Source organism: Aurantiacibacter sediminis, from assembly GCF_016019885.1.
GTDB lineage: Bacteria > Pseudomonadota > Alphaproteobacteria > Sphingomonadales > Sphingomonadaceae > Alteraurantiacibacter > Alteraurantiacibacter sediminis.
Map to the genome: position 1 here is coordinate 862501 of NZ_JAEANY010000001.1, position 57671 is coordinate 920171.

The window sequence follows — 57671 nt, forward strand, 5'->3', positions numbered from 1 at the left end:
CTCCAAGCCTAAATACTCGTACATGACCGATAGCGAACACAGTACCGTGAGGGAAAGGTGAAAAGCACCCCGATTAGGGGAGTGAAACAGTACCTGAAACCGGATGCTTACAATCAGTTGGAGCCCCATAGGGGGTGACAGCGTACCTCTTGCATAATGGGTCAGTGACTTAATCTAACATGCAAGCTTAAGCCGTTAGGTGTAGGCGCAGCGAAAGCGAGTCTGAATAGGGCGACTAAGTATGTTGGATTAGACCCGAACCCCGGCGATCTAGGCATGAGCAGGCTGAAGGTGCGGTAACACGCACTGGAGGGCCGAACCGTTTAATGTTGAAAAATTATCGGATGACTTGTGTTTAGGGGTGAAAGGCCAATCAAGCCGGGAAATAGCTGGTTCTCCGCGAAATCTATTGAGGTAGAGCGTCAGATGTATGCCAATGGGGGTAGAGCACTGGATGGGCTAGGGCTGCGCGAGCGGTACCAAACCTAACCAAACTCCGAATACCATTGAGTCTTGTCTGGCAGACAGACGGCGGGTGCTAAGGTCCGTCGTCAAAAGGGAAACAGCCCTAACCTACAGCTAAGGTCCCCAAGTCATATCTAAGTGGGAAAGCATGTGGGAATCCCAAAACAACCAGGAGGTTGGCTTAGAAGCAGCCATCCTTTAAAGAAAGCGTAACAGCTCACTGGTCTAAATAAGGGTTCCTGCGGCGAAGATGTAACGGGGCTAAAGATATGCACCGAAGCTTAGGGTTGCAGTTTACTGCAGCGGTAGCGGAGCGTTCCGTAAGTTGATGAAGCCGAAGGGTAACCGACGGTGGAGATATCGGAAGTGCGAATGCTGACATGAGTAGCGATAAAGAGGGTGAGATGCCCTCTCGCCGAAAGACCAAGGGTTCCTGCGCAACGCTAATCGGCGCAGGGTAAGCCGGCCCCTAAGACGAGCCCGAAGGGGGTAGTCGATGGGAACCACGTTAATATTCGTGGGCCTGAAGATGTGTGACGGATGGCGGAAGTAGTTCAACCTTATTGGATTGGTTGGGCTGCCAAGTTGTCCCGGGAAATAGCCTCTTCATATAGACCGTACCCGAAACCGACACAGGTGGTCAGGTAGAGTATACCAAGGCGCTTGAGTGAAGTATCCTGAAGGAACTCGGCAAATTGCCTCCGTACCTTCGGAAGAAGGAGGCCCTGGATCGACGCAAGTCTTTTCAGGGGGCACAGGCCAGGGGGTAGCGACTGTTTATCAAAAACACAGGACTCTGCTAAGTCGGCTTCAAGACGACGTATAGGGTCTGACGCCTGCCCGGTGCTGGAAGGTTAAGAGGAGGAGTGCAAGCTCCGAATTGAAGCCCCAGTAAACGGCGGCCGTAACTATAACGGTCCTAAGGTAGCGAAATTCCTTGTCGGGTAAGTTCCGACCTGCACGAATGGCGTAACGACTTCCCCACTGTCTCCAGGATATGCTCAGCGAAATTGAAGTTCCCGTGAAGATGCGGGATACCCGCGGTTAGACGGAAAGACCCCGTGCACCTTTACTGCAGTTTCAGAGTGGCATTAGGAAAGAGCTGTGTAGCATAGGTGGGAGGCTTTGAAGCGTGGGCGCCAGTCCGCGTGGAGCCATAGGTGAAATACCACCCTGCTGTTTTCTGATGTCTAACCAACTACCGTTATCCGGTAGTGGGACCCTCTGTGACGGGTAGTTTGACTGGGGCGGTCGCCTCCTAAAGAGTAACGGAGGCGCGCGATGGTAGGCTCAGGCTGGTTGGAAACCAGCTGCGAGAGTGCAATGGCATAAGCCTGCCTGACTGCGAGACTGACGAGTCGAGCAGAGACGAAAGTCGGTCATAGTGATCCGGTGGTCCCTCGTGGAAGGGCCATCGCTCAACGGATAAAAGGTACGCCGGGGATAACAGGCTGATACTGCCCAAGAGCTCATATCGACGGCAGTGTTTGGCACCTCGATGTCGGCTCATCACATCCTGGGGCTGGAGCAGGTCCCAAGGGTTTGGCTGTTCGCCAATTAAAGTGGTACGTGAGCTGGGTTCAGAACGTCGCGAGACAGTTTGGTCCCTATCTGCCGTGGGCGTCGATTGTTGAGAGGAGTTGCCCCTAGTACGAGAGGACCGGGGTGAACATACCTCTGGTGTACCTGTCATCGCGCCAGCGGTGCAGCAGGGTAGCTATGTATGGACGGGATAACCGCTGAAAGCATCTAAGCGGGAAGCCTCCCTCGAGATAAGCAATCATCGAACCGTGATAGACCATCACGTTGATAGGCTGGGTGTGGAAGCGCAGTAATGCGTGGAGCTAACCAGTCCTAATAGTTCTGTTCGCGCTTGTTGGATCCCACCATCAATGTCAGGCCTGAGTATCACTCAGACTGGTGTTGAGGAGGAATTCTCAAAGCCGGATAATGCCTGTGCCGACCGCGCAAGCGGCGGTTCGGGTGACGCCTTCAAACGCACAAACACCATGATTGGTGCATCGATTTAAAACCTTGCCCGCACGCCGGCTTTATTGCTTGGTGGTCATAGCGCCTGTGACCCACCCGATCCCATCTCGAACTCGGCCGTGAAACCAGGTAGCGCCGATGGTACTAGTGCTTAAGCACTGGAAGAGTAGGTCGCCGCCAGGCATTATAGCCGGCGAGCAGCAAGGTAACCCATTCACGATTTCAAAAAGCCGCTGCCGGTTTCACCGAGCGGCGGCTTTTCTGTCTCTGACGCTTCGGCGCTTGAGGCATGTCGTTCGGATCCGCAGGATCCGCAAGGCCGACTGGCCGTCCGCAGCCAAGACAGCCTGCTGTCGAGAGCGAGGATAGCCTAGCCGACGGATGTCGGCGCCGGCGCTTGAGGCACAATAGGTGACGCGGGATGGAGCAGTCCGGTAGCTCGTCAGGCTCATAACCTGAAGGTCGTTGGTTCAAATCCAACTCCCGCAACCACCTAAAACCCAATGTAAAATTCGAAACGTTCGCCCGCAGCATCAGCTGACGGGCTTTTCTGCGTTTCGGAATTCAAATAAAGCTTACGAGAGGAGAAACCCAGTGGATCCGCATACTGACGCACCCCTGCTTACCGAGCGGTTCGATGAGGCACTGGCCTATGCAAGCCGCATCCATCGAACGCAGGTCCGCAAAGGCGGATCGATACCGTACGTCTCGCACCTACTGGGCGTATGCAGCCTTGCGCTGGAGGATGGCGCTGATGAAGATCAAGCGATCGCCGCTTTGCTCCATGATGCAGTCCAGGATCAAGGTGGACTGGATCGTGCTGCCGATATCCGGCAACTCTTCGGTGATCGCGTGGCCGACATCGTAATCGACAACTCAGACAGTGACAGTGAGCCGAAGCCACCGTGGCGAGAGCGAAAAACCGCATATCTTGAGAGCCTCGGCAAGAAGCCTCGCGCCTCGCTCGAAGTCAGCATCGCCGACAAGACACATAACGCATCTGCGATCGTGCATGATCTGCGTGAGCACGGAAACATTGTGTGGGAGCGCTTCACTGGTAAGCGTGCCGGCTCCCTGTGGTACTATCGGTCTCTGGTGGAGCAATTTTCAGCACTGGTACCGGGACCAGGTGCAAATCGCCTCGCTCTCATCGTGGCGGAGATGGAAAGCCTCTCTTCTGCATCTCACACAGCTTGAGGCACGACTGCGTCTCAGCCCAAATTCACTATGCACAAGCGAAAGTCCGGGTGACATGAGGATGCCATTTTGCGCTATTACATGCGTGAAAGATTTCTCATGGGAAAACCGTTTTATGTTGCAAACCGATCGTCGCAAATTTCTTGCTTCAACCTCGACTGCGTTTGGAGGCATCCTGCTGAGCGGCTGCGCGTCGAATACGGCGGCTGTCCGTTCGATGCCGGTCGCCAATCGCTTTGGCGAGCTGCAGACAGACCCAGAAGGTGTGCTCGACTTGCCTCCCGGCTTTTCTTATCGTGTCATTTCACGCTCGGGAGAGATGATGGACGATGGCGAGGGCGTGCCTGACGCGGCTGACGGTATGGGCTGCTTCGACATTGGCGATGGCAAAATCGCCCTCGTGCGCAACCATGAATTGCGCCCTTCTGCGGACAATGTGATTGCGGTTGCCCCGGCATATGACACCATCGCGCGCAGCTTGCTTGCCTTGCCCGGTGGCACGACGACGATCATCCTCGATGCCGAGACGCTTGAGGTACAGGAGCAGTATCGCAGCCTGGCCGGTACGATCCGCAATTGTGCAGGCGGCGTGACGCCGTGGAACACTTGGCTGAGCTGCGAGGAAAATACGACCACGGTCGAGGAGTCCGAGGGACGCCTCAACCAGAACCACGGCTACGTTTTCGAAGTGCCTGCCAATAGCGGCGGCCTCGTCGATCCGCAGCCGCTGCGCGCCATGGGCCGCTTCAATCACGAAGCCGCCTGCGTCGATCCGCGCACAGGCATTGTCTACATGACGGAAGATCGCGGGGATTCGCTCTTCTATCGCTTCATTCCCGATGTGCCGGGCGACCTCGCTGCAGGCGGCACGCTGCAGGCGCTGGTGCTCGACGGCATGCAGGACACGCGCAATTCGGAAGATGGCACTACGCGCCTGGCCGCCAACGTACCGGTGCCGGCAACATGGATCACGCTCGATAATGTCGAAGCGCCCGATGATGATTTGCGCCAGCGTGGCGCAGATCGGGGCGCGGCCATTTTCGCGCGCGGCGAAGGGATCTGGATGGGCGACGGTGAGATGTATTTTACCGCCACCAGCGGAGGCCTGGCAGGCGAGGGTCAGATTTTCCGCTTTACGCCGCGACCTGAAAGCGTCGATCTTCTCGAGCTTTTTTATGAAAGCCCTGAGGCGGCGGAATACAGCTATGGCGACAATCTTGTGGTCTCGCCTTTCGGGGACCTGATTGTTTGTGAAGATCAGTATGGCGACACGGTCGACAATTACCTGCGCGGTATCACGCCTGCGGGTGAGGCCTATGCTTTTGGGCGGCTGCGCTTGCAGACCGAGCCTGCCGGGGCTTGTTTCTCGCCGGATGGGCAGACGCTGTTCGTGAACGCCTATTCGCCGACCATGACGCTCGCGATCACAGGGCCGTGGCCGACTGCATGAGCGGCGCGCCTTCGGTTCTGTTCGTCTGCCTCGGCAATATCTGCCGGTCGCCGATGGCCGAAGGCGCTTTGCGGGTCGCGGCTCGGGATGCCGGATTGGATGTCGCGATCGACAGTGCCGGGACCGGTGGCTGGCATGTTGGCAATCCGCCTGACAGCCGGGCCGTCGCGACGGCACGTGAAAAAGGCGTCGACATTTCCCGCCTACGGGCCAGGCAGGTGACGGCGGACGACTTCACGCGCTTCACGCATATCTTCGCGCTCGACGCTCAGAATCTGGCGGATTTGCAGCGGTTGGCTCCCGCGGATGGGACAGCGGAAGTGGCTCTCCTCCTCGATATCGTACCGGGGCGCGAAGGCGATGCGGTGGCCGATCCCTATTACGGCGATGCCGACGGGTTCGAGATTGCCTGGAGCGATGTAAGCAGTGCGGCCGCCGTTTTGGTCGCGCGTCTCAAGCCGTGAGCTGGCAGCATCGGTTTGAAGCAATCACCGGCAGCACGATTGCCGGAGGGCGAAAGCTGCAAGGCGGTGATTTGGGCGGCGCTACCCTTGTCGATCTGGCGGATGGCCGCCAAGCTGTTGCCAAAAGCGGACCACTGGTAACGCGCGAAGGCGCGATGCTGAAAGCTATCGCTGAGACTGGCGCCCCCGCTCCCCGCGTCTGGCACGGCGAAGACGATCTGCTGATCATGGATTATGTCGATGCGGACGGCGTCAAGGGCTGGGAGAGCCTTGCTGACGCACTCGCGCAGCTACACGCTCCCCGCGATGAACTGTATGGTTGGGAGAATGATTACGCCTTCGGCACGATCAGTATCGCCAATTCGCGAACCGAGAACTGGCCTCGGTTCTGGGCTGAGTGCCGCCTGCTTTGCCACGCGGAAAAGATCGATAGCTCCATCGCGCGACGACTTGAAACACTGAGCAAGAGCCTGCCCGATCTGCTTCCCGCTTACCCGACGCCCTCACTGCTCCACGGCGACTTATGGGGTGGGAACATCCTCTTTCATCAAGGCAAGCTTGCCGCGCTGATCGATCCGGCGAGCTATGTCGGTCACCGCGAAGTCGATGTTGCGATGCTCACCATGTTCGATCATCCGCCGCATGAATTTTTCGAGGCGCTGGAGCTGGAGGAAGGCTGGCGCGAACGCCTGCCGATCTATCGCCTTTGGCCATTGCTGGTGCATCTGCGCCTGTTCGGAGACACCTACAAAAACTCCGTAACGAATGCGCTGCGAACGCTCGGATTTTAACTAAGCTGCGGAAAGGGCTTCCACTCGCCGCCGGCTGGGTCTTCGGCGAAAATGCCTTCGATCAGTGCCTCGTGCACATCTTCAGGCTTGGCGGGATCCCACGCGGGATCGTTGTCCTTGTCGATCAGCACGGCGCGAACGCCCTCCGCAAAGTCATGGCGCAGCATCATGCGGCTCGCGACGCGGTATTCCATGACCATGTTTTCAGCGAAAGTTTCGCAATTGGCGTTTTCGGTAAACTGACGGAGCGCGACCTTGCTGGTCGTCGGGCACTTTGCCCTGACAGCCTTCAGCTCTTTCTCCGCCCATTCGGTGTCTGAATTCTCGAGTGCTTCGATGATGCCTTCGACGGTGTCGGGGCCGAACAGCAGATCGATTTTGTCGCTATTCTCGGCAATACGGGCAGGCGGCGGAGTGGCGGACATGTCGGTCAGGACAGCGCTCGGATCTTCGCCCGCCGCGATGCGCGCTTTGGCTTCGGCGGTATCTTCGCTCTTGAGGTAATGCGTTGCGAGACCTGCCCACAGGCATTCCGCGCCATCAAGCCGCGCCGCGGTCAGCGCGAGGAACTTGCCGGTCGCGCCCGGCAGGCGTGGCAGATACCAGCTTGCACCGACATCCGGGAAAAGGCCGATATTGCCTTCGGGCATGGCGAACATCGTGTTTTCGGTCGCGACGCGGAATTCGCAGGGCTGAGAGATGCCCACGCCGCCGCCCATCGTAACGCCATCCATGAAGGCGACGATGGGTGTGCCATAGGTAAACATCAGGTGATTGAGGCGATACTCCGCATGGAAGAATGCGCGGCCTGCTTTGCCGTCATCTTCCAGCGCGGATTTGCGCACCATTGCGACATCGCCGCCTGCACAAAAACCGCGGCCTTCGGCGTGATCGAGAATGACAGCATGCAGCTTTTCATCCTCGCGCACGCGCAGCAGCGCATCCGACATCGCCTCGCACATATCCTGGGTCAGCGCGTGCAGCGCCTTCGGGCGATTGAGGGAGATGTGCAGGATCGCGTCGTGCGCGTGGATGTTTACGTCTTGGGTCATGAAAATCCTTACTGCCGCAGCAAATCGCGGCCGACGATCATGCGCATCACCTGGTTGGTGCCTTCGAGGATCGAGTGGACGCGCAGGTCGCGCCAGAAACGCTCGATCGGATAGTCGCGCAAATAGCCGTAGCCGCCGAAAATCTGCAGCGCATTGTTGACGACATTGCTGCCGCTATCGGTGGCGAGGCGCTTGGCCATTGCGGAGAAACGCGTCTTGTCCGGCGCGTTGTCGGTGACTTTTGCAGCGGCGAGATAGAGCAGCGCACGCGCTGCCTCCAACTCGGTCGCCATGTCGGCAAGCATGAATTGGGTGTTCTGGAAATCGGCAATCGGCTGGCCGAATTGCTGGCGATCCTTGGAATAGGCAATCGCCTCATCAAGGCATCGCTGCGCTCCGCCCAAAGAGCACGCCCCGATATTGAGGCGTCCGCCATCAAGGCCGGCCATGGCGAAGCGGAACCCTTCTCCCTCGCTGCCGATGCGGTTGGCAACCGGCACGCGCGCGTCTTCAAAGATGACCTGCGCCGTGGGTGAGGCATTCCAGCCCAATTTCTTTTCGGGTGCGCCGAAGCTGACACCAGGCGTGTCCTTGTCGACCACAAGCGCGGTGATGCCGCGTGTCTTGTGCTCGTCAGTACGGACCATGACAAGATAAACATCGTTCACGCCGCCGCCAGAAATGAATTGCTTGGTGCCGTTTAGCACATAGTCGTCACCATCCAGCTTCGCGCTGGTTTTCAGCGCCGCCGCGTCGGAACCGCTGCCGGGTTCGGTCAGGCAATAGCTGGCGAGCTTTTCCATGCCGATCAAATCGTCCAGATAGCGCCCCTTCAGATCGTCCGATCCGAACGTGTCGATCATCCATGCGGCCATATTGTGGATCGAGATAAAGGCGCTTGTGGTGGGGCAGCCATAGGCCATGGCTTCCATGATCAGCGCCGCTTCCAGCCGGCCCAGTCCGATTCCGCCGCTTTCCTCGCTCACATAAATGCCGCCAAAGCCGAGCTCTGCCGTGCTTTTGATCAGATCGACGGGAAAGTGGTGTTCTTCGTCCCATTCGCCTGCATGTGGGGTGATATTATCGGCAGTAAACCGCTGCGCCATTTCCTGAATGGCGAGCTGGTCTTCATTGAGCTGAAACTGTCCAGTCATTGCATAAATCTCCTGCTCGCTCCCATGTCAGGAAGTGATTGCAGGTGCAACCAGTCTGGTGGCCCGTATCGAGAGCGCTTAGTCGCCGAAGGTTTCGAGCGGCTCCGGGGACGGATCGAAGCCTGTGGTGTCGTCCATCGGCTCCGCCGAAAAGCCTTGGGCGGAATCGATCAATTCATCGGGCGCGGCATCGACAACAACCTCTTCATCGTCGTCTCCTGCGTCGCCGCGATCGCTGCCAGTGCGCGCGCTTTCTTCCTGCTCTTCTGTATCGTCGAAACCTTGGAATGCTGCGGCGCCTTCCGAACCGACAATCCGTGCGGAGCTTTGCCCGCGGTTTTGCGGCTGCTGGATCACGAATTCGCGCTGGCCGTTGCGATCGACGCCGGCGGCTTCATTGCGACTATCCAGATCACTGCCGCATGCTGCAATCAGCAATGGCAGAGGCAGAAGACCGAGGCTTTTCAGGCGCATCTTTCGAATCCCGTTTCGTGTGGCGATGTCGATTTAGCAGAGGATGAGTTACAAATTTGCTGACGCATTAGCCACAATTGATGCGCTCTATCACGAGGTCATCGTCGTAAGAGACGGTCAGCCGATCGGGACGATAATCCATCGTGACAGCCGTGCGCGGCGGAACCCAGCGCAATTGCCGCGCACCGGACTCTTCCAGCATGGCTTCGCCCATAGCAGCAGTCGCCGTATGACCCGCGTGGTACTGCACCGGCCCCGCATCGCATTCACCGGCGGATTCGCGGACCGGCATTTCGGTCAAGTCTGCAGCGTCATCGGTGGCGCAGGCGGCAAGGGCGCAAGCCATTGGGAGGGTGGCAGCGAGGGTGAGCATTGGTCGCATAATCGGTCTCCTCGGTATCTGTTCTAGCCTCTCTCGAAGCCGCGCGCTAGGAGGCGCTGCAAAGGAGATATGGCGATGGCAGGCTTGTGGTTTGAAGAATTTACTGTCGGACAGGTTTTCGATCACCAGCTGCGCCGCACCGTGACCGAGACCGACAACGTCATGATCACCACCATGACGCACAATCCGGCCGCCCTGCATCTGGATGCCGAATATATGAAAGGCACCGACTATGGGCAGGTGCTCGTGAATTCATGTTTCACGCTCAGCCTGATGGTAGGGATCAGCGTGCATGACACGACGCTTGGCACGGCGGCGGCCAATCTTGGCTGGGATGAAGTGCGCTTTCCTGCGCCTGTCTTCATTGGCGATACGCTACGGATCGAAAGCGAAGTCCTTGATTTGCGCGAAAGCAAGAGCCGCCCGACGCAGGGCATCGTCACCTTCGCTCACCGCGCCTACAATCAGGATGATGTTATGGTTGCGAGTTGCAAGCGCGCCAGCCTGCAGAACAAGCGGCCCGCATAACGCAACCGGTTGCTGCCGGACAAAAAGAAGGGCGCCCCGAACCGAAGTTCGAGGCGCCCGCCCCCCAAGCTTTGAAAAGCGCGATTAGAAGCCGAAGGATAGGTTGACGGTGACGCCTGCCGCTTCGAAGCGATCTTGGCCAACGCCGTCATAGAAGCCAGCAATGCCGAAGCGGACATTGCCCGGTGAGACCACATCCATCCCGAGCGAGCCGCGCGCACGCAGGCCATTCTCGACCACCGAATAGGTGTCTGCACCGAATGTCAGCACGCCTTCGATTTGGCCGTATGGGGCGTAGGTCCAGCCATTGCTGTTTTCGAGGCGGTAATCGAGACGCGGGCTGAAGGCGACTTCACCCTGATCGATCCGCGCGTCAGCAATGGCAACGCCCAGCGTGTCGACATAGCCCTGCACGTCTTCGCGCAGGTAGCGCACCGAAAGCTCCGGCCAGAAGGTCAGGCCTTCGCCAACTTCAAGGTCGCCGATCGCAGAGGCGCTGGCGAGCATGCGGTCGGTCTCGAACCCATCGACATAGGTGCCGAATGGCGAGACGGTGTTATCCGAGCTGCCGAAGGCGACGCGTGCATCGACGAAGAAGCCTTCTGCAAGGCGCGCGGTGACATAAGGTCCGGCCATCCAGCCATCGCCTTCTGCCTGGCCAACGCCAAGCGTGTCCGCATCATTGTCAAAACGATCGAACTGGACCAGCGCGCCGACCAGCAGATCTTCGCTCAGCAGGTAATCGACACCGGCATAGGCGATCGCGAAGGTGCCGCGATTATTGCCGATCGTCACATCGGCCAGCGATCCTTCGAACCAGATGTCGAAATCGCTTTGACCTTCGCGGCGACCCAGAGCGGTCTGCACCATGGAAAGGCTGGTGGAGATGCTGCGATTGGCCGAGTTGATGCGGATATCCGCCGGCAAGGCGCCACTTCCCGGAACAGCCACCTGGCCAATCTGGGCCGAGCCGCCACTCGCAGCCTGACCGCTCAGCCGCTCGAGGCGACGTTGCAGGTCCGGCTGGTTCGACATGAGCAGCGCGTTGCGGCCGCCAAGGAATTCGCCAATGGCTTGTTCCGCTGCCGTGCGCGTGTCGGTCAGCTCTACGGTGCAGACCAGGCTCTCGCTTGGTGAGAGTTCCAAGGCCACCGTGCCGTTCTGCAGGCTGACCGCGCTGTCGGTGTCGTTACACGAGATGCCCGTAAGAGCGTATCCGGCAGCGCGCAGATCATTCACCGCGAAATTGTAGCTGCCCGAAGAGACATCCGCCGCTGTAATCGTGCCTGTACCGCCACTGGTGGTGACGCTGGAGGCAAGGCCCGGCACGTTCGTGGTGAAGGACACAGTCTCATCCGCACCGATCACATTGGTGACGATGGTGACGGTGCCCAGCGCCTGAACGGTCACACGGACGGTATCGCTCCGGGTGAAGATGCCATCGGAAACCGACAGCTGGAATTCGAACGACTGCGTGCCGTTGACAAGCGGTGCCGTGAAAGTGGGAGCCGCCGCCGTCGCATCGCTCAGTGTGACCGGTGCACCAGACGTCTGGGTCCAGCTATAGGTCAGCGTGTCGCCATCCGGATCGGTGGAGCCGGTTCCATCGAGCGTCACGGTCTGACCGCTGTCGATCGGGCCGATATCGGCACCGGCATCAGCGGTCGGCGCGCTATTTGGCTGGACATTGATCACAACCGTATCGGTGGTGGTCGTCAGGCCATCATCCACCGTCAGTTCGAAAGTGAACGGCGTCGTGGAAGCCAATCCCGAAGGAGCGGTGAAAGTGGGCTGCTGTCCATTCGGGTCGCTGAGCGAGACGCTCGGACCGCCCGTCTGGACCCAATCGAAAGTCAGCGCGGAAGGCTGCTCGGGATCGCTCGAGCCCGTAGCATTGAGCGCGACCGTTTCGCCGCCGCGAACAGTCTGGTCAGGCCCTGCATCGGCCGTAGGCGGCGTGTTTGCCACGACGGTGAGCGTGACGCGGTCAGTGCTTGTGGTTGTACCGTCGCTCACCGCAACTTCGAAAACAAGCGGCTGTGCGGTGTTTGTCAACGCAGGGGCGACAAAAGTGGTCTGGCCATTTGCTGGATTGGGATTAGCAATGGTCACAGCAGTGCCGGAAACCTGCGTCCAGCTGTAAGTCAGTGGATCGTTTTCAGGATCTATTGAGTCCGTGGCGTCGAGAACGATTGTGGCGTCTGCAGTGATATTCCCGCTCGTTCCCGCAACTGCGACCGGGGCCTGGTTTGCCCCGACCGGGATAATCACATCGACGAAGTCGGATGATTGCGCACCGTCATTATCCGTCACGACCAATTCGAAACGCAATGTCTGCGGACCAACTGCTGTCGGCGCGGTGAAAGTCGGCTGGATGGCATTGGGATCGGACAGCGCGACGGGTTGGCCGAGCACCTGGTTCCAGGAATAGCTGGTGATATTGCCGTCTGGATCGGTCGATCCCGAGCCGTCCAAAGTGACCGTATCGCCGATCTGCGTGGTGATATCCGTTCCGGCGTCAGCCACCGGATCGAGATTTGGGAAAACGATGATGAGACCGCCTGTCGAAGTGACCACCACCGTATCGGTGGAGCTTGCACCGTCGGGATCGGTTACCGTCAGTTCGAAAGTGTATGTGCTGATGCCCGGTACATTCGTCGTGCGGAATGTCGGTTGTGCGATGCTGGCGTCAGAAAGCGTGGCGGCAGGGCCGCCTGTTTGGACCCAGCTATAGGTTAGGGGATCCGTGTCAGGATCACTCGAGCCAGTGCCATCGAGAGTAACCGATGAGTTCCCGACAGTGGACTGATCCGGCCCTGCATCCGCGACAGGTGCATTGTTGCTGGTTGGCTGCACGAATATCGAGACGAGATCTTCCGCAAGCCTGCGTCGGCCTAAGCCATCATCCGCCCGCAGGCTGAAGCGTATTTCCGTTGCCGTCGCAGATGCTGGTGGGGCGGTAAACGTTGGTGTGGCGGAATTCGGATTGGTGAGCGTCACCGTCGGTCCGGAAAGCTGAAACCATGTATAGGTCAGTAGGTCGTTTTCACGGTCCGTCGTGCCAGTAGCGTCTAGCTGCACCAGCGCTCCGCCCTGAACGTTCTGATCCGGGCCGGCATCCGGCACAGGTTCGAGATTCCGCTCAAGCTCCACCACGACAAGATCGCTGTCAAATCCGCCATTGCCGTCAGAAACCGTAAGCTCGAAGGTCCATGACAAATCGCTAAGCCTGCGAGAGGGCGGTGTCACGGTGAGTGTCGATGAGTTGGTATTGCCGATGCCGATGCTGGAGCCGGACACCTGCCGCCAACTATAAGTCAACGGATCGCCGTCCGGGTCACTCGATTGGCTACCATTGATGACAAAAGGCTGATTGGGAACAAGATTAGGCTCGTCTGGCCCTGCATCTGCGACCGGTCGCTGGTTGGTCCCGGCTGGGACAAAGCCGTATTGCTGGGCAACCGAAGAGCAAGCACCGCCTGCCGCATTCATCTGTGCTAGATCTACGGATACTGATCCGAGAGTTGCGACACGCGAAGTTTGGTTGCGGTCAAAAACGACAATCGATGGTGCACCTTGAACCGAAGGCGTATTCGCAGTGCGAAAGCCGACGGTACGCGCGAAATTCGACTGGGTAGTCCCGACATCAACATTGAAAGTGTTGTTGAACGTAACGTCGGTACCCGCTGCATCCTGCCCGACGATCTGAAATTGATCGACACCGTTGCCGGTGGAATTATTGACGAAATCTGCGGTGGTGCCGGTATAGTCGGCCTGTGTAGTGACCGAGCATTCGAATCCTGAAGCAGAATAATTTGAAATGGTCGGCGCGGTCGCAGTTCCGGCGAGAGCCTGATTTGCGATAGCGATTGAAGAAACTGTGCCCAGGATGAGCGAACGGCGAATATTCTTCGAGAGCATGTATCTGACCCCTGATTGGAACTGCTGAGGGGCCGTTGGCGCTTTGGAAAAGCATTCGCGATATACCAGATGGTGTATGGACCGTTTCACTTGCTCCGCGCTAGGGATTCATTCGATCCGAAGGATCGAATGGCCAGCCCAAAGGTGAACTAAAAAATTGAGCGAGAAAAACGTCCGTTCTCCCGACATTGATGGCCTGATCCGCGAAACCTATCGAATCGTCGCCGATCCCATGCGCCTTGATGCCATGCAGGAAGCAATCGCCCGTCAAAGCACGCACTTGGCTGACGCGGCGGCAGAGCTTGACATGCATTTCGAGCAGGCCAGTCAGCTATTCGACAGCCTGCCGGAGCGAGAGGCGCGCGACTTTTCATCATTTGGGATCGATGCGGATGCCGTGCGCGCTGCTGGTGCGCCGGGCAGTCTGCTCAGGCTGGATAAGTCGCTCAACATCCTGGGCATCGATGATCAGCGCCTGTGCTCATCGGATCTGCATCCCGGTGACGATTTCGCCCAATGGCTCGCATCGGACAGCGAAACCATGGAGGACGCCCTTCGCGCGCTTGCCGAACGACAGACCGACAATGCGGCCATGGTCATCCGCTTTTACACCAGTGCAGATGATCTGCGCGGAACTCTGGGCCTTGCAGTCAAGGGTCAGCCTTCAGATGCGGCGGGGGTGATTATCCGGCGAATGGGCCTGCAATGGTCCGAGCGCGATCGGAGCGTCTTTGCCGAAGTATTCGGACTGAGCGACACGGAAACCGAATTGGTGCGGTTCCTCGTCGAAGGGCGCAGCGTCAACGATTTCGCCGCCGACCGTGGGCGCGCGATCGGCACTGCGCGTACGCAGTTGAAACGTTTGCAGCAAAAGCTTGCTGTCGGCTCCCAAGGCGAAGTGATTTCACTTTATGCAGGCTTTATCGGCCTGCTCGCCAGTGATTCACTTGCGGAAGTCGAGAATGGCGGCGTCTTTCCGGCAAAAACTGTCGAAATCGACGGCGAAAGCATTCGATACGAACGAGTTGGAGTTGCAGGCGGGACGCGCGTCATCCTGCTGCACGGCGCTGTCGAGGGGCCTTTTCTGCCGGATTCCGTCATCGCCGCCAATCGGGCTGCCGGGCTCGATTTGGTCATCCCGTGGATGCCATTTTACACAGGCGACCAGGCCCATCTGCCTGCCCCTGCGCGGATTGAATCCTTCGCGGACAAGCTTCCCGCCGTGCTCGACGCAATCGGGTGGGAGGATTGCACGATCATCGCCTGTAGCCTGTCTACTGCTTATGGTTTTGCTGCCCTGTCGCGCCATCCGGACCGCTTCTCCGGCATGGTGCTGGCCGGAATGTCCATGCCGCTGCGCGAAATCGAAGATCGCAACACCATGCCCTCATCTTGGCGCGCTCCGATGGAATTGGGCTCGCATTTCCCGCGCTTTTTCGAATTGTTTTCCCGTGCGGTCTTTCGCCTCGCCATGCGCGGGGAAGCGCATCATTATTTCGATAGGTTATTCCAAGACAGTCCGCGCGACCGTGCCACACTGCGCAATGCCGATGTTGCACGCACCATGCGCCGCGCCGCGGAGAACCGTCCTGATCGCTTTGGCGCGGCAATGGCCCATGGCCTTGCGATCCTCACGACCGACTGGTCGCCGTGGCTTGAAAAATGTGAGCGTCCCGTGCGCCTGATCTATGGTGCAGAAGATGTCGTTGTTCCGCCGCAGCAGAGCACGGACTTTGCCCGCAGACGCGGCCTCACGGCTGTAGGGCCGATCGAGGGGGTAGCCAGCTATTGCCTGTTTCAGGCACCGGCCGTTGTCTTCGAACAGGTAGAGCGGTTGCACGAAGCCGATTGATCCGGCTCGACCCTTGGCGCGAACTGATTTGTATTGACGATGATCGGCACCCGGCTCTAGTCGCATCGGCGAGGCAGGCGGGTGTAGCTCAATGGTAGAGCAGCAGCTTCCCAAGCTGACGACGAGGGTTCGATTCCCTTCACCCGCTCCAGAAATTGTGCCTCACAGGTTCGCCACTTGAGGGCTCCTTATTTGCCCTATCACTTCGCTACTTGAGGGCGGGGAGCACTTGCGGCAATGATCGTGCTGAGCGCATGACCACCTTCTTCCTCACATTCCTCGCTGTCGCGCTTGCCATGGTGGCAGGGCGCGAGGCGGTGCGTGCGGCGCGGCTGGCGGGAGCGGGAGCCAACCCGGCCGCTTTGCTTGCCATCGCCATAATCTGTTCGATCGGTGCTTGTGCAGTGGCGGCATGGCTCGGCAATTCCTTTGCCAACTTGCTCAACCCGGAGCACAAGAGATGGCTCGTCGCGGCAGCGCTTGCCTTGGCTGCGGCCGAAGTGGCTTTCCTCGATGCGCCTGCGGCGCCGCAAGAGCCGACCCAGTCGCTTGGCGCGATCTTTATAGTCCTTTTTGCAGGCGTGGCTGCCGATGCGAGCGGACTGCTCGTGCTTTCTCTCAGCGTGGCGAGTGACGATCCGATCTATGCGGCGGCAGGAGGCGCACTGGCGGTGACAGGGGTATTGGGCATCGCCATCATGGCAGGATCGGATTGGGAGCTTCTCCCGCGCGGGATATTGCGCCTTGTAATCGCAGCGCTTTTGTTTGTTGCGGCAATTGCAATCGTTTTGTTCGATTTCATAACTTAAATTGCATCGCTTTTCTCGATCAAAGCTATCCGTATTCTGGATGAAACCAATCGCCCTGATCGTCCGTTGGGAAAGCAAATAAACAATTCTGACGGAGAAAGATCATGAGCACTTCAGGTGACAATTCGAAAACCGCGTTGATCGATGGCCTCAATGGCCTGCTTGCCGATCACCTCGCGCTGTACTTCAAGACCAAGAACTTTCACTGGCATGTGAAGGGGCCGCGTTTCCGCGATCTGCACCTGCTGTTTGACGAGCACGCGATCGAAATTCGCGACCAGATCGACGATATCGGTGAACGTGTGCGCAAGAACGGCGCCGATACGCTGACCAGCATCGCCTCTGTCGCCGCGAAGACGCAGATCAAGGATCAGGATGACACGACGTTGTCCGCCGAGAAAATGGTCGAAGAACTGCGCGACGATAACCAGAAAATGGTCGATGCACTCAAAGCTCTCAAGAAGCATGCCGAAGCCGCTGGCGACAATGCGACTGATGGTCTGCTCGATGATTGGACGGACATGGCCGAAGAACGCGTCTGGTTCCTCACCTCGACGCTTCAGTAAGCGCGATCAGCCGCATAGCTATTCCGCCGCCGCAGAGTTCTCGCTCTGCGGCGGTTTTGCGTTTAGGGTCTGCATCATGATTGACATAGAATATATTCACGACGCCGAAGCGGCTGACATTGCCGCTTTCCTCGCCGATCTGCTGTCTGGCGAGCTGGCCAATACCGATGGCGACATCGCCATCAGCGTGCCCGGTGGGTCGACACCATTTCCCATCTTCGAGGAACTTGCGAAGGTCGATCTCGCATGGCCGCGTCTGGCTATCTGGCCGGGTGATGATCGTATCGTCCCTGAAAACCATCCCGCCAGCAATACCGGCAAGATCCGCGCTCTGTTCGAGCCGCTGGGCGCAAAAGTCGTCACGCTCACCCAGCAGGATGATACACCGCATTTCGCGCTCGTTTGGCTTGGGATGGGCGCTGACGGGCATATTGCCTCGCTATTTCCCAACACTGATCCCGCGCCCGGCGATGACCAAGTCTTGCGCCGCCTGACACCCGATCCATTGCCGCCGGAGGCTCCCTTCGATCGCATCACGCTCACCATGCCCTCGCTGCTCGATACAGATCGCCTGATGTTCGTTATCCGCGGCGATGAGAAGCGCGCAGTGTTCGATGCGGGCGTAGCAGGCGAACATGATTTGCCTATCGCCCGACTGCTCGGCGCGCGCGGCGATACGAAAGTGATATGCTTCACCTGATTCCCGCCTGGATTCAGCGACCGCTAATGCCGCTTGCCAACCGGGTCCGAAACTTCTGGCAGCACTATGCAAGTGTCGATGTCTATGGCGTCGCGCTGATCGGCTTTGACGCCGAGAGTCAGCTGCTGCTCGTGCGCCATTCCTATGGCGCGCGCAAATGGGCGATGCCGGCGGGCGGGATCAAGCGCGGGGAGGATCCGGAAGACGGCATCCGGCGCGAAATCAGGGAGGAATTGAGCGTCGAGCTCACCGAGCTCGAGCTGGTCAAGGAGCGCGAGGAACAAGTGCCCGGGCAAGACCGCAAGCATCATGTGTGGGTCTTCACCGCGCGAGTGCTGCAAACGCCTAAGCCCGATATGCGCGAAGTCGTGAATGCCCGCTTTTTCAGCTTGGACGATTTGCCCGAGCCGCTCGAAAAGCGCGTGCGCCCACGTCTCGAAATGCTTCAGGCGAAGAGGGCCTAAAGCAAGGAAAGCTGCGGATCGTCTCGCGGGGCGCTGCTTTCCCCCCGCTCCAGATTGCTTAGTGTCAGGCCCATCAATCGGATCGGCATGGCGAGCGGCAGTTCCGCTTCCAATATCTCGTGCGCGATCGCAGCGAATTGCGCCCTGTCAGTCACCGGCGCATCGAGCGAGCGGGCGCGCGTCATGATCTGGAAGTCGTTGAATTTGACTTTAAGCGTCACAGTGCGGCCTTTCGCCTGCTTGTCCGCGATGCGGCCCCAGACAATCTCGATGATATTGTCGAGCGTCTCGCGCAGCGCGCTGCCGCTGGAGATATCTTCGCTGAAGGTGCGCTCCCCGCCAATGCTTTTGCGAATGCGATTGGCGCGGACGGGGCGATGGTCGATCCCGCGCGCGGCCTTGAACAAATAGTCGCCGAAACTGCCGAAATTTGCGCGGAGCCATTGCGGGTCTTTCCCGGCCAGGTCTGCGCCCGTTTCGATGCCTAGCCGGGCCATCTTCTCCGCACCCTTCGGCCCGATCCCGTGGAAACGCCGGATGGGGAGCGATTGGACGAATTCGGCGCCTTGTCCGGGGCGAATGACGCAGAGGCCATCGGGCTTGTTCTGGTCGCTCGCCAGCTTGGCCAGGAATTTGTTGTAGGAAACGCCCGCACTCGCGGTCAGCTGCGTTGTCTCGCGGATCGCCTTGCGAATAGCCTGCGCGATCGCGGTGGCAGAGCCGATGCCGTGGATGTCCTCAGTGACGTCGAGGAAGGCCTCATCGAGACTCAGCGGTTCGACATGCGGCGTGTGAAATTGGAAAATCTCGCGGATCTGCGCGGAGACTTCGCGGTAGGCATCGAAGCGGCTTTTGACGAAAATCAGATCCGGGCATTTCCGCTTGGCGGTGACAGAGGGCATCGCACTTTTGACGCCGAATTGCCGCGCTTCGTAACTCGCCGCCGCAACGACGCCGCGGCCAGACGATCCGCCCACGGCCACCGGCTTGCCGCGCAATTCGGGATTGTCCCGCTGCTCCACGCTCGCAAAAAACGCATCCATATCGACATGGATGATCTTGCGCAGACCGGGCGCATCTTCCGCATCATCGTCAACAGGATTGGCAGCATTCTCGGCCATAACAGACATATAAGCAAAGGCGCGCGATGCGGGAACCGTCCAGCGCGTAACCCAGCCTTTAATCGGTGCTTTCCTTTTGTCCGCTTCGCCTTCACAAGCCCGTAGTGAGCCAAGACGATCCCGCCCAATCGGAAAATACCGCCAAGCCAAATCCGCTGACCCGCAAGCTGGGTGAGCGCGAGCTTATTTTCCTGATGGCGATGTTGATGAGCTTGCAGGCTTTCGGCATCGATTCCATGCTGCCCGCACTCGGGCAAATCGCCGCAGAAATGGGCGCAGAGGGCAATCAGCGGCAATACGTCATCGGGGCCTATTTCCTTGGCGGCGGCGTCGGCGCATTCTTCCCCGGAGCTTTTGCCGACCGCTTCGGACGGAGACCCGTGCTGGCGCTGGCGCTGGTCTCTTACATCACCCTGTCGCTCGCCTGTTCTCTGGTGACGAATTTCGACTTGCTTGTCGCGCTGCGGCTGGTGCAAGGCGTGCTATGCGCCGGTCTCAGCGTGGTGCCGCTTGCCATGGTGCGCGACCATGTCGGCGGCGACAAGATGGCGCGTTTGATGAGTCTCATCATGATGATCTTCCTGCTTGTCCCGATCATCGCCCCGGCGATTGGTCAGGGCATCATGTACCTCTTCGGCTGGCGCGCAATTTTCGGCGCGATGGCCATTGTGGGGAGCATCGCTGCAACCTGGGCGTGGCTGCGCCTGCCCGAAACGCTGAAGGAGGAGGACCGTCAGGATATTCGTGCCAAGACGATCCTCAGCAACATGGGGAAGGCGATATTCGCACGCCAATCCATCGGTTACGTGATCGGCGCCGCTCTTGTATTCGGTTCGCTGTTCGGATTCCTCAATTCCTCGCAGCAGTTGATTGCCGAGACATTCGGCCAAGGCGATTACTTCGCGCTGATCTTCGGTGGAGCGGTGCTGGGCATGGTGGCGAGCAATTTCACCAATTCACGCATCGTCGAAAAATTTGGCGCGCGTCGGGTGAGCCATACGGCACTGCTCGCCTTCATCGGCGTGTCGGCGGTGCTGGTCTGGCGATCTTTCGACGCGCCTTACGTCCTTTGGGAATTTATCGTGTTGATGAGCTGCGCCATGGCCGCGCTGGGCTTTGTCGGTGCGAATTTCAGCTCCATCGCGATGCAGGACTTCCAGCACATTGCAGGCTCTGCCAGCAGCGGGCAAACTGCGCTGCGCATGATGACCGGCGCGATCCTCGGCGCATTTATCGGCAGCCTCTATGATGGCACGCCATTGCCGCTCGCCTATTCGATGCTGGCCTGCGGGCTGCTCGGCCTGGTCGTCGTCTTGTTCAGTGAGCGGGGCAAGCTCTTCCGCCGCTTGCAATCGCCGCTGCCGCGTGCAGGAATGCCGCCGCGATGAGCGAGGCATACGACCTGATAATCATCGGCGGCGGCGTAAACGGCGCTGGTGTCGCACGCGATGCGGCTGGGCGCGGGGCGAAAGTGCTGCTACTGGAAAAAGGCGATCTGGCGAGCGGCACGTCGAGCAAATCGACCAAGCTGGTGCATGGCGGCCTGCGCTATCTCGAATATTACGAATTCGCTCTGGTGCGCGAGGCTTTGGGCGAGCGCGAGACCGTCTGGCAGATCGCGCCGCATATCGTTTGGCCGATGCGCTTTATCCTGCCGGTGACCGATGGGATGCGCCCCCGCTGGATGCTTCGCGCAGGGCTGTTCCTGTACGATCATATCGGCGGCAAGGGGCGATTGAAAAACACCAGCAGCGTCAATCTGAAGAAGCACGCTGCGGGCGCTGTGCTGGAGAAACGTTACAAGCGTGGGTTCGAATATTCGGACGGCTGGGTGGACGATGCGCGGCTCGTCGTCCTGAACGCTCTCGACGCGGCAGAGCGGGGCGCGGATATTCGTACGCGCACGCCCGTTACATCTGCGCGGCGCGAAGGCGACATCTGGCATGTCGAAGCAGGTGGCGACACGTTCCAAGCGCGAGCCATCGTCAACGCCGCGGGGCCGGAAGCGGATGATCTCGCACGGCTGGTGGGTGAGCATCCCGCCTACGGCATTCGCCGCGTGCGCGGATCGCATATCGTCGTGCCAAAGCTGTTCGACCATGACCGCGCCTACATCCTGCAGCAGCCCGATACGCGCATATGCTTTGCCATACCGTGGGAGAATGACTTTACCCTGATCGGCACGACCGATGCCGATCATTCGGGCTCGGTAGATGAGGTGCAGGCGAGTGCCGAGGAAATTCGCTATCTCTGCGATGCGGCAAACCGCTATTTCAAACAGGATGTGACGCCCGACGACGTAGTGCACACCTATGCCGGCGTGCGTGCATTGGTGGATGATGGCTCAGGCCGACCCGAAGCGGCAACGCGCGGCTACAAGATCGCCCTGTCGGACCCATCGCGCGGCGTGCCGATCCTCGGCATTTATGGCGGCAAGATCACGTCCTATCGCCATGTGGCTGAAGACGCGGTCAACAAGCTCGCAGAGCGGCTCCCGGTGCTCAAAGGCGCAAGCTGGACAGGCAAGGAGCCGCTGCCCGGCGGCGATTTCGCTTTCACTGCACAGCCCATCCTGTTCGACGTGCTGCGCGAAGACTACCCCTTCCTTTCAGACACCGATGTCGTTCGCATCGGCCGCGCCTATGGCACGCGCGCCGGCGACTGGCTGGGCGACGCGAAGAGCTGGAGCGATCTCGGGCGCAACTTCGGCGCGGGGCTCACCGAAGCTGAGGTCGATTATCTGGGCCGCGTGGAATGGGCGCAAACCGCCGAAGACGTGCTCTGGCGACGCACCAAGCAGGGCGTGCATATGAGCGAAGCCGAGCAGGCAGGTTTGCGCGAATTTATGGGCGATTAAACTCCCTTCCCGCTCGCTTGGGGGGCGCGGGTGGGCATGGGCCCGGGAGGGCCCACCCCGCTGCGACTAAGCCAGCTAGCTGGCAAGTCTCATTGCCCCTCCCGTAAACGGGAGGGGGAATCTCAAAGCAATCGCCCAATATAGTGGCGGCGAAAGCTGCGCCGCTTTCCCTTCAATACGCCCCGGCACCGCGCAAATTGTTCACCAGCATCTGGTCATGCGCCATGTGTTCGGGCTGATAGTGATTGAAATGCACTTCGATCGGCTCGAATGCGACATCGGTTGGCTCAGTCAAGCCGCGGCGTAGCTCGTCTTCATATAGATACATGCCCATGCGAAAACCATTGGCAGTAAAGGTGTGCCACAACTGCTCCTGCTCGCTGCGCAGCGCGTCCGGGATGTTCCCATTCCATCGCAGGATCGTGCGATTATAACCGACGAAATAGCTGTAATGCAGGCGCATTTGCGGTGTTACCCGTAATGGCGCGATGCCTCTGCCTTGCCGCTGGACGCTTGCCTCTGGCAGCGTGCCGCTCGCGATGATCCGCATATTCGCCTGAAAGCTGTTATGAAGAAACATGTTTTCGCGAAGCAGGGAGGCGATCATATACTCGCCCGTCTTCGTGGAATTGCTTTTGTGGATCCGGGCAAAGCTAGGGTCCATCGTAAAGCCGATCCAGAACCAGCTGAGCCGCAGCGCCTCCTGCTCCTCAGTCACCGATCGTAGCGGGTCGATGCTGTCCAGCACGAATTCCGGAAAGCCCAACTCCGCCAGGTCGCGGCGGAACGTGCCTTCCTGATTGCTGTTGCTCAGCATGACCCTGCCGCGATCGCCGATTTCCCACGGATTGCCGGGCAGCAGGAAATTGTCTTTGCGATCGAGCATAAAAGTGAGCTGCGGCGCGCTATCGAGGTAGGCAAAGGCGAGGGGGCCTTGCATGAATGCGTCCCGCCCTTCCGGCCCGATGCGGATCAGGTGCTGGCCGATCAGCGTGCTCAAATATTTGTTCTTGTTGAAATCGAATGCCCCGCCGCAGGCGAGCGCGGCATTGTTCTGCGTCATCGTGCATTCGCCGAGCAATTGCGGCTCGGTCATTTCGGTGGCCGCATGATACATGCGCCAGAAATTCTCTGTCGATGGATTATCCAGATAGGTATCCTGCAACCCGTCCCATTCCGCTTTGCGACCGGGCGAGGCATCGCGTGCGATATCCGCTATCCAATCGTTGAAAGTGCCTTCCTCGCTGCCGTGATGGAAGTCGGCAGACCACAGTGGATAGGCGATGCCCGTGGGCAAGTCGCGTAATTGGATCAGCCCAGGATTGGCGCCAGCCGCGTTTGTGCCGCGCAGCAGGTCAAGCATTTCGGCGCGCGCCTGATGAGCCTGGCCGAGCGAGGTGATCGTCGGCCCTGAAAGCGTCGGCAGCAGCGTTTGCAATTGCCGCCCGAACGCGATGTCGCGCTCCACACTGGCGATGGCCGGATCGGAAGATGTGCCCGGGAGGACCGCGCCGCCCGGCTGGAATGGGCGAAACTCGCGCGCATTGGTTGGCTCGAAGCCGAGCTCTGTCCGCATATCGGTCACCGCCATGACGAGGGCATCGGCCTGTTCCTGCGTCGCCCCATCCAACAGAGCGCGACGTTCGATATCGGCATCGGTGCTGCCGATGCGGGCGAGGTCAATGAAGTCCGGCCCGTGGCATCCCGCGCAGGAGCCTTTGGGATGAACGGTCAAATCGTCATTGCGCCACAGATCGAGCGCAATTGTATATGCCTGTTGAGACGTCAGCGCAGTCGGCGTGGGCGTCGGTGTCGGACTTGGGGCGGATGCGCTGGGCGATTGCGGTGACCCGCCATCTCCCCCACCACAGGCCGATAGAAGGAGCGCAGCTGCGCTCGCCAAAATCGCATTTTTCGAAGCGGTCAATTTTCGTCTCCCGACTGTCGTGGGAGACGCTAAGGACCAGCGCCTTTACACTTGGTTACTTCCGAGTGAATTCGCATCTGGCGTTCAGGGCAAGGCTGCGCCTCTTGCGGCGGTGAAAATCTTATACCACTGCTCGCGCGTCCAGCTAACCTGCATCGCCTTCGCAGCATCGGAAATGCGTTCCGGCTTTTGCGAGCCGATGATCGGCACGATGCCAGCAGGATGCGCCATGAGCCAGCTATAGGCGGCGACCGCCCGGTCCACGCTGAGCTCCTCCGCCATCTCGCCAAGCACATCCGCCACCCGGCGATCGCGCTCGCTTTCGGCCGTCATGAGGCGACCGCCGCCAAGCGGGCTCCATGCCATCGGTGTGAGGCCAAGCCGCATTGCCTGATCCATCTCGCCATTGTCGAAAGGCTCGATGCGCAGCGGGCTGATCTCCGGCTGCGTAGCGCTGAGCGGCGTGTCGAGAAAGCTTGCAAGCGCTTCGATCTGCGCGCTGGTGAAATTCGACACGCCGATGGCGCGCACTTTGCCGCTCGCCACCGCGTTATCGAGAAAGCCGGCCAGTTCTTGCGGATGGGTGAGGATGTCTGGCCGGTGGATCAGGTAAAGGTCGATCACATCCGTGCCGAGGCGTGTAAGCGATGCTTCAAGCGCAGACTGCATATATCCGCGCGATTGGTCGTAGGGCACCGGCGGCATGATCCCGCCTTTGGTGGCCAGCGTCATGCGTTGGCGAAGCGAGCGATCGGCACGAAGAACCTCACCCAGCTTCCCCTCGACATCGCCGAAGCCGCTTTCGCCATTAAAGCCGTAAATGTCGGCCGTATCGATGAAGTCTATCCCCGTATCGAGCGCGGCGGCCAGCAGCATCGCGAGATCGCGGGTTGTGCCATCGCTGCGCCACATGCCCCAAGCCAGGGGACTGATGGTGATATCGGTCTCGGTCTGGCCGAGATTGCGGCGAGTGGGCGTGGGGAGGCGCTGCGTCATTTCGCGGATCGCCTTGGCGCATGGTCCGCTGTGTGTCTAGCCAGCCTGTTCAGGTGCCATCACGCAGCCATGCAAGAGCTTCTGCCTGCGAGCTGAAAAATGCGACATCCAGCCCTTCGCTCAGGCGGCGATATTGCATGCGGACAGTCGCAGAATCGGTCACGATCGCAATGCGCTCCAGCCCGGCGCGCTGTGCCCCCTGCAGGTGCTTTGAAATCAATTCGCCGACTTCGCGATTTTGCGCTGTTAGCTCCGACATGTCGCCCAGCGCGCGCAGGCGGTTCCTCGACATGAGTATGGGCGTCGCGTTGGCATCGAGCTCTTTCAGGAAGCCAAGCATGCGATCCCGATCCCAATAGCCCGCAACGGCGAAGTGGATTTCGCCATGCTCATCATCGATATCAATGCGATAGGTCGGATCGAGATTTGCCATGATTGCCCCTTACCAGTCTTGAGTAAAAATTCCTTTGATGCGCCCTGCTGCCTCAGTCCTCTGCAGCGTCGACTTTTGCCAGCAGCGCCTCGACCTGCACTTGCGCCCCCTGGCTTGCAGAAAGCTCCGCCACCACGCCATCGAACGGCGCGGTGAGGGCGTGTTCCATTTTCATCGCTTCAAGCACCATCAGCCGCTGGCCTGCGGTGACACTGTCGCCTTCTGCAACATCGACTGCGATCACTTTGCCCGGCATCGGCGCGAGGATTGCACCGTCGCCTGCTGCGGCCGCGCCGCCGCCGCGACTTGTGCGCGCGAATTCGAAGGCGAGCCCATCGGCGAAGACTACGGTGCGCGCATCATCGACAAAGGCGCTGGCATAAGGCTCGGCTTCTGCATTCACCACATTTACAGTGCGGCTACCGCTCTTGTGTGAGAGCGCGAGCCTCAGGCGATCCGGAGCATTAAGACGAAATCCTGCCAGCGCACCAAAATCCTGTTCTTCCTCCTCCGCCGCGAGGGTGAAAAGCGCGGCCGTTTCCCAGATCGCATCATCGGCTGTGTCATCGGCGACCAGCGTATCGATCTTGTTGGCGATGAAGCCTGTATCGAGTTTCGCGTCGATGAAATCGGGATCGAGAAGGGCATTGGCTATGAACGCGGCGTTGGTCCGGACAGGCCAGACCTCCACCGTGCTGGCGATTTCGGCGAGGTCGTGGATCGCGCTTTCGCGGTCCTCTGCCCAGACGACGAGCTTGGCAACCATCGGATCGTAATGCGGTGAAATTTCATCGCCTTCGGAAACGCCCGTTTCAATGCGGCCATCTTCGCCCAGATCGAAATGGTCTAGAGGTCCGGTTGACGGAAGGAAGCCGGATGACGGATCCTCCGCATATAATCGCGCTTCGATCGCCCAGCCATCGATGCTGAGCTCCTCCTGCTTTAGTGGGATCGGCTCGCCGCTTGCGACGCGTAGCTGCCATTCGACCAAGTCCACGCCGGTTATCTCCTCGGTCACCGGGTGCTCGACCTGGAGGCGGGTGTTCATTTCCATGAAGAAGATGCGGTCGCCGCGCAGGCCTTCGCTGGCGTCGGCGATGAATTCGATCGTGCCTGCGCCCTCGTAATCGACCGCCTTCGCAGCGCGAACGGCGGCGGCGCAGATTTCTTCGCGCGTAGCCTCATCCATGCCGGGGGCGGGGGCTTCCTCGATCACCTTCTGGTGGCGGCGCTGGAGCGAGCAATCGCGTTCGAATAGGTGGACGACATTGCCGTGGCTATCGCCGAAGACCTGCACCTCGATATGGCGCGGCGAGGTGATCCATTTCTCCAGCAGCACCTCGTCATTGGAGAAGCTGGCCTTGGCCTCGCGGCGGCAGCTTTCGAGGTCGGCTTCGAAGTCTTCGGCACGCTGGACCTTGCGCATGCCCTTGCCCCCGCCGCCCGCGACAGCCTTGATAAGGACAGGATAGCCGATGGCATCGGCCTCTTTCTTCAGCCGCTTGACCGACTGGTCCTCGCCCAGATAGCCGGGGGTGACCGGCACGCCCGCTTCCTGCATCAGCGTTTTCGCGGCATCCTTCAGGCCCATCGCGTCGATGGAGGAGGGTTTGGGGCCGACCCAGATCAGTCCGGCATCGATCACCGCCTGCGCAAATCCGGCATTTTCCGATAGGAAGCCGTAACCCGGATGGATCGCCTCCGCGCCTGTCTCCTTGGCCGCGGCGATGATTTTCTCGCCGACCAGATAGCTTTCCGCCGCGGGCGAGGGGCCGATGTGGACAGCCTCATCCGCCATGCGCACATGCAGCGCTTTTGCATCGGCGTCCGAATAGACCGCGACGGTCGCCACGCCCATTTCACGCGCGGTGCGAATGATGCGGCAGGCAATCTCGCCGCGATTGGCGATGAGGAGTTTAGCGATCACAGTAACCCTGGTCCCATTGCTTGGGCAGGTCGCTGGTTCGACCTGCCAAATAATCGGCAAAAATTTGCTGAACTTCAGCCAGCGTGAAAGCGCATTCGGAAGTCAGATCCGGGTCATGGGCAAACAGCTTTTGCCACCACAACCTTTTCGGCTTGGGTTTTGCTGGCGGCAGCTCCGGGTGACGCGGGACTGCGTGGAAATGCGTCTCCTCGCCCCCGCCTTCTCGCTTTTCCACGACGAGCCCGTTACCGAAGACGGCAGTCTGGATATATGTGCTGCCATCAATGCTCAGGATTGCACGGTCGGAGCCATCGCCAAGCCGCGAGAGTTCCGCGCGAAGCTGGTCATGTGTCACATCATCGATGTTCGCAAGATCGGTTTCCAAGTGCATCAGTTTTCTGAGCAGCCCTCGGTGATGTGGGAATAGGTAACAGTGGCGATTTTCCATTCGCCCTCCACCCGCATCAGGGTGAAGATATTTACGCCGCAATGGCTGCGATTGCCATCGATGAGGAATTCGAAATTTGCGGTGACGACAGCGACTGGCCCGTCTTCAAATCCGCGCAGGTTCCAGATCGGTTCCTGCAGCGGGACAGGGCTGTTTACAATATGTTGCGCCAATGCGCTCAGGGGGACGAGGCCGACGCGGTCCTCGCCTTCGCGCTCTTCGATGAAGGCGACGGGGGCCTGATCGACAAGCAATTCCATCATGGCCGCTTCGTCGGCCGCATCGAATGCGTTCATGAACGCGACGACTGTCTGGATAGGCTCTTCGGCCTGCCGATCGCTCTGCGCAATCGCAGGCGCGGACAGCGTGAAAGCCAACGCTGCGAAGAGGCTGGAAATCAGTTTGCGCATTGGGCTTCTCCTCACTCCGGGTCGGAATGCCTGCACATAGTTGCAATTGCAACCGCACGTTGCGCCGCACGTTATTCCTCGAGCCGGCGGATATCCTCATCGGGCAGCGGCTCCATCGCGGCATCGGGGATGGGGCCTGCCATGCGCGCCATCATCATCAGCTCACCACGCGTCCATTTCGGCATTTTGAGAGGCGGATAGGTGCCAGAAATCGACTCTTTCAGCGCCGCGCCGACGAGGCCTAGCTTGACAGGCAGCGTGGTGTAGACGCGGCTATCCCACGCCGCACCTCTGCGCGCGGCAACTTCCCGGCCGATTTCGCCGTAAATATTGGCTGCGGCGAGGATCGCCCAGCGCTGCCGGAAACGCAGCCGCATTGCGCCGATACGGGCGGCAGCATCATGCTTGGCAGCCATGTCCGTCATGCGCCGCGCGAGCGTTACCAGCTGCTCACGATATTGCGGCTTCATGTGCTGGCCGGGCGGGATGTCCATTTCGACCAGCCATTCTTCAGGAATGTAGCAACGCCCCGCCGCATCATCTTCCCAGATATCGCGGGCAATATTGTTGAGCTGGAAGGCAAGGCCAAGATCACAGGCGCGGTCCATAGTCTCGGTCTCATCGGCCGGCACGCCCATGACGCGCGCCATCATCACGCCGACAGCTCCAGCGACATGATAGCAATAGCGCATCAGATCGCCCTCGGTGCGCGGTCGCCAGCCTTCTGCATCAAGCATGAAACCTTCGATCACATCGTCGCACATTTCACGCGTAAGGTTTGTCTCGGCGGCAACGAGGCCAAGCGCATCGAAGGCGATATCGGCAGTCGGCTGGCCATCCAGCGCGCGGTGGGTGAGAATACGGATCGCCTCCACCCGGTCCTTGGCAGAGGCTTCGTCAAGCTTCAGATCGCCGCCATGGTCCTGCCCATCGGCAATATCGTCGCAGCGGCGGCACCAGGCGTAGAGCAGATGCGCGCGTTCGCGCGTGTCCCTGTCGAACAGCAAGGAGGCGATCGCAAAACTCTTCGAACCCTTGGCAATGCTCTCACGCGCCCGCCGCACCAGAGACGCACGCGGCCTGCCACCGCCAGCCTGTGCGGGTGTGGAGCGTAGGATCTGGCTCGCAACAAGGGGGCGCGGCTTGATACGTTTCACAGATCGTCCACTTTCATCTGTACGATCGTCTTGATCGGTTCATAGGCTTCCATCTTCGCGAGCAATCCGTCGAGCGTGTCGGAAACCTGCATGATGCCTTGATGCATCGGTCGCACGAAGCCGACTTTCGCCATATGGGCGTTGAACTCGACCAGGCCATCGTAAAAGCCGAAGGCGTTGAGCAGGCCGACGGGGCTCTGGTGATAGCCCAATTGCGCCCAACTGATTGCTTCCCACAACTCATCCATCGTGCCGACACCGCCGGGCAAGGTTATGAACCCGTCGGACAAGTCAGTGAAGTACTGCTTGCGCTGGTGCATGGTGTCGACAACGTGCAGCTCGCTGCAGTCGAGATTGGCAACTTCCATGTCTTTCAACGCCTGCGGGATGATCCCGATCACCTCGCCGCCTTCCTCCAGCGCGGCATAAGCGACGGCGCCCATCAGGCCAGCCTTTCCGCCGCCATAGACAACGCCGATCCCGCGCTGCGCGAGCGTACGCCCGACGTCCGCAGCTAGCTCCATATAGCGTGTATCTTCAGGCGTGGCGGAACCGCAATAAACGGCGATTCGATTCACGAAGCCAGATCCTCGATCATCAAACCAGCTGTCGCCTTGGCACTGCCGACAACGCCCGGAATGCCCGCACCCGGGTGGGTGCCTGCACCGACAAGGTAGAAATTGTGGATCTTGTCGTCACGGTTGTGGCCGCGGAAGAAGGCGCTTTGCCACAGCACCGGCTCGAGGCTGAAAGCGCTGCCCAAGTGGGCGTTCAGATCCTGTGAGAAGTTCTTCGGAGCATAGTGGAACTTGTGGGTAATCCGGTCATGAATGTCCGGGATCAGGCGGCGGCCCACTTCATCGAGAACGCGCTTTTCCAGCTGCGGGCCGACTTCGTCCCAGTTCACCGGCATCTTGCCCATGTGGGAGACCGGGACGAGCGCGTAAAAAGTGCTTTTGCCTTCGGGCGCCATGCTGGGATCGGTCACGCTCGGGTGATGGAGATAGACGGAGAAATCGGACGGCAGCACGCCCTTGGCATAGATATCGTCGACCAGCCCCTTATAGCGCGGGCCGAACAAGATCATGTGGTGCGGGATGCCGGGCCAATTGCCCTCGACGCCGAAATGCACGACGAACAAGGAGGGCGAGAAGCTCTTGCGGGTCAGTGACTTGCCGTAGGATTTGCCGCGATGGCTCTTGCCCAGCAGGTCTTTATAGGAATGCACGATGTCGGCATTGCTGGCGACGGCATCGAACTTGGCCGACCAGCCGCTCTTCGTTTTTACACCGGTCGCGCGGTCGCCCATGGTTTCGACTTCTTCCACGCCGTCACCCACGCGCATTGTTCCGCCGAGCCGCTCGAAATGGCGGACCATCCCGGCAATCAGGCGATTGGTGCCGCCGCGCGTCCACCATACGCCTCCATCCTTTTCGAGCTTATGGATGAGAGCATATATGCCGCTCGTTTTCATCGGGCTGCCGCCGACGAGCAGCGTGTGGAAGCTCAGTGCCTCGCGCAGTTTTTCATTGCGGATGTATTTGCTGACGATCGAATAAACGCTGCGATAGGCCTCATGCTTCATCAGGGCAGGCGCGGCTTTCAGCATGCTTTTGAAGTCCAGGAAGGGCACTGTGCCAAGCTTCACATAGCCTTCCTCATGCACAGCTGCTGAGTATTCGAGGAAGCGTTCATACCCTTCGACATCGGCGGGATCGAGTTTTTCGATTTCCTTGCGAAGGTTTTCCTCGTCATTCGAATAATCGAAATTCGTGCCATCGGGCCAGTTGAGGCGATAGAACGGCGTGACCGGCATCAGCTCCAGATCCTCGTCCATGTCATGGCCGGAAAGCTCCCACAGCTCGCGCAGGCAATCAGGATCGGTGACGACCGTAGGCCCCGCATCGAAAGTGTAGCCTTCCTCCTCCCAATAATAGGCGCGGCCACCGGGTTTATCGCGGCTTTCCACGACGGTGGTCTGGATGCCGGCGCTTTGCAGGCGCATGGCAAGGGCCATGCCGCCGAAACCGGCGCCGATTACGCAAGCTGTCTTACCTTCGGGAGTGGTCATTGTGTGTCTTTCAGATGGGACGGAGTGAGGGGAGGCGAATTGGAAAGGAGAGCATGCACACCGCGCCAGATGGGAATGGGCGGCTTACCGCTCAGTGTGCGCACCTTGTCGGCTAATGTCGATTGCCCGGCATAGAACCTTTCGATCAGCGGCTCGGGCAGGCCATAGAAACGCTCGAAGATGCGAAAACGATCCTCAGGCGCAGCACCGATAAACAGCATGCGGCCAAGCGCGCGGTAAAAGCTCATCGCAGACCAGTGCTTGCGCGCCTTCGCCTCGATTTTCGCAGAAAGTTGTTCGCCCGGAAGATCGGCATCTTGAGCAATGGCCAAAGCGACATTGACGGCAATGGGCAAAGTATAGCTGGTGAGTGGATGGACGAATCCTCCCCGTCCACCTGCAAGCGTGACGCCCGGAATGCGGGTCGCTTTCTGATAGGCCCGGAAATTGCCGCCGGTGATGACGGGCAGTACTCCGGTTTCGAAGCTCACCGGATCGCCTTCCAGCCCGTGTTGGCGGCAATATTGATCGATCCGGCCTGACAGTGCGCTGCGATCGAGATCGTGGCGATCGGCATAATACGTGTCTTCGACGAACACGTCGTGCGCGCCGAGGGGAAGGACGTAGACAAAGCGATAGGCAGAGCCGTTGCCGGCAGGCGCCACCTGGTCGACGCAGGCATCCATAATGATCGGCTTGGTCACGCCGTGTGGCTCATGCGTATGGACATGGCGGCCCATGAAAACCTGCCAGCCACCGTTGAGGTGTGAGGTGGGGGCAAAGCCGCGGCAGTCGATCACGCTGCGGGCAGTGATCGTTTCGCCATCAGCCAAATGCACCGCATCGGCAGACAGGCTCGTCACCTCTTTGCCAGTCAAAGTCGTTTCGGGCGCGAGTTCTCTTTTCAGAGCGGCAGCAAAATCCTCGCTGGTGAGTGAGAGATAATTTGCATCGAGCTCCCGTTTCAGATCGGGAAAATGGATGGCATACCCATCGTCCCAGGTCATCTTGCGAAAGCGCGCCATCAGCGCCTGGCCATCAGGCGAAAGATCGGTGTCGAACCAGCTCCAGCGGTGATTGCCGCCCAGCATCGGCCCGCTTTCGATAAGCCGCACACGCATTTCCGGGCGATGCCGCGCGAGGGCAAGCGCGATCAGGCCGCCGGAAAGTCCGCCACCCACAATCGCCATATCGCATACGCGCCCGCTCATCATGCAATGCCTTAGCGGAATGAGCCTTGGGTGCAACGATGGTCTAGAGACCGTGACGACACGTGCTGGAACCCGAACGGCATTTCACCCGTTCATGGCCGGATATTGAGGGAAAAATCACATGAAGAAAGCTTTTGTCTGCCGCACTCTGGCTGGTGCCCTGCTGCTTGCCGCAGCTCCTGTTGCAGCGCAGGATGTCGAGGTAGAGGCCGGACCGCCCGCTGATCCGGGCATTCCTGCAGACTCCGTGCTCGCAGGCGATTTCCTTACGCTGGGCGCGGGGGCAGCTTACACGCCGTCCTATCAGGGTTCTGACGATTATGTGATTTCCGTCCTCCCGGCCATCGTCGGCTCAGTCGGCGGGATAGATGTTAATCCGCGCGCCGGCGGTGTGACCGTAGACTTCATCGAAGATCCGCGTTCCGGCATCGGCTTTGATCTCGGCGTTGCCGCGCGCATTCGTGCAGATCGCACGAGCCAAATCGAAGATGAGGTGGTCATCCAGTATGGCGAGCTCGATACGGCGATCGAAGTCGGCCCTTCGGTCGGCGTCAACTATCGCGGGCTGCTCAATCCCTTCGACAATATCTCTGCCAGCTTGGATGTCATGTTCGACGTGGCAGGCGCGCATGAAGGAACGGTTGTCACGCCTTCGGTTTCCTACACGACGCCCCTCAGCCGCGCGGTCCTTGCCAGCCTGACGGTCAATGCAGAGTGGACTGACGAGAATTATCGCGATTATTACTTCACCGTAGACCCGCTGAATTTCATAGGTCCGCAACCGGACGCTCTGCCTGCTTTCCAGGCCAGTGGAAGCGGTTTCAAGTCGATTGGCGCTGCCACATTTGTTGCCATCGATCTGGATGGCGATGTGACCAATGGCGGTCTCGGCGTGGTTTTGCTGGGCGGCTACTCACGCTTGCTCGGCGACGCAGCCGATACCCCCTTCACCAGCATTCGCGGCTCCAGAGACCAATTTCTCGGCGCGATCGGGCTGACATATACGTTTGGATTGTAATGGGATTGTTGACGCACAAGGAGGGGCAAACGTGCGGTTGCTCCTTTCCGTGTGCATGAATAATGACTTACCTGTCACACGGCTCCCGAAAATCGTTCGCTTAGTCCGGTAAATCCCGTTGAAAATTTCGCTTAAGAAGTTGAATAAGTGCCATCGCTTGCCGGGCCGAAAGACACGGCGATGTCCGACGCTCCTCTCTTTTCCTCGACTACGATGAGTTCCGGCTGCACCCATGCCTTTCCCCTTCCGCGCGAGAATTCCTTCGGTTCTTTGTTCATAAGCATCTCCTAGTTGGAACGACCTTTGGCAACTTATCGCTGTCAAACGCAGAAATTCACATTGGGCCTTTGACACGAGCCTGATGGCATCACAAGTCGTCCGGCAAAAAATCGTTAGATTGCTGAACCAGGCTTTCAGACAGACAGCGTAATTGAGTTATTATCCAGCTTTCCTCTCCGACCCGATGTTGCCAAGGCCGGATGATCTGAGGCAGGAATATTTCATGACGACGCTAACCGGACTTCCTCCGCTGCCGCAAGTGCAATTGCCCGCGACGTTCCGCCATCTTGGTCCTGTCGATATCGCGCCTGTAATCGAGCGAATCGCGCAAATCCCCGATACCGTTTGGGACCATGAGGATCGCTTGAAGGAAAATTCCTTCAAGGTCTTTGGCAGTACGCGGCACATTGTCTTGCGTTTCACAGACGGAAATCGCGATCCGCGTATCGTGCATGACAATTCCGGCTGGCTATTCTGGAAAAACCTGTTGCTACCGATCATGGAGCAGGTCGTGACGCATTACAGCCATCGCAAACCCGCCTTCTCCAAAGCCATGTTCGCACGGCTCGCGGCAGGGGGTGAGATTGGCAGCCATCGCGATGGCGCCGGATCGAACCTCTTGAGCCACAAGGTCCATGTCCCGCTGGTGACCAATCCTGGAGCGATCATGGTGGTCGATGGCGAAGAACGCCATCTTGAAGTCGGGCGCGCCTATGAGCTCAACAATATCGTCAAGCATGGCGCGCGCAATACTGGGAAAAGCGATCGCATCCATTTCATTTTCGAGCATTTCGATGCGGCGCCACAGGCTGGGTGACGCTCACCAATGCTGCTGTCCTTTGACCACAAATTGCTGTTCGTCGCCATCCCAAAGACAGGCAGCCACGCTGTGCGTCATGCTTTGCGGCCGCTGATGGGGGACAAGGATTGGGAACAATGCCGGCTGTTCGACGAAAAGCAGGCTCCACTGCCTTCCATCGCGCAATTCGGGCACGGGCATTTGACGGCTGCAGAGCTGCGCGTGGCGCTAGGCCCAAAAATGTTCGACGGTTTCTTCAGCTTTGCGGTGGTGCGGGATCCGTTTGACCGTTTTGTCTCACTCTGCGCCTTCATGTCGCGCAAGAGCGGCAAATTCGAAGCCGATCCGCGCGACCATATGCACCGCGTGTTGGATCGGATCAGCAAGCAGCACGATGCCTGGAGCAGGCCGCAATCGGAATATGTGTTCGCTGAAGATGGTGAGCAAATTGTCAGCCATGTAGCGCGTTACGAAAGTCTGCAGAACGAAATCGATGCGGTAAGGGCACGCGCCGCCGCTCGACCAGTATCGCTGGAGCGGATCAATACATCCGCGCGCCGCGATGCCGCCGAATATTACGACGAGGAATTGACAGGAAAAGTCGCAGCGGTTTACGCCGACGATATTGCGAATTTCGGCTTTTGCGGATCTAGCAAATAGAGTGCCGCCATAAGTTACGAGCTCGCATATGCTCCATCGAGTACCGGACCCGTCGTCCCCACTTTAACATCCTGCACAGTGCGCTTGTCATCTCAGATGCCGAGTTCAGGCGTTTGCCATGTCTTCTTCGATTTAACCTTCATACCTTATTCCTCCAATCACTCCGCCCAAGTCTAATCACTCACCCAAAAATCTTTGGAGTCGGCGCATATGAATGCGGATCTGCGCCGCCAATTCAAATAGCGGGGAAATTCAGTATATTGGCTTGCAGAAATATGAGCTGATGCGGCCACTCCGAAGCTCCTGGCGAAGCGCTGTAGGAATGCGAAGACATTATTCTAACCCTTGCAGGCGAAGCGCGCTTTATTCGCACCGATCGGTAGCCGCATCCCCAGGATTCGTGGGAAAGCAAACTATTTTCCATGGACTTACGCTCCGGGATAAGCATCTTGTCGCTTTATGACGCGACTCAAAAACGCTTTTCTCGCCGCCTCGGTCCTCGGTCTGATTGCCGCATGCGGTTCGGACGGCTCGCCTTTTCCGGGGTCCGGGGCAAGCCCTTCGCCCACATCCACTTCGACGCCCGTCGCGGTGACCTTCAATGTCGATTTCGGTGTGACGGGCGAAGATTGGACGCGCGATATCGCGGAGTATGGCAACCGGGCCGATACCAATTTCATCTCGGGCGTCGAGAACCTGCCCCCCAATCTACCCAATGAACGCGGACTGCTTTTGGCGGGTTCAAACTTCACGGACAGCTTGACCATGTATGCATGGCGCAAGGTGGAGGGACTTGCCCCCTCGCAGGATTACCGCGTGGATGTGACTTTGCTGATGGCGTCTGACGTTCCGCCCGGATGCGTCGGCATAGGCGGCTCCCCTGGCGAAGGGGTGACGGTCAAGGCGGGTGCGTCGGATGAAATGCCGCAAGCCGGGACAATCCTGAATGTCGACAAGGGCGATCAAGATGTCGGCGGCAGCGAAGCAGTGGTGATCGGCGATCTCGCTGTGCCCGGCGCCCCTACCTGTGTGGGCGGCACTTACGCATCCGAACTGATCGGCACCACTCCTGCCTCTTCCCCAGTGGTGAGCAGCAACGAATCCGGCGAATTGTGGCTCATCGTCCTCTCGGATTCGGGATTTGAGTCCCGGTCCGAATGGTATTTGCTCGAAGCGGAATTCACGCTCGATCCGGTCTAGGCAAAAGAAAGAGGAGCCACCTTGCGGCAGCTCCCCCTTCCGTAGCGCAAGCAGCGCTGGCTTAGTCTTCGAGACCGAGATCCGGGCGCGGGGCCGGCATTTCAGCATCGCGGTCACCCGTCATGAGATAGGTGTCGAACCACTCCATCATGCGCACATTGTAATCATACTGCGCAGCAGCTCGGGCATTGCCGTGGCCTTCGTCCGGATAGAATACGAGACGCAACGGCGTATCCGGGCGGCGGATCGTGATGTTGCGATAGAGCTCAAGGCTCTGCGCCGGGTGGACACGCGGGTCGGCATCGCCATGCATGATCAACAGCGGCGTATCGGCGCGGTCGGCATAGTAGATCGGGCTGATTTCCAGCCATCCCTGCCAATCGTCCCACGGCCATTCCTGCGCATGCGCATTATACATTTCGAACGGGATGTCGCCCGTGCCGACCTTGCTGATCTGGTTGGAGATACCGACGAACATGACGCCAGCAGCAAACTCTTCCGAGAAGTAAGTGCTGCTCCACGCGGTGGCATAGCCGCCATAAGAGCCGCCCGTGACACCGACACGGTCTGCATCGGCAATGCCTTCTGCAACAAGTGCGTTCTTGGCATCGACCAAATCGACGAATTCAGGATCGGTGTAATTGCCCTGGTGCTGCAGCGCGAAGTCCACGCCATAGCCCGTCGAACCGCGATAGTTCGGCTGGAACACGGCATAGCCCTGGCCGGCTGCGACATGGCCGGGGCCGGAATAGTTCGTCGTCCAGCCATTGCTGTCATGCGCTTCCGGGCCGCCATGCACGTCGAGGATGAGCGGAGCGCCGCCTTCCGGCACGCCGCCAACGGGAAGGACGAGCACGCCTTCGATTTCCTGCCCGTCACGCGCGGTGAAAGTGTATGCGCGCTGCTCACCGAACGCGATGTTGGCGAGCCACGGATTGTGGTTGGTCCAGCGCTGGAAGCCATTGCCATCGAACATGAACAGCTCGTTCGGATGCTCGGGGGCGTTTGCTTCGACTGCGAGCAAATTGCCGCCCTGTTCGATGCTGGTGAGGATGAGGCCGTCGGTATCGACTTCCTCCATCATGTCGCCATCGTCGCTGTAGAAGCGCAGGCTGCTCTGCACGCCGGTGTGAATGATCGTGGCGAGGCGGCCATCGGCCATCCACTCCGCATCCACGGCCGCTTCGGCAGCGCCAGCGTTGAGCGCGCGATATTCGCCTGTCGATGCATCGACGAGGTGCAGCGTGGTGTCCGCCGGATCGTTGTCCGCAACGCCGGCGATCATCGAAAGCTGCGTGCTGTCAGGCGAAATCTCGATATCGCCAACTTTGCCCGGCGTTTCCACCGTGGTGATCGCGCCGGTCGCAAGGTTGAGGATGTGCGGACGCTTCGAGGTATAGCTGTCGTCGATCAGCGGCGTCGGCGCGCTGGTGATCATCGCCCATGATCCATCGGGCGAAATCTCGAAGCTGTCGACATAACCCGGCACGGTGATTTCGCGCGGATTCTCGTCCACTTCCATGCCGACATTGGCGACGAACATGCGGTTGAAGCTCAGCTCTTCTTCATAGATCTGCGCATCAAAGCCGGCGCTGCGTTCTTCCGCGCGCTGTTCATCGGGCGCCGCGCCGACCAGCATGTAGATCTGGCTGCCGTCCGGGCTGAAGTCATAGGAGAAGACAGGCGCATCCTCGACCGTGGCGAGCATGCGATAGGCGCCTCCGCCAACCGGCACGCCATAAACGGCGCGGTCACCGCCATTATCGGTCCACAGGAAAGTGATCATGCTGCCATCGGGCGTAAAATCGACGCCGGAAATGCGCATGTCTTCGGGAAGATATGCCGTCGCCATCATCGGGCCATTGGCCAGCATCAGCTGCTGGCCGGCGGTGCCGTTGGCCTCGCCCTGGGTCACGTCGGGGCGATGCACGCGGGTGTAAGCGATATTGGTGCCGTCACCGGAAACGGCCACGACGCCGGTGCTTTCAACACGCGCGACATCTTCCGGAGTCATCACATCCTGCGCCAGCGCGGGAGTGAAGGGAAGCGCCAGCGCCGATGCCATCAGTGCGGGGCGAAACATATTCATGCGGGTATTCCTCTCGAAGGGTAAGTTTCGGATGAAACGAGACATAGCGATCAACGCCGGGAGATCAAATGCGATCCAGCATGTAACCCGGCGAGTGGTGGGTGCGAAGAAGGGCGCAAACACACAAACAGGGAATTGAATAATGCAATCCACCTTCACCTCCGCCGCACGTATTGCGGCAATCGCACTGCTGGTCACCGTGATCACGCAAATCACTTACATCACGATCAGCAATGGCGGTGGCACACCTCCGCGCGATATTTTGTGGGGGATCGAAACGATTACCTTTGCGCTCACCGCCATCGCCGGGCTGGCGCTGCTTCTAGCGCGTCCGATCATCGGGGCCGGCATTGCCGTGAGCGGGATTTTCAACACCATCCAGGCGGGCATGGGCCTCGTCATGTTCGGGCCGCTGATGGAAGGCGGAGAAGCGCTCGCTCCCGTTTTCGGCGCGGTGCTGTCCATGGCCTTCCTGCTTTATTTCGCAGCGAAAATTGCGCTGGGAATTGCCGCCATCGGCGCGGCAGGCGTGCTGTGGGTGAGCGGCAGGTTCGCTAAAGCCATCGGGGCGCTGGCCGGTCTCGCAGGCCTCATCGCTGTCGCGATCAATGCGGCAGCGATTTTCCCGGCGACCGATCTGACTTTCCCCGCCGGCGGCGCGGGCACGGCAGCCGCAGCGCTGCTCGCGATTGCGCTTTTTTTCGTGAAGAGGCCTGACGCTGAGTAAGGAGTGGCAAGTCAGCGGTCGATTTGGCGCATCAGCGAGCTGGAATAAGGCTGGAGAAGTCTTTCCGCTTTGTCCCATCCGGCTCGCAGCCAAGTCTCCCAGGCGCCCCGATCAGGTGGAAGTATGGCGGGCATTGCATCGCGGCCGGCCTGTTTGAGGACTGCGTTTGGAGCAGCGCTCATCAGCGCGAAGCCGGGCACTTCGCTGTCTTTCCATACCGCCGCCATGGCGAAAACCGGTTGGTCGGCGCAGGCGAACCAGTGCTGGCGGCGCTTGCTATTCGGACCGACGCGCCCCCATTCCATGAAGGCGGTGGCGGGCACGAGGCAGCGGAATTCCGGATTGCGGAGGTTCCCGATCCAGAACGGACTTTCGCGATTGCGAACACTCAGCACGGGGCGCGCTGCTTCATGCGCGCTCGGCGGAGGAGGGACGCCCCACAGCCGGGGCACCATGCGCCATGGCTGCCGTCCTTTGGCAGGTCCCGCAATGAACTCGCGACCGGCTGTTACTATGGGCGCGAAGCTAGCCGGGGCCACGTGGCCACCGCTCCAGGGGTCATCGCCAGCGTCCAGACCTAAAGCGTCGCCAATCGCCGCCGCATCGGCATCGAGGCGGTAAAGCATCGTCATGGGCGCGGGCTGGCCTAGCGCCCAGTGAGGAACATGTTGATCGTTAGCCGCCCGGTTGCGGGATCGGTGGTCAGCTTGTCTGGCTGAGGGATCACGCCCGAATGCAGCACGCGTCCGCGATAGAGGATCAGCCGGTCAGGTCGGGCTTCGACTTCGCCAATCAGCTCGTAGCGATCGGTATCGCCATAGTAATATTCCTCGGGCGGCAGGCCGAATTCGGCCTCATCCGCTTCCAGTCCGGCGTTGTACGCAGCTTCGCGCTCTGCATTGATGGTCTCGAAGCCGGTGCGTTTGTGCCGGTAAAAGGCCGTGCCGCCCGTTTCAGGGCCGAGCAGGTAATGCATGATGGCGACGATATTCCCCTCGCCGTGATCGTAATGCGGGATGCGCTGGATCGGGGCGAGATCGCCGGGCGGCGTCGTAACTAGCGAAAAGGTGCTGACATCGAGGCTAACGCCCTGCCGGAAGCCGAAAACCTGCTGCAGCGCCTGAAACATCAGCGCGCGGTTGCGGTCGAGGTAATCGGGTTCGCACCAGCTGCGCAGCCCCGGATACATGGCTCCTGCATCCTGATAGGTCGCCGCCCGTCCGCGCTCCAGAAGTTCATCCGGCATACCGCTGAACCCGTCGATTTGTACGATGGGTTCCTGCTCATTGCCGAAGCGGTGGACGGTGACCTGTGGTTGCATGCTTAAGGTGTGTAATAGGTCGGCGAGCCCGGGCCAACCGGAATGCCGAACACGAAGGTCCACAGGTAGAAGAAGATCGACCAGAAGAAGATGAAGAACATCGTATAGGGCAGCATCATCGCGATTAGCGTGCCGACGCCCAGATCCTTTTGATATCGCGTCGCCCAAGCGAGGATCAGCCCGAAATAGCTCATCATCGGGGTAATGATATTGGTCGTGCTGTCACCGATCCGGTAGGCCGCCTGAATGGCTTCGGGCGAATAGCCGATCAGCATCAGCATCGGCACGAAGATCGGCGCTGTCACCGCCCATTGCGCCGATGCACTGCCCAGCGAAAGGTTGATCACCGCGCACAGCAGGATGAAGAGGAAGAACACGGTCGGGCCGGTCATTCCGGTCTCGACCAAGAAATTCGCGCCCGTCACCGCCGTGATTGCGCCTAGATTGGTCCACCCGAAGAAGGCCACGAACTGCGCGGCGAAAAACACCAGCACGATGTAAAGGCCGAGCGAGCCGAGCGCGGCGGCCATTGCATCGATCACATCGCGGTCTGTTTTCATCGTCCCGGTCGCGCGGCCATAGGCATAGCCGATGGTGACGAAGAAGATGAGGATCCACACGACGAAACCGTCAAAGAAAGGCGAATCCATCCGGTCGCCATCCTCGGCATTGCGCAAGATGCCCCAGTCGGGAACGAGCGTAAGTGCCATCAGAGCCAGCACGCCGAGAAGCGCAATGCCGGCCCAGCGCAGGCCCTTGCGCTCATTATCGTCGAGCGGTTTCATCATGCCATCGTCTAGGATTGTCGGATCGGCCTTGCTCGCATCGTAGGGGCCCAGCTTCGGCTCGACGATGTAGATGCTCACCAGCGAACCGATAATGGCGACCAGGAAAGTCGACGCGAACATGAAGTACCAGTTAGCCGTCGCCAACACGGTGTAATCCGGATCGATCAGCTGGGCTGCTTCCTGCGTGATACCGGCGAGCAGCGGGTCGATCGTGCCGATCAGCAAGTTTGCCGAATAGCCGCCCGAAACGCCTGCAAACGCTGCTGCCATGCCTGCGAGCGGATGCCGCCCGAGCGCATAATAGATTGCACCACCAAGCGGGATGAGCACGACATAGCCGACTTCGGATGCGGTGTTGGAGATGATCCCTGCGAAGACGATCGCGACCGTGACCAGCTTGGGCGGCGCACCCATCACAAGGCTGCGCACGGCAGCGCTCAAAAGGCCCGATTTCTCCGCGACACCCACGCCAAGCATGGCGACCAGCACTACGCCCAGCGGGGCGAAGCCGGTGAAATTATCCACCAGACCTGTGAAAATGCGCCGCACCCCGTCGCCATCGAGCAGGCTGACTGCACGGATCATGCCATCCTCTGCGACGCCCGGCGCGCCCGCAGGCCGCGGATCGACCACCGCCACGCCGAGATAGCCGAACAGGCCGGACAGCAACACGATGCCAAAGGCGAGCAAGGCAAACAGCGTTACCGGATGCGGGAGCAAATTCCCGAGCCATTCCACCCCGTCGAGGAAGCGGGTGAAGGCATTGCGCTTGCCTTCATTGTATTCGTCAGTCGGGGTGGGAAATTCGGTCATGCGGGCGATCCGTGCAGTGAAACTTTAAGCGCGCTTGCCTAGCGGTCCTGTCAGGCGGCGCAAGAGGGGTTACTCAACCCGTCGCGGCCTGAACCTGCTCCGAACGATAGCTGAGCTCCTGCGAAGACGGGCGGTCGAGAGACAGCCTGCTTGCCAATGCATCGGCGGGGCGGCACGATCTGTGGATGGGCAAACTCGTTCCGAACCGGCGCACAATCCTCGTCTCGCTCGGCATCACCATCGTCACTGTGCTTATCCTGCTGGCGATGGATCGCCCACCGATTTGCGAATGCGGCTATGTGAAGCTGTGGCACGGGCAGATCAACGATGCGGGGAACAGCCAGCACATCACCGACTGGTACACGCCAAGCCACATCATCCACGGGATGATCTTCTACGCGCTTGGCTGGTGGCTGTTCGTGCGGCGCGTGATGGGCGGTGAGAACGCCGCGCGTTGGGGCTTGCCGCTTGCCGTGCTGCTGGAGGCGGCGTGGGAAGTGCTGGAGAACACGCAAATGGTGATCAACCGCTTCCGCGATGTGACCGCCAATTTCGGCTATTCGGGCGATAGCGTGCTCAACTCCGCCGCCGATATCAGCTGGATGAGCTTCGGCTTCTACCTCGCGCTGAGGCTGCCAGTAAAAGTGACCGTCGCGCTTGTGTTGATCGGTGAGATTGCCGCGGCACTGGTCGTGCGCGACAATCTGACGCTCAACGTCATCATGCTTCTTTTTCCGATAGACGCGATTGCCGAATGGCAGGCAGCTGGCGGTGTGCGCTAGTCGATAAAGGCAAGGTCGTTCAGCCGCAGCCGCACGACGAATGCATCGAACGATCCCGCGCTCGGCCCACCTAGTGCAGCTTCGGTCATGCCCGCCACCACCACGGTGTTGCCAAGGATCGAAAGATAGCCGCGCTCTTCATGGGGCGAGCCGAACTGGCGGCTGGCCAGCACGTTGAGATCGGCATCGAAGCGATAGACGATTACATCGCCTGTCTGGCGGTTGCCATCGGCATTGGTCCCGGCAAGGTCGCCATAGCTGTGCCCGATTGCCACCAGAGTGCCATCATGTGCGATGGAGAGCTTGCGAAAGGCATCGGCCTGCGCGCTGCCGATCTGGTTGACCGCCAGAAGGTTCAGATCGCGATCGTATTTGGCAATGAAGGCATCGCCATTGCCCCGGTGCCCGCCTTCGAGATTGCCCGCGGTAAAGCCCGCTACATAGACATTGCCTGCCGCATCGGTGACGTTGTCGAGCACCCAGTCCGGCTCTGTCCCCGCGCTGGTCAGCACCGTGCCGCGCGTTCGGGAGGGCATGGCAGCCGTGAGGCCGGTATAACGCTCCACCCAAGCGCCCGCACCGCCCGAGCCATTGCCGAAGAACCAGCCCGCCGAGGTGAGCGTGCCTTCTCCCGCTGCGCCTCCGGCTGCTGAACGAAAGTCCAACCCGCCCCAGGCTTCGGAAACCAGCACGCCGGTAGCAGGCGGCTCGATTAGAACGCGCCAGATATTGGCGAGGTCGCTTGAGCGGTGCTTGGCGACGAGATGCTGCGGATCGGTGCCCATGGCGCTTGCCGGGCTCCCTTGGCCCGAGACGAACAGATTGCCTGCATTGTCGAAAATGATGTTGCCATAGCCATCCAGCCCGCGATTGCCGAACTGGTTTGTGGCAATCAGCGCGCCATCGGACAGGCGCAATTTGAGGATGATCCCATCCCACGCGCCGCCGGAGGTAAATCCGGGCAAGGCCCCGAAGGTGCGCCCCGCCACATAGAGATATTCGCTATCGGCCACGGCGTCGAAAGGCAGGGCTCCATCCGGCAGCTCGGTTTCATAGGTCCAGCCTCGCGAGCCATCTGTCCGGATTTGCGCGACAAAAATGCGATTGTCCGCCGGCGGGCCGCCTGTGAGGCTGCCGTCGCTCTGCCCCAACACGTAGATATTGCCAGCAGCGTCAACTGCTTGGCCGCCGACGATTTCCTTACCCGCACTGCCGAATTGGATCAGCGCCTGCGGCACGGCGACGGTCGTGGAAACGGGGCTGGCGAAGCGGAACTGATTGGTGTTTTCGAGCGAGAGTTCCTTGCTCGCATTGCACAGCGCCTCGGGATTGTTCGGCGGATTGCCGCTGACAGGCAGGGGGACGAAGTCGCACGGGAAGATGAAAGCGATCAGGTCCAGCTCGCTCGCGCGGCTGTCGAACAGGTAATAGCCATCGGTGTCGCAGCCATCCGACGCATCGCAAAACACCAGCTCATAATCGCTTGCCGATCCGCGCAGCTGGATGTGGCCCGCATCGTAATCGAAATTCTGGATGACGGCGTAATCATTATCCAGCCCGTCCGCGCCGCGCGCGAAGAAGGGAGTTGCGATCTCTGCCGTGCCGAGGATGAAGCGGTCGCCTTCCTGCGCGGAGTAGACGAGGTCCAGATCGACATTGCCCGTGCCGCGAATGATCTTGATCCGGTCCGCACCCGGCACCGGTGCACTGGGATCGACGGGCAGGAAGGTATCGTAGCCCGTCGTCTCGCCATCGATGAAATCGGTGTCGATCATGGTATAGGCGAGATCGTTATTCGGCAGGCCGGAGCCGAAAGTCAGGTCGGTCTCCCCGGTCAGCCGACCGATATCGGGCGTCTCGACAGGCATTGCGGGGAATGTCGCGGCATAAGACAGCGCGGCAGTTGCTACAGAGGTGGGCGTCGGCGTGGGGGAGGGTGTAATCGCGATCCGCCCGCCGCCATCGTCACCGCCCCCGCACGCAGCCAAAGCCAAAGCGAGCGCACCCACGGAGACCCGCCGCAAACCCACACCATGTCTCATCCGCCAATCCTCTCGCTCGAAAATCAGAAGCGGAGGGGCTAGGCAGCATTTGTCGCACAATTATCCCGGGTCACGACAAAATTGTCGCAAATTGTATTTGCTCTCTCGAGTATAAAATCGATGGCGGGTCGGCCTCATCATGATGACGTTTCTTTGCTGGCACGATTTGCTGCCAGGGCACAAAATATGCCATCGGCCATTGAAAACAGGCATGATCAAATTAGCCATCCGCTGTATCCTTCTGTCTCCATTCGCCGTGCTCACCGCCTGCGCAGATCAGGACGATGGCGGAACACAGGACGATGCGCCGCCGAACATGAGCACGCCCATCGGCCTTTATGAAGTGTCTTCATCGCAAGGTGGCGAGGGCCGTTTCTGCGTGACCGGCGATAGCGCGCAAGGTTTTCGCTTCGCCCTTGTCACAAAAAGTACCGACAACGCCGCTTGCGGTGGGGCGGGCGACGTTTCGCTGTCACAGGGCACCTTACGCTTCAGCATGACCGGGGATGAGGATTGCGAATTTACGGCGCAGATCGAGGGAACGGATATGGTTTTCTCTGCCGAAGTGACGGAAAGCTGCGCCTATTATTGCAGTCCCGAAGGCTCGCTGGCAGCAGCGCGTTTTACGAAGACAGGCGATACGCGGGAAGATGCGCAGTCGGCGCGCGATCTGGTGGGCGATCCCCTTTGCAGGTAAGCGCTTAGCGGCGCGATAAATTCAGATACGGTTGCAAGGCGAAGAGGAGCCCCGCCCATCGGATCCCCATTTGCGAAAACCGCTACTGTCCACATGGAAGCGCACTCCGCTATAAAATCCCAATCCCGTGCTGTATTCCGCCCCGCTTGCAGAATGGGCGGCGCACAGTTTCGCGATCAATTCGCTGCGATCCACGTCATCCACCGGTTTCAGATCCATGGCGAAAAACATGCGGTGCGCAGAGGCGGGCCTGCCGCCAGAGCACGTGTTCAGATCTTCGTTGCGATAGGCCGACAGGGCCTCGACTTCGCCGATTGCGGGCTGCACTTCGCGCTTCACGAAGGCGAGCGTGTCCACGATATTCGCCCATTGCTTGACCGGCGCGACTTCGAAGCGTTCTGCACTGCATTCGCGCCAGGACGATGAAGTGCGAACCAGCTGCCAAGTCGGCAGGATGTCCTTGACCTCGCGATCGATCAGGAAGGTCCGGAAAGCGCGCACATCTTCGCGGTTTTCCGGAGATTGCGCGAGCCACGCCAGATAATCCGCCTTTGCCTGGCCTGGCGCAACCGATTGCGCTTGGGCTGCCGGGCTTCCAATGGCGAGTAGGCAGAGGCCTGCCAAGAGACCGCAAAGCGGTTTGGTGCTGGCGGTCTGAGATCGTTTTCGCTTCGATGCTGTCGTGCGCATTCTCATACTAAAACTAAGCATTTCGGAGCGCCAAGTTCCGAAAATGGGAGCGGCACGACTGCGGCAAAGCAGGAAATCGGGACCGTTCCCGCCTCGCAAGCATTGGATGAGATATGTCTATGTAAACAGGTGAATTGTTGTGAAGAAATATGGATTTCTCGCTTCTGCAGCCGCGCTCGCGCTGCTGACCGCATGCGGAAGCGAACCGGATGCTGCGACGTCGGGCAGCGAGACCGAGGCCTCGGCTGAGGCAAGTTATCTGGTCGAACCGGATCAGGTCAGTGCCTCTGCCCTGCAGGACGCGGTAAGCGAGGAGCGTGTCCGCACTTTCTACGAAAATCGTGATTGGCAACCTGCATGGACGCCGGACAATGTCGGAAGTTTGGTCGAGAGCCTGCGTGGTGCTGGCCAGCACGGCCTCGATCCGCGCGAATTCGTCACCGCGATAGATGAGGCTAGTGAGCCGACCGCCCGCGAACTCGCTCTCACGACAGCCGCGCTCGATCTTGCCGATGTGCTGGCCGATGGCAGGGCCGATCCTGCCGAGCTTTTCGAAGTCTATACTCTGGAGCGACCGGAGGTCGACATCGTCGCCGGTCTTTCGCAGGCCGCGTCCGAAAACAGTGCCGGGGAATGGCTGGAAGCTCTCGCACCGTCCGATGCTGAATATCAGGCTCTGTCGGAAGCGTATATGCGGTTCGCCGAGCGGGCAGCATCCGGACAGGACAGCTCCATCGAAAGCGGCGATGCTATCGAGCAGGGCGACACGGATCCGCGTGTCGGCCAGATCGTCGCGAAGCTGCAGGACAACGGATATTTACAGGATAGCGAGCGTGAGAATCCCGATTTGTATTCCGAACGGATCGCGTCGGCAGTCGCCGAGATGCAGCGCGATTTCGGGGTTAAGGATGATGGCATCATCGGCCCCGACACTTTGGAAATCCTCAATACCGGCGCGGAAGAACGCGCGCGCCTTCTCGCCGTCAATATGGAGCGGCGCCGCTGGTATGCGCGCGAGCTTCCATCGACGCGCGTGGAGGTGAACATTGCCGACGCCACTCTCAAATATATGCGCGACGGGGAGCTTCGCGATTCCCGCCGTGTGGTTGTCGGCCAGCCCGATTGGGAGACGCCGCAATTGCGCTCCGCCATGTTCAGGCTCGTCGCCAATCCCACCTGGACTGTCCCCAAATCCATCGAGCGCGAGGAGCTCGCTTCGAAAGGTCCCGGCTATCTGGACCGCAACAATATGGTGCGGCGCGATGGATATATCGTCCAGCTTCCGGGGCCGGAAAACGCGCTGGGCGAAGTCAAATTCGACATGCAGAACGATCAGGCAATCTACCTGCACGATACCGCCGCCATGCAATTGTTCGAGCGCAACCAGCGTCATTTCAGCCATGGCTGCGTCCGCGTGAATGACGCGCTCGAATTCGCGCAGATGTTGGCGCGTGACCAGCAGGTATCCTCTGAATACCAGCAGGCCCGCGGCAGCGGAGAGGAGACCTTCGTAGAGTTCGACGACAATCTCCCCGTCCGGCTGGTCTACCATACCGCTTTCGCAGATCGGTCGGGCAACATCCGCTTCCGCATGGATCCCTATGGCTGGGACGAGGCGGTGGCCGAAGCGCTCGGCTACGAACCGCGCCAAGTGGCGCGCGTGCGCACCGAAATCAGCGATATCGGCCCTTAACAGCGCTCAGCAGGCGGTCCGCATCCCATTGGGGCTGGACCGCCAGCGCGCCAGCGCGTAACGTGCGTTCATCCCCGGGGAGCCATGAGGCTGAGAGGGCGGTTCAAGTCCGTCGACCCGTTGAACCTGAACCGATTAGCATCGGCGGAGGGAGTGGGCTGACGGCAACCGAAGCCTGCTCTCCGCCTTGAGGAGAGAGCACATGGCCGACATCAACAGCAAATTCGACATCGGCGTCACCACCGGCCCGATCCGCGGATCGCGCAAGATCTATGTCGGAGACCGCAAGGTCGCCATGCGCGAGATCGATCTCGAGCCGAGTGCTGGCGAACCGCCGGTGCGGGTTTACGACACCTCCGGCCCCTACACCGATCCCGATGCGACAATCGACATCCGCGCCGGCCTGGCCCAGCTACGCCGGGAATGGCAGCTGGAGCGCGGCGATATCGAGGAATACGATGCGCGCGAAATCAAGCCGGAAGATAATGGCCAGCTTGGCCCGGACCGCTCCGGCGGCGTGCCCGCTTTCCCCAATGTCTCCAAGACAGTCTACCGTGCCAAGCCGGGCAAAAACCTTTCGCAGATGCACTATGCCCGCCAAGGCATCATCACGCCGGAAATGGAATATGTCGCCGAGCGCGAGAACCTGGGCCGCGCAAAGCTGAAAGAAGCCAAGCACGATCGCGGCGAGAGCTGGGGGGCTGCCATTCCCGATTACGTGACGCCCGAATTCGTGCGCGATGAAGTGGCGCGGGGAAGGGCCATCATTCCCTCCAACGTCAACCACCCCGAATGCGAGCCGATGGCGATCGGGCGCAACTTCCTCGTCAAGATCAACGCCAATATCGGCAACTCCGCCGTGGCATCGGATGTGGCTGCAGAGGTCGACAAGATGGTCTGGTCGATCCGCTGGGGCGCGGACACTGTCATGGACCTCTCCACCGGCCGCAACATTCACGACACGCGCGAATGGATCATCCGCAACTCGCCCGTCCCCATCGGCACCGTGCCGATCTACCAGGCGCTGGAGAAAGTCGGCGGCGTCGCCGAAGACCTCACTTGGGACATCTTCCGCGACACGCTTATCGAGCAGGCCGAACAGGGCGTCGACTATTTCACCATCCACGCCGGCGTGCGCCTGCCTTACGTGCCGATGGCCGCCAAGCGCGTTACCGGCATCGTCAGCCGCGGCGGATCGATCATGGCGAAATGGTGCCTCGCGCATCACAAGGAGAGCTTCCTGTACGAGAAGTTCGACGAGATCACCGAGATCATGAAGGCATACGACATCGCCTACTCGCTGGGCGACGGCCTGCGCCCCGGCAGTATCGCCGATGCCAATGACGAAGCGCAATTTGCCGAACTCTATACGCTGGGCGAGCTCACCCACCGCGCGTGGAAGGAAGACGTGCAGGTGATGATCGAAGGGCCGGGCCACGTGCCCATGCACAAGATCAAGGAGAACATGGAAAAGCAGCTCGAAGTGTGCGGCGAAGCGCCGTTCTACACATTGGGGCCGCTCGTCACCGATATTGCGCCGGGGTACGACCACATCACCAGCGGCATCGGCGCGGCGCAGATCGGCTGGTACGGCACGGCAATGCTTTGCTACGTGACGCCCAAGGAACACCTCGGCCTGCCCGACCGGGACGATGTGAAAGTGGGCGTGGTGACCTACAAACTCGCCGCCCACGCGGCAGACCTCGCCAAGGGCCACCCCGCCGCACAGGTTCGCGACGATGCGCTGAGCAAGGCGCGCTTCGAATTCCGCTGGCGCGACCAATTCAACCTGTCACTCGATCCCGATACGGCAGAGGACTATCACGACCAGACCCTCCCCGCAGAAGGCGCGAAAACCGCCCACTTCTGCTCGATGTGCGGTCCGAAATTCTGCTCGATGAAGATCAGCCAGGAAGTGCGCGATTTCGCGAGCAAGCAGAACCAAAGCGCCGACAGCTTCCTCGCCTCCGCCCATGCCGGCACCGACGCCGCCGCGGCAAGCAAGGAAGCCGCGCTGAAGGGGATGGAGGAGATGAGCGCGAAATACCGCGATGGCGGGGACTTGTATGTGCCGGAGGGGTGAGTTGCGCTACCGCTCGTCATCGTCTTCCATATCGTCTTCGTCAGCTACATCTGCAGGTCTATTGATGCCATAGTTGCTAGAGAAAAAGCCAGCGAAGAACGCCTCACGTTCTGCTATAAAGTCGTAAAAGTCCTGTCTGCTTTTCTCTGGTTTTCGAAGGATATCGAAGGCAGCCCCAGTAATCCCGTGGGCTCTATACACCTCTTTTGCAGCCTCCACAGAACCACGTTTTTCAATGACTTGATTGACCTGGTCTCGGGGATCGCAATTCATCCAGCTTCCATTGGTGGAAGGCTCGATATACATAATGTTGAGAGCGCGATTAGCGCTGTCTTCCTTTTCGACCCAGCCCGACAAATGATGCACCCATCTCGTGGGAAAAATGTGATGCTTCGCTGATGGTTTTTTCTCGGCTCCGACACCTACCGGTGCCATTGTGAGCGGATCTCTCAAACCACGAGAGTTAGTGACGGCCCTCAACAATTTGCCAACCGCTCCGTCTGGAGTTGCAGGTCTTAAGCGAGTGACGAAGGTCTCCGTCAACCATTCAGGCAGATCATCATTCTCGATCCAACGAATGATTTCGGTCTTATCTCTGGCTTGCTTGTCGTGGGTGCTCTGCTGGTATCGTCGACTCAACACGGCGGCAACGAACCATTTTGCTAATTTCTGCTCGGCGGAAGCACGCTCGCCAGCGGACATCTGGCGATTTTGCAATTCATCCCAGACAAACGCAAATGGCGAAAAGATGACTGGGTAAACGAGCAACTCGTTTGAAGCGTCTAATCCCAAACCTACGCGGTCACTTATAAACTTCGCTGATGCAGCAAGGCGTTCTACGCCCTTGCCAGCGAACCGCTCATAGTTATCCTTCGTAATGGTCTTCGGAAGCTTCGATTTTTTAGTGTCCTTACCATCGAATATGGCAATAGTTTGAAGCAGGATATCGCCAGTCGGATCAATTTTGTGGTAAAACGGTTCCAACTCTTGGAATGTCTCGACGTCGTCGTTCAGCTTTATTCCTTTCGGGAATAACACCGAAACGACCAACTCGAATGGGGTCAGCATCTTACCAGTGCTGTTTAGAGTTGAGAAAATCCTGCTGATTGCTTCGATTGAGGTCTCGCCGTCGATTGTTGTAATCGGAATGTTTGTCGATGACCTAGGTCTGAAATTACGACCGATGAGGTGTCTGATGAAATCAGTTTTCTCCGGCTTCGCCTTCGCATACTGGGATATCGCACGCTCAAGTTCGTCGTCGTCCAACAAAAGACCAGTCCACAGTAGGTCGCTCTTAATCAATTTCGACCGTGGGTCGGATGATTTGGGCTGCCGCTTACAATAGCCATCTTCCGCATCTAAATCGCTTAAAAATTTTCTAATCGATATTGTCTCGTCCAAGTCTACCATTCTTTCTTCAGCCAGCGTTTCGAGCCGCTTGAGGTCGATGAAATAGTGATTGACACCATCTCCGTAGAATAGTTCGAGCCCTGCAGTAATTCGTTGCTGACCGTCTAGAACCAATTCTTCCGTGGTGACTGATTCGGCTTCATTTGAAGCACCCCGAAACGCTCTCGGCGCTAAATCGATTTTAGGATTCGCCTGAATGAAAAGCAAAGAGCCTATCGGAAAACCTTGCCGCAGGCTGTCAAGCAACAGGATGACTTGACTTGGTTTCCATTTCCAATCGCGCTGAAACGCTGGAAGCTTTAGTCTCCCCTCATGAGCTTTTCGAACTATTGAAAGATAGCCATCTACGCTTGCCGACATTCAAGTCTCCTCCAAACGTTTGTTTAGGACTTTGTCAGAAAGAGGCAAGGAACAAGCTCACTCGGAGATGTTGTTACGGAAATAGCGATTGAGACATGGGGGGCAGAGTGTTTTTCGACCATTCCCTTCCATTACCGGTATTGTTGGTTATAACGCCCGTATGAACAAGCCGCTCAAGATCACCAAGATTGGCAATTCTGCCGGGATCATCTTGCCCAAGGAGGTGCTTGCGCATCTCGGGCGCGAGGTGGGGGATGAGATAAATCTCGTCCTCAAGCCGGGCGGGATCGAGCTGGTTTCGGGTGATCCTGACTTCGAGGAGCAAATGGCTGCCGCGCGCAAGGTGATGGCCGAGCGCAAGCGCGCGCTGCGTGAGTTGGCGAAGTAGCGAAATGCCCACTCCGCTGCGACTAGCCGCGCCTGCGGCTTGGCAAGTCTCGCTCCCCTCCCGCTTGCGGGAGGGGTTGGGGGTGGGCGCGTGACCGCCAATTGGATTTGGATCGCGACCGAAGTGGGGCTTGCTGCGCACGCTGAACAACTCGCAGAGCATGGCGGCGGGGACGGTATTCGCGATGCCGGAATGCTCGACAGCGCCATGGCGCGTCCGCAAAACCTTGCGCAGTATGGTGAGCCGGATGTTGCCGCGCTGGCCGCAGCCTATGCCTATGGCATTGCGCGCAACCATCCCTTTATGGACGGCAACAAGCGCACAGCAGCGGTGATCAGCGAAACCTTCCTCATGCTGAATGGTCACTCGCTTGGTGCTAGCGATGCGGAACTTGTGGTCGCTTTCGTTGCCCTCGCCGCAGGCACCCTCTCCGAAGGTGAGCTCGCCGACTGGTTTCGCGAGCATCTGAGCGGCGAGGCCTAACCCCGCCCCATCCCCACGAGCACCCGGTCCAGCGCCTGTAGGAAGTTCGACCGGTCCGCCTTGCTGAACGGCGGCGGGCCGCCTCCCGCCCCGTCCATCCCGGCGCGCAGGTCTGCCATGATGGCGCGGGTGGCGATGGCGTTGCCGATGCTCGCGGCGTCAAACGCGCGGCCGTCGTGGCGCAGCACCGTGGCACCCGCTTTCAGGCAGCGCTCGGCGAGCAGGATGTCGGCAGTGATCACCACGCTGCGTTCACCCGCATTCTCCGCGATCCAGTCGTCCGCCGCGTCGAAAGCATCGCCCACCATAACGCGCTTGACCCGCTCGCTCACCGGCACGCGGAAGGGGCTGTTGCTCACCACGAGGACATGGACCTTGTGGCGATTAGCGACGCGGTAGATTTCATCCTTCACCGGGCAGGCATCGGCATCGATGAGGATGGTCACGGGTTCGGGAAGGCTCATAGTGGTGTCCTCAAAAGCTCCGGCACGGACTGCTCGCCGAGGTGTAGCTGCGGCCCCAGCTGCGATAGCCTTCGCCATCCACATGAAAGCGGCCTCCCGCAAAACCCTCGTCCGCCGGATCGTAATAGGCGCCGAGGCCCATGCGGCTTTCCGGGCCTGCGGCATCGTGCATGGTGCAAAGCTCGCGGTAGAGGCCTTCGCCCCGACGGCGCGGCTCTGTGGCGAGATCGAGTGCGGAGAAGTCGAGGTGGTTGGAGCGGCTGGCTCCGCGGGCGCAGGCGTTGAGTTCGGGCGTGCGATAGGATGATAGGACGCTGACCGGGCCTACCGTGGGCACCACCTCATCGCGCACCAGCCGAAGGGCGGGGAGGACGTTAGGCCATAGCTCTTCGGGCGGGATAGTGAAAGGCTCCACCTCGCATTCACGCGCGTAATAGCTGTCGATCCGCATGAGCTGCCATGGCTCGACGACGTCTGCCACGCCCTCTTCGGCGAGGAAGGCAGTGAAGCGGGCGAATTGCTTGCCGCGCGCCGGATCCTCTTCCAGCCAGCTTTGGAAAGCCAGTTCCGAGCCTCCCATACCGGGTAGCGGGGCGACGAAATCCTGTAGGAGCGTATCGCGATTCTCCCATGCGAGGACCGCCGCAACGCCCAGCACTGTCCAGATGATCGCGCGCCGCAGGAATTTCGCCATTCGCATGATACCTGTTCATCGGATTGCCCGGCGATTGCAAGGGCTCGGTCGGACAGAACAGCGGATCCGGAGAACGCGAAACACTTTCCTACAGGATGGAGTTTGTGCCTGGCTGCCGCGTATGGTGATTGACGCGAGAAAGGCTCGGAATTCTGCGGTTTATCGGAGCCGAATGCATCCGGGAATTTTAGCCTCAGGACACTGTCACACCTGTCACACCCTAGGGCGTGAATGCACCCTGTTCGCGGCCATCCCACCAGTCGATGCGCCGGGGCGTGACCTCGATCAGGATCAAGCCGTCTGTATCGAGGCCGTCTTCGAACCATGCTTCAAGGTCGGGAACCCAGTGTTTCTCCAGCTTCGCGCGGTCGCGGTGCAGTGTGCCGGTGCCTTGCACGGCGCAGTAGAATTCGCCCTCGGTGTAAGTCGCGCCGCATTGGTCAGAGCGTTTCAGATCGTCATCGATACGGCCATCGTCGGTGGCGAAGTGGAAAGTCGTGCCGTCTTCGCGGCTTACATCCTTGTTGTTCGACATCGGCCGCGCGGCAATGGCGCCTTCCTCCCCTGTCTTCGTCACCAGCATGGCGATGTCGATCGCCTTCAACCTGGCTGCGATATCGGAAAGGGAACGGGTATCGGACGCTTTGCTCATGGGAAGTCTCCGGGAAGTGGGCACGTACCGGATCGAACGGGCGACATGCGTTTACGTGCCCGGATGTGTCCCGGACATTTTGACGCAGGACACTGTCTCACCTGTCACACCCTAAGCCAGCAGGCCTTCGCATCGAAAGCCGTTGCTGCTGGGCTGCTCGAACCCGGCGGTAGGATTTCCTTAGACATTTCCACGTATCAGGCATGGCGAGAAGCACCTTTCGTTGACGAAGAGTGGGAAAAATGACGCTATTCAAACGGCTACTCGAAGACAATTCCGGCAACGCGCTGATGCTGACGGCAGCGGCCATGATCCCGCTTGTCGGTGTTATCGGTGGGGCGCTCGATATAAGCAGGATCTACCTCGTCGAATCCCGCTTGCAGCAGGCATGTGACAGTGCGACATTGGCTGCGCGCCGCCAGTTGGCAGGCGACACTATCGTCGATGGCACGATACCGGACACCATCAAGGACACCGCAGACTCCTTCTTCGAAACGAACTTCCGCACTGATGCCTATGGCTCGAATGACTCATCTTTCACGCTGACTGCGGGCTCGGCGACGCGATTGAACGGTGCCGCTTCCGTCGAGATGCCGATGACCTTGATGCAGGTGTTCGGCATCGATGTGCACGATGTTGAAGTGACCTGCAGCGCAGAACTCAACCTGCCCAATATCGATGTCATGCTCGTACTCGACCAATCCGGGTCGATGAATAGCGGCGGACGAATCGAAGACCTGCGCGATGCGGTGTTTGCCTTCTATGACCAGGTGTACGCAGCTGCCCCGGAAGGCGCGCGCATCCGCATTGGCGTGGTGCCCTACTCGGGCGGTGTGAATGTTGGCGAAGTGCTGCAGGCGGAAAACCCGGACTTCCTCGCCGACCAATGGACCTATCAATCCCGCGCCGCCGAATTCGAGGAGCGCACGGTAATCCGCACCCGCGAAGTCGAGCGGGAAGTCGAACGCGAAGTGGAAGAAGAGGGCGAGTGGGTCGAGTATTATCACGGCCGCGCTCTCGTTCCATACAATCCCTCCGAATGGCTCAACCCTGACGCGAGCGATCGCTGGCCCTCCAACACGCCTGCAGACCGACGTTGCAACAATATGGACGAGCTCGGCCGAAACAACGGAGACACCCACTATCTCGGCGGTGAGCGAAATGAGCGCTGGGTCGTGTGGAGCGACCAATACACCAAGTTCCATTACGGCCCCGGTAACGGCAGCGATCGCGCGATTTGCGATCTGGGTGTGACCAAATATCGCTATGAGCCCGGCGAAACGCGGACGGTCACCGAAACCGAGACCGTGATCGAAGAATATGAAGACACCGAAACGGTGTTTGTGGGCTATCGCCTGATGCCGGTTGTGTTCGATACGTCGGACTTCAAGAATTTCCGGACCGTCGCTACGCCTACCGGCAGACGCGGTGCCGAAGTTACCAGCCGCTGGAATGGCTGTATCGAAGAACGGCAGACCAATCCAACGCATGACTGGAGCACGATCCCGGACGACGCGCTGGATCTGGACTTCAACCTGGTTCCGGACCCCGCAAATCCGGCCACGCAATGGAAGCCTATGTGGCCCCAGATCACCTTCGACCGTGGGGGCCGGGCTGAGCAAAGAAACACGAACCACGATCAAGGGAATAGGGGCCATAATTGCCCCTCTGCCGCCCGCCGCTTGACGGAGTATCCTCTCGAAGGTGGAACCCGCAATTCCGACTTCGAGACATATATCAATGGATTGAGCCCCACCGGTGGCACTATGCACGATATCGGCATGGTTTGGGCGGCACGCTTCCTCACGCCTGACGGCATTTTCGCCGCTGACAATGCGACCGCACCGAATGGGGATTCCATCGCCCGTCACATCATTTTCATGACCGATGGCGAAATGGGCGCAAACCCACGCAACACCACTGCGTATGGTAACTATGACATGGACGGGCGCTTCATGGGCTTTAAAGGTAGCGGAAGCTGGACCGAGCCGGAAACCGCCGCGGTCAACAATGCCCGGCTGGACGCGCTTTGCCAGCGGATCCGCAACAACAACATGACCATCTGGACGGTGTCTTTCGGTCTCCCGCTCAATCAGCATACACGCGGTTGTGCGACCGGAACGAGCCGCGCTTTCGAAGCGAATGATGCGCCTGAATTGATCGCCGCTTTCCGCACGATTGCAAGCTCGATTGCGGAGCTGAGGCTGGTCGAATGAGGCGGCGCATTCTCCTCAATTTCCGGCGCTTGATGCGAGACGATGGCGGGGTCACCATCATCGAATTCGCCTTCATTGCGCCGGTCTTCTTCCTGATGCTGATCGGGATGTTCGATTTTGGATTTCAGGTTTATGCGCAATCCGTTCTGAGCGGCGCCATGCAGAAGGCCGGGCGGGATTCGGCGCTTGAGCCGGGCGGCCTGACTGCCGAACAGCTGGATGCATCGGTAACGCGGCGCGCTTTGATGATCTTGCCGAGCGCAACGATCGAATTCAGCCGCTCGAACTACAAGGACTTTGCCGACATCAACAAGCCCGAAGACTTCGACGACACCGATGGCGATGGGATTTGCAATAATGGCGAGCCGTTCGACGATTACAACTTCAACGGCGTTTGGGATGCTGATCGCGGTGAATCAGGTCAGGGCGGTGCGCGCGACGCCGTGCTCTATGCGGCGACCATAACCTATGATCGCGTCTTCCCGCTTTATAACATGTTCGGAATTT

Annotated in this window: 53 protein-coding genes, 2 tRNA genes, 2 rRNA genes and 1 riboswitch (2 of these 58 only partly in view); of the genes, 30 read left to right on the forward strand and 27 right to left on the reverse strand. The window is 59.5% G+C overall.

The window, feature by feature from the left end:
- The 8 genes from I5L03_RS04415 to I5L03_RS04450 form a co-directional block, all read left to right on the forward strand.
- Positions 1-2343: ribosomal RNA gene (locus I5L03_RS04415) — 23S ribosomal RNA — on the forward strand; it begins 445 nt to the left of the window's first position.
- A gap of 14 nt (positions 2344-2357) precedes the next feature.
- Entirely contained in the window at positions 2358-2495 is a 138-nt protein-coding gene (locus I5L03_RS04420) for a hypothetical protein (protein WP_197920474.1), read from the forward strand.
- A gap of 27 nt (positions 2496-2522) precedes the next feature.
- Positions 2523-2637 (forward strand): 5S ribosomal RNA (rrf, locus tag I5L03_RS04425).
- Between the two features lie 232 nt (positions 2638-2869).
- Positions 2870-2946, forward strand: a tRNA-Met gene (locus I5L03_RS04430).
- Positions 2947-3048: 102 nt separating this feature from the next.
- On the forward strand, positions 3049-3651 hold the full coding sequence (locus I5L03_RS04435) for an HD domain-containing protein (protein WP_325100079.1): 603 nt from the start codon (positions 3049-3051) through the stop codon (positions 3649-3651).
- A 115-nt stretch (positions 3652-3766) separates the two neighbouring features.
- Entirely contained in the window at positions 3767-5101 is a 1335-nt protein-coding gene (locus I5L03_RS04440; protein WP_197920475.1) for an alkaline phosphatase PhoX, read from the forward strand.
- A complete protein-coding gene (locus I5L03_RS04445) occupies positions 5098-5565 on the forward strand; it encodes a low molecular weight protein-tyrosine-phosphatase (protein ID WP_197920476.1) in 468 nt (155 codons plus the stop codon). Before I5L03_RS04440 ends, I5L03_RS04445 begins: the two co-directional genes overlap by 4 nt.
- Positions 5562-6356 (forward strand): fructosamine kinase family protein, encoded by a 795-nt coding sequence (locus tag I5L03_RS04450; RefSeq protein WP_197920477.1) that lies wholly within the window; start codon positions 5562-5564, stop codon positions 6354-6356. Before I5L03_RS04445 ends, I5L03_RS04450 begins: the two co-directional genes overlap by 4 nt.
- Here I5L03_RS04450 and I5L03_RS04455 read toward each other — a convergent pair.
- The 4 genes from I5L03_RS04455 to I5L03_RS04470 all read right to left on the reverse strand — a co-directional run bounded on the left by I5L03_RS04455 (position 6353) and on the right by I5L03_RS04470 (position 9382).
- Entirely contained in the window at positions 6353-7408 is a 1056-nt protein-coding gene (locus I5L03_RS04455; RefSeq protein ID WP_197920478.1) for an enoyl-CoA hydratase/isomerase family protein, read from the reverse strand. The genes I5L03_RS04450 and I5L03_RS04455 overlap by 4 nt on opposite strands.
- Before the next feature lie 8 nt (positions 7409-7416).
- Positions 7417-8562, reverse strand: coding sequence for an acyl-CoA dehydrogenase family protein (locus I5L03_RS04460; RefSeq protein WP_197920479.1), 1146 nt, complete (start codon positions 8560-8562; stop codon positions 7417-7419).
- A gap of 78 nt (positions 8563-8640) precedes the next feature.
- A complete protein-coding gene (locus tag I5L03_RS04465; protein WP_197920480.1) occupies positions 8641-9036 on the reverse strand; it encodes a hypothetical protein in 396 nt (131 codons plus the stop codon).
- A 67-nt stretch (positions 9037-9103) separates the two neighbouring features.
- Positions 9104-9382, reverse strand: a complete 279-nt coding sequence (locus tag I5L03_RS04470) for an I78 family peptidase inhibitor (protein ID WP_197920481.1) — start codon at positions 9380-9382, stop codon at positions 9104-9106.
- Between the two features lie 111 nt (positions 9383-9493).
- On the opposite strand from I5L03_RS04470, the gene I5L03_RS04475 reads away from it, so the two are divergent.
- Complete coding sequence (locus I5L03_RS04475; protein ID WP_197920482.1) at positions 9494-9946, forward strand: MaoC family dehydratase; 453 nt, start codon at positions 9494-9496, stop codon at positions 9944-9946.
- An 84-nt stretch (positions 9947-10030) separates the two neighbouring features.
- On the opposite strand, the gene I5L03_RS04480 is transcribed toward I5L03_RS04475, so the two are convergent.
- Complete coding sequence (locus I5L03_RS04480) at positions 10031-13867, reverse strand: PKD domain-containing protein (protein WP_197920483.1); 3837 nt, start codon at positions 13865-13867, stop codon at positions 10031-10033.
- Positions 13868-14024: 157 nt separating this feature from the next.
- Between I5L03_RS04480 and I5L03_RS04485 the strand changes: the two genes are divergently transcribed.
- From I5L03_RS04485 to I5L03_RS04510, 6 genes are all read left to right on the forward strand, one after another.
- Positions 14025-15719 (forward strand): alpha/beta fold hydrolase, encoded by a 1695-nt coding sequence (locus tag I5L03_RS04485; RefSeq protein ID WP_197920484.1) that lies wholly within the window; start codon positions 14025-14027, stop codon positions 15717-15719.
- Between the two features lie 77 nt (positions 15720-15796).
- Positions 15797-15870: transfer RNA gene (locus I5L03_RS04490), tRNA-Gly, on the forward strand.
- 103 nt (positions 15871-15973) lie between these two features.
- On the forward strand, positions 15974-16528 hold the full coding sequence (locus I5L03_RS04495) for a hypothetical protein (RefSeq protein WP_197920485.1): 555 nt from the start codon (positions 15974-15976) through the stop codon (positions 16526-16528).
- 104 nt (positions 16529-16632) lie between these two features.
- On the forward strand, positions 16633-17094 hold the full coding sequence (locus I5L03_RS04500; protein ID WP_197920486.1) for a Dps family protein: 462 nt from the start codon (positions 16633-16635) through the stop codon (positions 17092-17094).
- A gap of 76 nt (positions 17095-17170) precedes the next feature.
- Positions 17171-17794 carry a 6-phosphogluconolactonase gene (locus I5L03_RS04505; protein WP_197920487.1) on the forward strand — a complete coding sequence of 208 codons (624 nt, stop codon included), beginning with the start codon at positions 17171-17173 and terminating at the stop codon, positions 17792-17794.
- 26 nt (positions 17795-17820) lie between these two features.
- Entirely contained in the window at positions 17821-18258 is a 438-nt protein-coding gene (locus I5L03_RS04510; protein ID WP_197920488.1) for an NUDIX hydrolase, read from the forward strand.
- On the opposite strand, the gene dinB is transcribed toward I5L03_RS04510, so the two are convergent.
- On the reverse strand, positions 18255-19379 hold the full coding sequence (gene dinB / locus I5L03_RS04515) for a DNA polymerase IV (protein WP_197920489.1): 1125 nt from the start codon (positions 19377-19379) through the stop codon (positions 18255-18257). The two genes, I5L03_RS04510 and dinB, sit on opposite strands and share 4 nt — an antisense overlap.
- Before the next feature lie 104 nt (positions 19380-19483).
- Between dinB and I5L03_RS04520 the strand changes: the two genes are divergently transcribed.
- Together I5L03_RS04520 and I5L03_RS04525 are read left to right on the forward strand one after the other, a co-directional pair.
- Positions 19484-20767, forward strand: a complete 1284-nt coding sequence (locus tag I5L03_RS04520) for a multidrug effflux MFS transporter (RefSeq protein WP_325100081.1) — start codon at positions 19484-19486, stop codon at positions 20765-20767.
- Entirely contained in the window at positions 20764-22236 is a 1473-nt protein-coding gene (locus I5L03_RS04525) for a glycerol-3-phosphate dehydrogenase (protein ID WP_197920490.1), read from the forward strand. The genes I5L03_RS04520 and I5L03_RS04525 overlap by 4 nt, the downstream gene beginning before the upstream one ends.
- 172 nt (positions 22237-22408) lie before the next feature.
- Here the strand turns inward: I5L03_RS04525 and I5L03_RS13410 are convergent, their stop codons facing one another.
- The 10 genes from I5L03_RS13410 to crtY form a co-directional block, all read right to left on the reverse strand.
- The gene (locus I5L03_RS13410; protein WP_234035016.1) at positions 22409-24163 is read right to left on the reverse strand and encodes a hypothetical protein; all 1755 of its coding nucleotides are present in this window, start codon (positions 24161-24163) and stop codon (positions 22409-22411) included.
- 84 nt (positions 24164-24247) lie between these two features.
- Positions 24248-25159: an aldo/keto reductase gene (locus tag I5L03_RS04535; RefSeq protein ID WP_197920491.1), complete on the reverse strand. Its 912-nt coding sequence runs from the start codon at positions 25157-25159 to the stop codon at positions 24248-24250.
- A 49-nt stretch (positions 25160-25208) separates the two neighbouring features.
- Complete coding sequence (locus I5L03_RS04540) at positions 25209-25592, reverse strand: STAS/SEC14 domain-containing protein (protein WP_197920492.1); 384 nt, start codon at positions 25590-25592, stop codon at positions 25209-25211.
- Between the two features lie 52 nt (positions 25593-25644).
- The gene (locus I5L03_RS04545) at positions 25645-27519 is read right to left on the reverse strand and encodes an acetyl/propionyl/methylcrotonyl-CoA carboxylase subunit alpha (RefSeq protein WP_197920493.1); all 1875 of its coding nucleotides are present in this window, start codon (positions 27517-27519) and stop codon (positions 25645-25647) included.
- Positions 27509-27910 (reverse strand): hypothetical protein, encoded by a 402-nt coding sequence (locus I5L03_RS04550; protein ID WP_197920494.1) that lies wholly within the window; start codon positions 27908-27910, stop codon positions 27509-27511. Before I5L03_RS04550 ends, I5L03_RS04545 begins: the two co-directional genes overlap by 11 nt.
- Positions 27910-28377, reverse strand: coding sequence for a DUF2059 domain-containing protein (locus tag I5L03_RS04555; protein WP_197920495.1), 468 nt, complete (start codon positions 28375-28377; stop codon positions 27910-27912). Before I5L03_RS04555 ends, I5L03_RS04550 begins: the two co-directional genes overlap by 1 nt.
- Positions 28378-28448: 71 nt before the next feature.
- A complete protein-coding gene (locus tag I5L03_RS04560; protein ID WP_197920735.1) occupies positions 28449-29495 on the reverse strand; it encodes a phytoene/squalene synthase family protein in 1047 nt (348 codons plus the stop codon).
- A 35-nt stretch (positions 29496-29530) separates the two neighbouring features.
- Positions 29531-30112, reverse strand: coding sequence for an LOG family protein (locus tag I5L03_RS04565; RefSeq protein ID WP_197920496.1), 582 nt, complete (start codon positions 30110-30112; stop codon positions 29531-29533).
- Entirely contained in the window at positions 30109-31605 is a 1497-nt protein-coding gene (locus tag I5L03_RS04570) for a phytoene desaturase (protein ID WP_197920497.1), read from the reverse strand. The genes I5L03_RS04565 and I5L03_RS04570 overlap by 4 nt, the downstream gene beginning before the upstream one ends.
- Entirely contained in the window at positions 31602-32819 is a 1218-nt protein-coding gene (crtY, locus tag I5L03_RS04575) for a lycopene beta-cyclase CrtY (protein ID WP_325100082.1), read from the reverse strand. The genes I5L03_RS04570 and crtY overlap by 4 nt, the downstream gene beginning before the upstream one ends.
- Positions 32820-32937: 118 nt before the next feature.
- Here crtY and I5L03_RS04580 point away from each other — a divergent pair, with 118 nt between their 5' ends.
- A complete protein-coding gene (locus I5L03_RS04580) occupies positions 32938-33834 on the forward strand; it encodes a MipA/OmpV family protein (protein WP_197920499.1) in 897 nt (298 codons plus the stop codon).
- A 131-nt stretch (positions 33835-33965) separates the two neighbouring features.
- Here the strand turns inward: I5L03_RS04580 and I5L03_RS04585 are convergent, their stop codons facing one another.
- Positions 33966-34112, reverse strand: coding sequence for a hypothetical protein (locus tag I5L03_RS04585; protein ID WP_197920500.1), 147 nt, complete (start codon positions 34110-34112; stop codon positions 33966-33968).
- Positions 34113-34264: 152 nt separating this feature from the next.
- Here I5L03_RS04585 and I5L03_RS04590 point away from each other — a divergent pair, with 152 nt between their 5' ends.
- From I5L03_RS04590 to I5L03_RS04600, 3 genes are all read left to right on the forward strand, one after another.
- A complete protein-coding gene (locus I5L03_RS04590; protein ID WP_197920501.1) occupies positions 34265-34930 on the forward strand; it encodes an aspartyl/asparaginyl beta-hydroxylase domain-containing protein in 666 nt (221 codons plus the stop codon).
- Positions 34931-34939: 9 nt separating this feature from the next.
- Positions 34940-35572, forward strand: a complete 633-nt coding sequence (locus tag I5L03_RS04595) for a sulfotransferase family 2 domain-containing protein (RefSeq protein ID WP_197920502.1) — start codon at positions 34940-34942, stop codon at positions 35570-35572.
- A 459-nt stretch (positions 35573-36031) separates the two neighbouring features.
- On the forward strand, positions 36032-36772 hold the full coding sequence (locus I5L03_RS04600) for a hypothetical protein (protein WP_197920503.1): 741 nt from the start codon (positions 36032-36034) through the stop codon (positions 36770-36772).
- Between the two features lie 61 nt (positions 36773-36833).
- Here the strand turns inward: I5L03_RS04600 and I5L03_RS04605 are convergent, their stop codons facing one another.
- On the reverse strand, positions 36834-38861 hold the full coding sequence (locus tag I5L03_RS04605; RefSeq protein WP_197920504.1) for a S9 family peptidase: 2028 nt from the start codon (positions 38859-38861) through the stop codon (positions 36834-36836).
- Positions 38862-39003: 142 nt separating this feature from the next.
- Here I5L03_RS04605 and I5L03_RS04610 point away from each other — a divergent pair, with 142 nt between their 5' ends.
- On the forward strand, positions 39004-39588 hold the full coding sequence (locus I5L03_RS04610) for a hypothetical protein (RefSeq protein ID WP_197920505.1): 585 nt from the start codon (positions 39004-39006) through the stop codon (positions 39586-39588).
- An 11-nt stretch (positions 39589-39599) separates the two neighbouring features.
- Here I5L03_RS04610 and I5L03_RS04615 read toward each other — a convergent pair whose 3' ends face one another.
- Genes I5L03_RS04615 through I5L03_RS04625 form a run of 3 tightly spaced genes read right to left on the reverse strand, consistent with a single transcriptional unit; the run spans position 39600 to position 42510 of the window.
- Positions 39600-40220 (reverse strand): SOS response-associated peptidase family protein, encoded by a 621-nt coding sequence (locus tag I5L03_RS04615; protein ID WP_234035017.1) that lies wholly within the window; start codon positions 40218-40220, stop codon positions 39600-39602.
- Between the two features lie 14 nt (positions 40221-40234).
- Positions 40235-40909, reverse strand: a complete 675-nt coding sequence (locus I5L03_RS04620) for a DUF6445 family protein (RefSeq protein ID WP_197920506.1) — start codon at positions 40907-40909, stop codon at positions 40235-40237.
- Positions 40910-40911: 2 nt separating this feature from the next.
- Positions 40912-42510 (reverse strand): AbgT family transporter, encoded by a 1599-nt coding sequence (locus I5L03_RS04625; protein WP_197920507.1) that lies wholly within the window; start codon positions 42508-42510, stop codon positions 40912-40914.
- A gap of 185 nt (positions 42511-42695) precedes the next feature.
- Here I5L03_RS04625 and I5L03_RS04630 point away from each other — a divergent pair, with 185 nt between their 5' ends.
- Entirely contained in the window at positions 42696-43292 is a 597-nt protein-coding gene (locus tag I5L03_RS04630; RefSeq protein WP_197920508.1) for a DUF2585 family protein, read from the forward strand.
- On the opposite strand, the gene I5L03_RS04635 is transcribed toward I5L03_RS04630, so the two are convergent.
- On the reverse strand, positions 43289-45280 hold the full coding sequence (locus I5L03_RS04635) for a hypothetical protein (RefSeq protein WP_234035018.1): 1992 nt from the start codon (positions 45278-45280) through the stop codon (positions 43289-43291). The genes I5L03_RS04630 and I5L03_RS04635 overlap by 4 nt on opposite strands.
- Positions 45281-45545: 265 nt before the next feature.
- Here I5L03_RS04635 and I5L03_RS04640 point away from each other — a divergent pair, with 265 nt between their 5' ends.
- Positions 45546-46031: a hypothetical protein gene (locus I5L03_RS04640; RefSeq protein ID WP_197920509.1), complete on the forward strand. Its 486-nt coding sequence runs from the start codon at positions 45546-45548 to the stop codon at positions 46029-46031.
- 21 nt (positions 46032-46052) lie between these two features.
- Here I5L03_RS04640 and I5L03_RS04645 read toward each other — a convergent pair whose 3' ends face one another.
- A complete protein-coding gene (locus tag I5L03_RS04645) occupies positions 46053-46655 on the reverse strand; it encodes a D-Ala-D-Ala carboxypeptidase family metallohydrolase (protein WP_197920510.1) in 603 nt (200 codons plus the stop codon).
- A 205-nt stretch (positions 46656-46860) separates the two neighbouring features.
- Here I5L03_RS04645 and I5L03_RS04650 point away from each other — a divergent pair, with 205 nt between their 5' ends.
- Both I5L03_RS04650 and thiC read left to right on the forward strand, forming a co-directional pair.
- A complete protein-coding gene (locus I5L03_RS04650; protein WP_325100085.1) occupies positions 46861-48414 on the forward strand; it encodes a L,D-transpeptidase family protein in 1554 nt (517 codons plus the stop codon).
- 65 nt (positions 48415-48479) lie between these two features.
- A riboswitch (TPP riboswitch) is annotated at positions 48480-48585 on the forward strand.
- Positions 48586-48616: 31 nt separating this feature from the next.
- Positions 48617-50497 (forward strand): phosphomethylpyrimidine synthase ThiC, encoded by a 1881-nt coding sequence (thiC, locus tag I5L03_RS04655; RefSeq protein ID WP_197920511.1) that lies wholly within the window; start codon positions 48617-48619, stop codon positions 50495-50497.
- 6 nt (positions 50498-50503) lie between these two features.
- Here the strand turns inward: thiC and I5L03_RS04660 are convergent, their stop codons facing one another.
- Positions 50504-52267: a GmrSD restriction endonuclease domain-containing protein gene (locus tag I5L03_RS04660; protein WP_197920512.1), complete on the reverse strand. Its 1764-nt coding sequence runs from the start codon at positions 52265-52267 to the stop codon at positions 50504-50506.
- 160 nt (positions 52268-52427) lie between these two features.
- On the opposite strand from I5L03_RS04660, the gene I5L03_RS04665 reads away from it, so the two are divergent.
- On the forward strand, positions 52428-52655 hold the full coding sequence (locus I5L03_RS04665) for an AbrB/MazE/SpoVT family DNA-binding domain-containing protein (protein WP_197920513.1): 228 nt from the start codon (positions 52428-52430) through the stop codon (positions 52653-52655).
- Positions 52656-52745: 90 nt separating this feature from the next.
- Positions 52746-53138, forward strand: a complete 393-nt coding sequence (locus I5L03_RS04670; RefSeq protein WP_197920514.1) for a type II toxin-antitoxin system death-on-curing family toxin — start codon at positions 52746-52748, stop codon at positions 53136-53138.
- Here the strand turns inward: I5L03_RS04670 and I5L03_RS04675 are convergent.
- The 3 genes from I5L03_RS04675 to I5L03_RS04685 form a co-directional block, all read right to left on the reverse strand.
- On the reverse strand, positions 53135-53602 hold the full coding sequence (locus I5L03_RS04675; RefSeq protein WP_197920515.1) for a YaiI/YqxD family protein: 468 nt from the start codon (positions 53600-53602) through the stop codon (positions 53135-53137). The genes I5L03_RS04670 and I5L03_RS04675 overlap by 4 nt on opposite strands.
- A gap of 10 nt (positions 53603-53612) precedes the next feature.
- Positions 53613-54296 carry a D-Ala-D-Ala carboxypeptidase family metallohydrolase gene (locus tag I5L03_RS04680; protein ID WP_234035019.1) on the reverse strand — a complete coding sequence of 228 codons (684 nt, stop codon included), beginning with the start codon at positions 54294-54296 and terminating at the stop codon, positions 53613-53615.
- 220 nt (positions 54297-54516) lie between these two features.
- Entirely contained in the window at positions 54517-54948 is a 432-nt protein-coding gene (locus I5L03_RS04685) for a pyridoxamine 5'-phosphate oxidase family protein (protein WP_197920516.1), read from the reverse strand.
- Between the two features lie 242 nt (positions 54949-55190).
- On the opposite strand from I5L03_RS04685, the gene I5L03_RS04690 reads away from it, so the two are divergent.
- Together I5L03_RS04690 and I5L03_RS04695 are read left to right on the forward strand one after the other, a co-directional pair.
- Entirely contained in the window at positions 55191-57164 is a 1974-nt protein-coding gene (locus I5L03_RS04690; RefSeq protein ID WP_197920517.1) for a TadE/TadG family type IV pilus assembly protein, read from the forward strand.
- Positions 57161-57671 carry the 5' portion of a TadE/TadG family type IV pilus assembly protein gene (locus tag I5L03_RS04695; RefSeq protein WP_197920518.1) on the forward strand. It continues 95 nt past the right edge of the window, so 511 of the gene's 606 nt are visible here — the first part of the coding sequence; its start codon is at positions 57161-57163; its stop codon lies beyond the right edge, outside the window. Before I5L03_RS04690 ends, I5L03_RS04695 begins: the two co-directional genes overlap by 4 nt.

Bases quoted from the DNA above. Each gene is read 5' to 3' on its own strand.
- I5L03_RS04480 (WP_197920483.1), bottom strand. From the start codon at position 13,867: ATGCTCTCGAAGAATATTCGCCGTTCGCTCATCCTGGGCACAGTTTCT.
- I5L03_RS04600 (WP_197920503.1), top strand. From the start codon at position 36,032: ATGACGCGACTCAAAAACGCTTTTCTCGCCGCCTCGGTCCTCGGTCTG.
- I5L03_RS04585 (WP_197920500.1), bottom strand. From the start codon at position 34,112: ATGAACAAAGAACCGAAGGAATTCTCGCGCGGAAGGGGAAAGGCATGG.
- I5L03_RS04455 (WP_197920478.1), bottom strand. From the start codon at position 7,408: ATGACCCAAGACGTAAACATCCACGCGCACGACGCGATCCTGCACATC.
- I5L03_RS04610 (WP_197920505.1), top strand. From the start codon at position 39,004: ATGCAATCCACCTTCACCTCCGCCGCACGTATTGCGGCAATCGCACTG.
- I5L03_RS04540 (WP_197920492.1), bottom strand. From the start codon at position 25,592: ATGGCAAATCTCGATCCGACCTATCGCATTGATATCGATGATGAGCAT.
- I5L03_RS04465 (WP_197920480.1), bottom strand. From the start codon at position 9,036: ATGCGCCTGAAAAGCCTCGGTCTTCTGCCTCTGCCATTGCTGATTGCA.
- I5L03_RS04460 (WP_197920479.1), bottom strand. From the start codon at position 8,562: ATGACTGGACAGTTTCAGCTCAATGAAGACCAGCTCGCCATTCAGGAA.
- I5L03_RS04535 (WP_197920491.1), bottom strand. From the start codon at position 25,159: ATGACGCAGCGCCTCCCCACGCCCACTCGCCGCAATCTCGGCCAGACC.
- I5L03_RS04525 (WP_197920490.1), top strand. From the start codon at position 20,764: ATGAGCGAGGCATACGACCTGATAATCATCGGCGGCGGCGTAAACGGC.
- I5L03_RS04550 (WP_197920494.1), bottom strand. From the start codon at position 27,910: ATGCACTTGGAAACCGATCTTGCGAACATCGATGATGTGACACATGAC.
- crtY (WP_325100082.1), bottom strand. From the start codon at position 32,819: ATGATGAGCGGGCGCGTATGCGATATGGCGATTGTGGGTGGCGGACTT.
- I5L03_RS04665 (WP_197920513.1), top strand. From the start codon at position 52,428: ATGAACAAGCCGCTCAAGATCACCAAGATTGGCAATTCTGCCGGGATC.
- I5L03_RS04675 (WP_197920515.1), bottom strand. From the start codon at position 53,602: ATGAGCCTTCCCGAACCCGTGACCATCCTCATCGATGCCGATGCCTGC.
- I5L03_RS04625 (WP_197920507.1), bottom strand. From the start codon at position 42,510: ATGACCGAATTTCCCACCCCGACTGACGAATACAATGAAGGCAAGCGC.
- I5L03_RS04495 (WP_197920485.1), top strand. From the start codon at position 15,974: ATGACCACCTTCTTCCTCACATTCCTCGCTGTCGCGCTTGCCATGGTG.
- I5L03_RS04685 (WP_197920516.1), bottom strand. From the start codon at position 54,948: ATGAGCAAAGCGTCCGATACCCGTTCCCTTTCCGATATCGCAGCCAGG.
- I5L03_RS04620 (WP_197920506.1), bottom strand. From the start codon at position 40,909: ATGCAACCACAGGTCACCGTCCACCGCTTCGGCAATGAGCAGGAACCC.
- I5L03_RS04680 (WP_234035019.1), bottom strand. From the start codon at position 54,296: ATGGCGAAATTCCTGCGGCGCGCGATCATCTGGACAGTGCTGGGCGTT.
- I5L03_RS04660 (WP_197920512.1), bottom strand. From the start codon at position 52,267: ATGTCGGCAAGCGTAGATGGCTATCTTTCAATAGTTCGAAAAGCTCAT.
- I5L03_RS04555 (WP_197920495.1), bottom strand. From the start codon at position 28,377: ATGCGCAAACTGATTTCCAGCCTCTTCGCAGCGTTGGCTTTCACGCTG.
- thiC (WP_197920511.1), top strand. From the start codon at position 48,617: ATGGCCGACATCAACAGCAAATTCGACATCGGCGTCACCACCGGCCCG.
- I5L03_RS04505 (WP_197920487.1), top strand. From the start codon at position 17,171: ATGATTGACATAGAATATATTCACGACGCCGAAGCGGCTGACATTGCC.
- I5L03_RS04630 (WP_197920508.1), top strand. From the start codon at position 42,696: ATGGGCAAACTCGTTCCGAACCGGCGCACAATCCTCGTCTCGCTCGGC.
- I5L03_RS04605 (WP_197920504.1), bottom strand. From the start codon at position 38,861: ATGAATATGTTTCGCCCCGCACTGATGGCATCGGCGCTGGCGCTTCCC.
- I5L03_RS04570 (WP_197920497.1), bottom strand. From the start codon at position 31,605: ATGACCACTCCCGAAGGTAAGACAGCTTGCGTAATCGGCGCCGGTTTC.
- I5L03_RS04595 (WP_197920502.1), top strand. From the start codon at position 34,940: ATGCTGCTGTCCTTTGACCACAAATTGCTGTTCGTCGCCATCCCAAAG.
- I5L03_RS04475 (WP_197920482.1), top strand. From the start codon at position 9,494: ATGGCAGGCTTGTGGTTTGAAGAATTTACTGTCGGACAGGTTTTCGAT.
- I5L03_RS04500 (WP_197920486.1), top strand. From the start codon at position 16,633: ATGAGCACTTCAGGTGACAATTCGAAAACCGCGTTGATCGATGGCCTC.
- I5L03_RS04640 (WP_197920509.1), top strand. From the start codon at position 45,546: ATGATCAAATTAGCCATCCGCTGTATCCTTCTGTCTCCATTCGCCGTG.
- I5L03_RS04580 (WP_197920499.1), top strand. From the start codon at position 32,938: ATGAAGAAAGCTTTTGTCTGCCGCACTCTGGCTGGTGCCCTGCTGCTT.
- I5L03_RS04470 (WP_197920481.1), bottom strand. From the start codon at position 9,382: ATGGCTTGCGCCCTTGCCGCCTGCGCCACCGATGACGCTGCAGACTTG.
- I5L03_RS04615 (WP_234035017.1), bottom strand. From the start codon at position 40,220: ATGACGATGCTTTACCGCCTCGATGCCGATGCGGCGGCGATTGGCGAC.
- I5L03_RS04445 (WP_197920476.1), top strand. From the start codon at position 5,098: ATGAGCGGCGCGCCTTCGGTTCTGTTCGTCTGCCTCGGCAATATCTGC.
- I5L03_RS04440 (WP_197920475.1), top strand. From the start codon at position 3,767: ATGTTGCAAACCGATCGTCGCAAATTTCTTGCTTCAACCTCGACTGCG.
- dinB (WP_197920489.1), bottom strand. From the start codon at position 19,379: ATGGCCGAGAATGCTGCCAATCCTGTTGACGATGATGCGGAAGATGCG.
- I5L03_RS04420 (WP_197920474.1), top strand. From the start codon at position 2,358: ATGTCAGGCCTGAGTATCACTCAGACTGGTGTTGAGGAGGAATTCTCA.
- I5L03_RS04690 (WP_197920517.1), top strand. From the start codon at position 55,191: ATGACGCTATTCAAACGGCTACTCGAAGACAATTCCGGCAACGCGCTG.
- I5L03_RS04510 (WP_197920488.1), top strand. From the start codon at position 17,821: ATGCCGCTTGCCAACCGGGTCCGAAACTTCTGGCAGCACTATGCAAGT.